Origin of the sequence: Agrobacterium sp. NPDC058088 (assembly GCF_042885035.1) — a bacterium.
GTDB lineage: Bacteria > Pseudomonadota > Alphaproteobacteria > Rhizobiales > Rhizobiaceae > Agrobacterium.
Map to the genome: position 1 here is coordinate 57672 of NZ_JBHVSU010000005.1, position 57164 is coordinate 114835.

Genomic DNA, 57164 nt, shown 5'->3' on the forward strand with positions numbered 1-57164 from the left:
AGCGAGGCGTGACCATTGTAACAGCCGAGCCGCGTGCCCGAGAGAATGGCCTCTGGCAAAAGCAGCCCATAAGCCACGACAACAGCTACATCGGCGTTGAAGTCCCGGAATTGCTGGCGACCTTCCTCGGCCTTGAAATTCAAGGGTGTCAGTACCGGTAAACCCAGCAGTTCCGCAGCCTGGTGTACCGGCGATTTCTGGAGATCAAGGCCGCGACGGCCGCCGGGACGCGGCGGCTGGGTGTAGACCGCGGCGATCTCGTGACCGGCTTCCGCCAATGCACGCAACGTCGGAACAGAAAATTCCGGCGTGCCCATGAATATGATGCGAAGAGCCATTGCCGCCCCCTGCCCTGTCGTCCATTCCAGCCCGAAGAGGACGGATCAGACCTTTGCGCGGGCCGCTTTCGTGAATTTCTTGATGACCATGTCGCGCTTCAGCCGCGAAATATGGTCGATGAACAGAACACCGTTGAGGTGATCGATCTCGTGCTGCAGGCAGGTTGCCAGCAGACCATCCGCCTCAACCGTCTGCTGCTTGCCGTCACGACCGACATATTGCACCGTGAGCGACGCGGGGCGCTCCACCTCGGCATAATAATCGGGAATGGAAAGACAGCCTTCCTCATAGGTCGAGATATCGTCCGATACCTTGAGGATTTCCGGATTGATGAAGACGATCGGGGTTTTTTCCTCGCCTTCACGCGCAACATCGATCACCAGCATGCGGCGCGGCACGCCGATCTGAATGGCGGCGAGGCCGATACCCGGCGCGTCATACATGGTTTCAAGCATATCGTCGGCAAGACGCAGCACTTCCGCATCCACCTTTTCGATGGGCTTCGATTGCTGGCGCAGCACGGGATCGGGCAAAATGATAAGCGGTTTGATGGTCATGGCTTCCCATAACGTATCTCTCGCGCCGAGGAAATAAAAAACACGATGGTGAAAACCGCCCGCGGCATCCGCTGTGACCGACTCATTTCCGCCGCAGGAATGTTCTTGTTTTGATCTTCCGAATCATTGGAAATCTGCTAGATTTAATCATGAGCATAGACTTCTCCGTTCTCCTTGAGCCTGCGCTGCGGGCTGGCTCCGTCGATATCAGCTTCGGCGCGCTTCTTGCTGTCGTGGTTTTCGGCCTTGTCGTTACGTGGCTCGTCACGGCAAACCAGTCGAAAAAAGCGGGAGGCGATGGTGAAATCTCTGACCTGCTAAAAACGCAATCCGAATTGCATGGACGGATCGCGGCCATGGCGGAAACGCTTGGCACGCGCCAGAGCGAGATGAGCCAGACGCTGAACCAGCGCCTTGATGGCATGTCGCAGCGCCTTGGCGAAACGCTGACGGAGCAGACCCGGTCGACCCATGAAAATCTGAGCCGCCTGCAGGAGCGCCTCGCGGTCATCGATGCCGCACAGGGCAATATTCAGGATCTGGCCAAGGACGTGGTCGGGCTTCAGGCGATCCTTTCCAACAAACAGACGCGCGGCGCCTTCGGACAGGCGCGCATGGAGACGCTGATCGCCGACGCCCTGCCGCCGGGAGCCTTTCAGCTTCAGCCGACACTTTCCAACGGTTACCGGCCGGACTGCACCATCAAGATGCCAAACAATGCACCGCCGCTGGTCATCGACGCGAAATTCCCGCTGGAGGCATGGAACGCCATTAAGGCGGATGAGACGCCCGAAACCAAACGCGCCGCCGTGCAGCAGTTCCGCCGCGATATGGAAGTCCATATTCGCGACGTCGCCGAGAAATATCTCATTCGTGGCGAGACACAGGATACAGCCTTCATCTTCGTGCCGTCCGAGTCCATCTTTGCCGATATCCATCAGCATTTCGAATATCTGGTACAGCGCGCCCATCGCGCCCGGGTCGTGATCGTATCACCCTCGCTTCTGATGCTCTCTGTGCAGGTCATCCAGTCCGTGCTGAAGGACCAGCGCATGCGCGAGCAGGCGCATCTCATTCAGGGTGAAGTGGCGCTGCTCATGGACGATGTGCGGCGGCTGGACGACAGGACGCGCAAGCTGCAGGCCCATTTCGGGCTGGCGCAGAAGGACGTCGACATGATGCTCATCTCCTCCGACAAGGTACTGGCCCGTGGCCAGAAGATCGAGGGACTCGATTTCTCACCAACGGAAAAAGACGCGCCGCAGGGAGAAATCGAGCAGGCCCGGCGCTTTGCGGAAAACCGAACCGGCGCAGCCAAATTGCGGGTGGTTGACGACGAGTGATCGTCTCGGGCAAAGTCGCCGCCTTGCTTAAATTTCATACGGACCCAGCGCCCCATGATTACTGTTTTCGGCTCCATCAACATGGACCTCGTCGCCACCGCTAAACGCCTGCCTAAGCCCGGTGAAACCGTGACGGGCGAGACCTTTTCCACGGCCGCCGGTGGCAAGGGCGCCAATCAGGCGCTGGCCGCCCGGCGTGCGGGCACCACCGTCAAGATGGCAGGCGCTGCGGGCGATGACACCTTTGCCGCTCCGGCACTGACCTTGCTGCGCGACGCGGGAACCGATCTGTCATTGGTCAAAACCACGCCCGGCCCGACTGGAACGGCAGTAATCCTGATCGGTGAAGGCGGGGAGAACATGATTTCGGTCATTCCCGCCGCCAATGGCGAAGTTTCCGCCGCCGATGCCGCAAAGACCATATCCGAAATGGCCGCGGGCGACATTCTGATGCTGCAGTTCGAGATACCGGCGCCCGCCATCGAAGCCGCTTTGGCGTCCGCAAAGGCAAGACGCATCACCACTGTCATCAACACCGCACCGTTGACCGCAGACGGCCCTCGGCTTGCCGGCCTCGCCGACATCGTCATTGCCAACGAAACCGAGTTCGAGCTGCTGATCGGCAAGAATGGCCTCTCCGGCGACGAGCGGGAAACCGAACTCAAGGCACTTCACGAGAGGACCGGCCAGACTTTGATCGTCACGCTTGGTGCGGATGGCGTTATCGCCATTCGTAATGGCAAGGTCTACAGGGCTTCCGGCCTGAAGATCGAGCCGGTGGATACGGTTGGTGCGGGCGATACTTTCTGCGGATATCTCGCCGCCAGCCTCGATCAGGGAATGGATTTCGAAAAGGCGCTGAAGCGCGCCGCCGTTGCAGGCTCACTCGCCTGCACGCGGGCCGGCGCGCAGCCTTCCATTCCACAGGCTGTGGACGTGGATGCGGCCCTTTGAGGGATCTTACCGTGAGCACATTTTTACTGGAAATGCTTTAGCGACGGATGAAGGTGAGGTAGGCCGAGCTGCGGCCTTCTCTTTTTGCCTTGTTCTCGTAACGCGTACCCGGCCAGTTAGCATAGGGCGTGCGCCAGTCATCAGCGCTTGTCGCCGTCCATTCAAAACCGCCATGCCGGGCGCAATGCTGCAGCGTCCAGTTGACGTAAGTGCCGATGTCTGACGCAAAGCAGAACTTGCCACCGCGTTTCAACACGCGATGGAAACGGGCGAGATTGACGTCTGACACGAAACGCCGCTTCCAGTGCTTCTTCTTCGGCCACGGATCGGGATAAAGCAGATCGATATGATCGATCGATCCCTCAGGCAGCCAGTCGAGCAGCTGCGTCGCATCATCGTCGTAAAGACGGATATTCATCAGTTCACGTTCGCGAACCGTGGCGAGCAGCTTGGCCATGGAGTTGACAAAGGGCTCGACGCCGATGAAACCTATCTCGGGATTTTCGACCGCGCGGTGGGCGAGATGCTCGCCACCGCCGAAACCGATCTCCAGACGGATCGATCGGACATCCGCCGGAAAGAGCGCGACGAGATTTTGCGGGGGCGCGCTTTCCAGATCGATTTTCAGCAAGGGCAGCAGATTTTCGATTGTATCGACCTGCTGATGGCGCAAAGGCTTGCCCTTGCGTCTGCCAAAAAACGCTTCCGTCGCGCGCGAACGCCGTTCTTCCGTCATCTCATACTCTCAAGACCAAATAGACTTAACCCGCACAGCACCCGTGAGGCACTGTGCGGGTTACAAAACTTGGTGACGGTATCTCTCAATCGCCGCCAAATAACAAGCGCGATATCTGGTTGACGCATTTTCCGAACGTAAAACTGCTACGCACTTTTACTGGAAATGCTTAAGCGCTCAAAGCTTCCTTGAGCGGCTTCACCAGATCGAGCTTCTCCCAGGAGAAGGAACCGTCACGGCCAGCCTTACGGCCGAAATGACCGTAGGAAGACGTCTTGGCGTATATCGGCTTGTTAAGATCGAGATGACGGCGGATGCCCGATGGCGACAGGTCCATGACCTTGCGGATTGCGGCTTCGACCTGATCTTCGCTGACCTTGCCCGTGCCGTGCAGATCGACATAGATCGACAGCGGCTGGGCGATGCCGATCGCGTAGGAGATCTGGATCGTGCAGCGTTCGGCAAGACCGGCAGCAACGACGTTCTTGGCGAGGTAGCGCGCGGCATAGGCGGCGGAACGGTCGACCTTGGTCGTGTCCTTGCCGGAGAATGCGCCACCGCCATGGGGGGCGGCACCGCCATAGGTGTCGACGATGATCTTGCGGCCGGTCAGACCGGCATCACCATCAGGACCGCCGATAACGAACTTGCCCGTCGGGTTGATATACCACTGGCAATCGTCTGCGATCTTCAGGTCACCCAGAGCTTCGCGGATATAGGGTTCGACAACGGCGCGAACCTTCTTCGAATCCCAGCTTGCATCGAGATGCTGCGTGGACAGAACGATGGATACGGCTTCGGAAGCCTTGCCGTCGACGTAACGAACCGTCACCTGGCTCTTGGCATCGGGGCCGAGCTTCGCCGCTTCGCCTTCGCCGCTCTTACGGGCGGTGGCGAGCAGCTGCAGGATGCGGTGAGAATAATAAATCGGCGCCGGCATGAGGTCTGGCGTTTCCTTGCAGGCGTAACCGAACATGATGCCCTGGTCGCCGGCACCCTCGTCGCCCTGCTTGTCGGAAGCGTTGTCCACGCCCTGCGCGATATCAGCAGACTGCGGGTGCAGGAGAACGTCGATCTTGGCGGTCTTCCAGTGGAAACCATCCTGTTCGTATCCGATGTCGCGGATCGCCTTGCGGGCGGCGGACTTGAACTTCGAAGGGTTGATGACCGGATGCCCGGAAGCGTCCTTGACGATCTTGCCGTCCTTGTCCTTCTTCAGAAGCGTATCGGGAACGCGAACTTCACCGGCAATAACAACGCGGTTTGTCGTCGCAAGCGTTTCACATGCGATGCGCACGGTCCACGGGTCAACACCCGTCTTCGTCGCTTCACGGTATATGAGATCCACGATTTCATCGGAAATACGATCACAAACCTTGTCCGGATGACCCTCGGCCACGGACTCGCTGGTGAACAGGTAATTGGCACGCATGCGGGATTCCCCTCAAAGAATGGTCTTCGAGTTTGTTAGTCATTTCGGCCGTGAAAAACAAGGACACAACCACATAAATATATCTTTATGTGAGAATTCCTTTCTAATCGGGCACAAAAAAACGGTCCTTGCGGACCGTTGAGTGCCCGGCATCCCGTGCCGGAAATTTTCTGCATCTCTGCCTCGCGCGGGCTACGCTTACTCGGCGTCACCCTCGGCGGCCAGCGCCTTGACGAGATCAACGAGACGACGGCGAACCTTGGGATCGGCGATCTTCACGAAGGCGCGGTTCAACTGCAGACCTTCGGCCGAGGACAGAAAGTCGACCACGTAATTTGAGCTCGACGCTTCCGCCATGCCGGTCGTGCCGCCGACCTGATCACCGGGTGCATCCTCGAAGAAAAAGGAAACGGGCACATTGAGGATCGCGGAAATGTTCTGGAGGCGGCTGGCGCCAACGCGGTTCGTGCCTTTTTCATATTTCTGGATTTGCTGAAAGGTAATTCCGAGGCTTTCTCCCAGCTTCTCCTGGCTCATTCCGAGCATGGTTCTGCGAAGGCGAATTCGGCTTCCGACATGAATGTCGATGGGATTAGGCTTTTTCTTATTCTCGGTCATCATGCGGTCCTGACACTCGGAAAGGGTTGATATCTCGCTTCGCTACTATTCGAAGAAATGAGTCGGCAATTCGACAGCGTCTAAACTTGTTTTACGACTGACGTATTCACTATGCAATTACAGGGGTTCCCGGTCAATTCTGGCGCCGAGCGAAACTCAAGGCGGGAAATACCGCAACGATCATCATTATAGAAAAAATCAACCAGAAATACGTCCGATGTATGTCGTAAGTTAATGCGTCATTGGACCCACCACTCAAAGTGGCGTCAACAATTCCCACCCGACCATAGTCCAGCCCGGCAATAATGCGGCCATAGGGGTCTATGACAGCCGAAATTCCGGTATTGGCGCCGCGAATCACCGGCACGCCCGTCTCCACGGCGCGTACCCTTGCCTGCAGAAAATGCTGGTAAGGACCGGGTGTGTCACCAAACCAACCGTCATTCGTCACATTCAGGATCGCTGCCGCCCCCTGAAGACCCGGCGTCATCTCCCCCGGGAAAATGATCTCGTAACAGATCAGCGGATAGAAAGTCTTGCCCGAAGGAAGCGTGAGTGGTGTGCGCGACGAGGCGGCCGAAAAGCCGCCCGGCAGGGCAATGACATTGTCGATGCCGAACTCCCGCAGGATGCCTTCAAACGGAACATATTCGCCAAAGGGCGTCAGGTGCACCTTGTCGGTCGCGCCGATAATCTCACCCTGACTGTCGATCGCATAGACGGAATTGTAATAGCGCGGCGGCCGGCCGGCGCCCTGATCTTCCATCCTGACGGCGCCGGTAAACAGCACCTGTCCATCCTCCAGCGTTTTAGCGATTTCTGCGAGGGCGTCCGGATTTTGCGTCAGGATGAACGGCACGGAGGTTTCCGGCCAGACGATGATGTCGGGGCGTTTTTTTCCTTCACCCGGCGGCAGGGCGGACAGCCGCAGATGCTCTGCGAAAATCTCCGCCCGGTCGGCATTCAGCATCTTGCGGGATTGATCGATGGACGGCTGCACGATGCGGACAGTGAGCGCGTCCGCCGGTGTCTCCGCCGGTGTCTGCAGGCGGTAAAAGCCATAGCCGAAGTGAGCGGCCAGCAGCAGGCCAGCCAGCGCCAGTCCCGGTCCCATGCCTTTTTTCGTGCCGATCAGCGCCGGCGCGGCGAAGATGAAGACCGCGAGCGTCGTGATGCTGAAAAGCCCGAGCAGATGCGCCGACTGCATCATGATCGGGACGGGCATGATGCCGTAGCCGATAGCGTTCCAGGGAAAGCCGGTCGCGATGAAACTGCGCAGCCATTCGGACAAGCCGAAGGCGGCAGCAAGCGCCGCAATCCGGCCAAGGCCATCCGACCAGAGAAGATTGGCGGCAGCGACGGCAAAACCGTAAAACAGCGCCAGCAATGCCGGCAGACCGATAATTGCGAGCGGCAGTGCCCAGGCGAATTCATCGGCCTCCAAGAGGAGAGCATTGCCCAGCCACCACAGACCCGCCACGAAATAACCAAAGCCGAAACACCAGCCGATGCCAAAGGCAGGCAGGATGCGGCTAAAGAGGCCACCGTCCGGCTTGCCGGTGCAGCCGTCCACGAGCCAGACAAGCAGGGTGAAAGACAAGAAAAGCGCTGCGAAAAAGCCAATTGGAGGCAAAGCGAGCGCCCCGACCGCACCCGCAGCAATCGCCATCCCTGCGCGGCTCATGCCGCCGGCCAGCATTACCCTGCCTGCAAGACGCTCCATGCCATCTCCGTTTAAGCGCGACTGGAAAAGCCCGCTCCCGGCGAGGCCGCGCCACGGAATTTCCCCTCAGACCTGACGTAAAGTAAAAAAGATTCGCAGTCCACAGGAGGGATGGTGGCCGCAGACTCCTGCGGCCTTTTGGCTATTCCAATCTGCCTAATCCCCAGTCTTGAGACAAAGGTGACGGGGCTTCCCGTCACCGTCTCTAGTCGGCGTTCTGCTGGTGCGTGATCAGGCGAACGTCCGGCGCGGGCAGTGCGATAACCCCGCTGGCTTCACCCGGAGCCCGGTCATCCTCCCCTTCCGAGCCATGATCACGGACGATACGGACGCCTTTGATACGCCGGCTGTCCGCATCGAGAATCTGAAACTCGAAGCCGGGCACGGCTCGAACCACCTCGCCCTTGGCGGGAATGCGACCAAGTGCGAAAAAGATGAGGCCGCCGAGCGTGTCGATTTCTTCGAGATGTTCACGCACATCGAATTCGGGACCGATTGCCTCGGCAAGTTCGATGAGTTCCGCGCGGGCATCGGCCACGAGCACGTCGGGGGATAGGCGCGAAAACATCGCCTCGTCCTTGTCGTGCTCGTCATCGATATCGCCAACGACCATCTCGACGATATCCTCATGGCTGACGAGACCGTCCGTGCCGCCATATTCATCGATCACGAGGGCCAGCTGCGTTCGCTGGGCCTGCATCGTCTTCAAGAGATCGGAAGCAAGCATCGAGGGTGGTGCGAAGAGAATTTTGCGCACGAGACCGGCATCGGCGACCGTCTGTTCAAGATCGACCCGCGCCAGATCGAAATTGGGACGCGGTGAGCGCGGCGCTTTCACCTCGCCATAAGCGACGCTGCGCGAGCCCGCCCGACGTTTGTTGCGGGCCTGCTTGGCGACATAGGCCAGGAGATCGCGAATGTGGATCATGCCCTTCGGATCATCCAGCGTCTCGTCATAGACAGGCATGCGGGAGCGTCCGGTTTCCTCGAAGAGAATCAGCGCGTCGCCGATCGTCATGTTTTGGTCGAGACCGTCGATATCGACGCGCGGGATCATGATATCTTCGACCCTGATCTCGCGGAAACGGAGGATATTGTTCAACATCGCCCGTTCTTCAGGAGAAAAGGCGGCACCGATTTCGGTGTCGGCCATCAGCGCGTCGGTCAGATCCTCGCGAAGACGCTCACCCTGTGACGGTTTCAGCAACCGCCCTATGCGCGACCAGATCGTCGATCTCGGCTTTGCATTGGAATCGTTCCGTAAGTGACTACTGCCCTCCTCCGAAGAGGACTGCTCGCCGTTTTCTCTGCCCTCATTGGCAGGTCGTGCAGAATGTTCGTTCATGGCTCCAGACAATATTTAAAGCGGTTCTTGACCCGCGTAGGGATCAGATAGGCCAAGCACCGCCAAAATGCGAGTCTCAAGCGACTCCATTTCTTCCGCTTCTTCCTCGTCCATGTGGTCATAACCGAACAAATGCAGAAACCCGTGGACGAGCAGATGGGTCAGATGATCCTCGAAACTCTTGTCAAGTTCAAGAGCCTCCCGCGCAACCGTCTCGCGGGCGATGACGATATCGCCCAGCATCGGGCCAGGCATTCCGCCCGGCTCCAGCGGAAAAGCGGGGAAAGACAGGACGTTGGTCGCCTTGTCCTTGTCGCGCCATTCGGCGTTGATTTCCCGGATATTTTCATCATCGGTGAAGACCAGCGACAGTTCGACCGGCGTTTTCGGAAAGGGTTGTTCCTCTTCCCGCTTCAGAAAATCGACGGCCGCCTCCAGAACCTTCGTGGAGAAGGCGACCAAGTCTTCTTCCGAGGGCCAGCCTTCGGCCTCGACGCTGATTTGAATATCCAGAACTGTCATTGTCTTTAGGTCAGCTGCCCTTCACGAGGCTTTCATCCGGCACGGCCGTGTGGGATTCATAAGCCCGGACAATGCGTGCCACCATGGGATGGCGGACGACATCGACATCCTTGAAGCGCACGACGGACACACCTTCCACATCGGTGAGGATTTGAAGGGCTTCGACAAGACCGGACTTCACGCCGCGCGGAAGGTCCACCTGGCTTGGGTCACCGGTCACGATCATGCGGCCGTTCTCACCGAGACGGGTGAGGAACATCTTCATTTGCATCGTCGTGGTGTTCTGGGCTTCATCCAGAATGACGGCAGCATTGGCAAGGGTACGGCCGCGCATGAAAGCCAGCGGCGCGATTTCGATGACGCCCGCCTGAATGGCACGCTCCACCTTGTCACCCGGCATCATGTCATAAAGCGCGTCGTAAAGCGGGCGGAGATAGGGATCGACCTTTTCCTTCATGTCGCCCGGCAGGAAGCCTAGGCGTTCGCCCGCTTCCACCGCAGGACGCGACAGGATGATGCGGTCGACCGCGCCACGCTCCAGAAGCTGTGCGGCATGAGCCACGGCCAGATAGGTCTTGCCGGTGCCGGCGGGGCCGACGCCGAAAACCAGTTCGGACTGCTCCAGCGCCCGCATGTAGACATCCTGCGTCGGCGTGCGGGCAGCGATGGTCTTCTTGCGGGTGGAAATCTGCGCCATGGAAATCTTCGCCTTGCGCTCCATCGTCGGCAAGGTCAGTTGGTCGTCCGCGGCCATGGCCATGCGGATCGCGCCTTCCACATCGGAGACCTCGGCGGTTCCGCCCTTCAGCAGGCGCTCATAAAGGAAATCCAGCGCGCGGCGGGCCTGATTGGTAGCCACGACATCGCCGGTGATGGCGACGGAGTTGCCACGCGGTCGGGCGTCGATATTGAGGCGCTGCTCCAGGAGCTTCAGGTTCTGATCGAACTGACCGAATAGCTCTCCCGCTATCCTGTTATTCTCGAACGTGAGGACGAAGTGATTGGCGTCGGTCGCGGCTTGGCGTGGCTGGCGCGATGAATTTGATACCAATTCGTGTGCGTTCAAGCGGTCAGGCTCCTGTCCCAATCAGTGTCGGCTCCTCACTCTAACTCCCTGCCACCTCGGCAAACAAGCTGTTTGGACCCGTTGCGGTGATTCGTACATTAACAATGTCACCGATTTTCAACGTCTTTGCATCAAGATTCACGGATTGCAGCCAAGGAGAGCGACCTATCAACTGTTCTGTCATGCGGCCGGGCTTTTCCAGCAGCACATCCATGGTCTTTCCGACAAGCGATTCCGCAAATTCCTTCTGCTGCCGCAGCAACAGCGTCTGCAATCTCTCCAGCCGCTCGGCCTTCACGTCTTCTGCAACCTGGTCTGTCAGATCGGCTCCCGGCGTGCCGGGGCGGGTCGAATATTTGAACGAAAAGGCCTGCGCGTATTTCACCGTCTCGACCATCGCCATCGTATCTTCGAAATCACGATCAGTCTCACCGGGGAAGCCGACAATAAAATCCCCGGACATGGCAATATCAGGGCGGGCGGCGCGGATTTTTTCGATAAGCTGGATATATTCCTCACCCGTATGGCGACGGTTCATTGCCTTCAGAATACGATCCGAGCCGGACTGAACGGGCAGGTGCAGATAGGGCATCAGGATGCGCAGATCGCGATGGGCGCCGATCAGCCGGTCATCCATGTCACGCGGGTGGCTGGTGGTGTAACGCAGCCGCGCAAGGCCCGGAATTTCGGCCAGCCTGTAGAGCAGTTCGGCCAGACCCCATTTTTCACCCTTCGGGCCTTCGCCCTGCCAGGCATTCACATTCTGGCCGAGCAGTGTGATCTCGCGCACGCCGGCATCGACGAGCTTCATCGCTTCATCGACAATCTGGCGGACCGGGCGTGACACTTCCGAACCGCGCGTATAGGGGACGACACAGAAGGTACAGAACTTGTCGCAACCTTCCTGCACCGTCAAAAACGCGGTCACGCCGCGCGTGCGCAGCGTCGCCTTTTCGGCCACCGGCAGATGCTCGAACTTGTCTTCGACCGCATATTCGGTCTCAATGACACGCTCGCCGCCACGCACCCGCTTCAGGGCGTCCGGCAGGCGATGATAGGTCTGCGGGCCGATGACGACATCGACGGCAGGGGCACGGCGCAGGATTTCTTCGCCTTCCGCCTGCGCCACGCACCCGGCAACGCCGATCATGAATTCACGTCCCTGCTCTTCGCGCGACTTTTTCATGTCACGCAGGCGGCCGAGCGCGGAATAAACCTTTTCCGCCGCCTTTTCGCGGATGTGACAGGTGTTCAAGAGAACCAGATCCGCTTCTCCCATATCCTCCGTCTGAACGTAACCATCCTTCGCCAGCGCATCGCTCATGCGGACGGAATCATAAACATTCATCTGGCAGCCATAGGTCTTGATGAAAACCTTGCGGCTGTTTGCGCCCTCGCGGGCGTTCATGGGTGAGGCGTCGAGGCCAAGTGTTTCCTGGGTCATGGCGGCTATCTAGTGTTTTTCACGGCCAGATTAAACAGAAAAATGCCGGAAAAGCTACGACGCCGCTATTTGCGCCAGCCGCCGCGCAGGCTGAAGGCCAGCATGTTGCGGATCGCGGCGGCTACATCCGTCGCAAGACGCTTGCGGTTATCCGTGCTGTGAAACGGAACGCTCTCACCGAAAGTCACGTCGACATCGATGGCGCCCGCCTTGATGACACCAAGCAGATGCGGCACCAGCGTGATGCTGCCCGGCCAGGCCGCAATGATCCGGTGGTAACGCCCCATGGCCATGCCCTGCACCCGCGTATATGCGATGGCGACAGGCTGCACGTAAACCAGCCTGCCCGGAACCTGCTCAGCGGCGGTGGAGGCGGCACCGAACAGGGAGGATTTGACGGCCAGCATGCGGTTGCCGTCCGAGGTCGTGCCTTCGGGGAAAAGGACAACGATCTCGCCGTCGGCCATGCGGCTGGCGATCTCGCTCACCTGCGCGCCCGTGCTGCGCTTCTGTTCGCGCTGAACGAAGATGCTTTTCTGCAGCCGGGCGAGCCAGCCGAAAACCGGCCAGTCGCGCACTTCGGTCTTGGCGATGAACACCACATCGGCAATGCTGCCGAGAACGAGGATATCCTTCCACGAGGCGTGGTTGACCGCCAGCATCAGTGGTTTTGCCCGCTCCACATCCCCATGCACATGCACGCGGATGCCGAGAACGTGACAGGCGATACGATGCCAGATGCGCGGAATGCGGCGGCGCAGCCGCCAGTCGAAGGCAAGCCCCAGGAGTTGCAGCGGCAGCAATACGAGCGTCACGATCAGAAGAACGATCGCGATATAGGCTGTCCGAAGCCACATCATGATGGGAATGCCCGCTTGTCCACCGGCGTCTCAGCGTTCGTCGGGTTTCAACGGCACGCCATAAAGTTCCAGCCGATGATCCACGAGCTTAAAGCCGTGCTCGCGGGCGATCTTTTCCTGAAGAGCCTCGATCTCGGCCGAATGAAACTCGATAACCACGCCGTTCTTCAGATCGATCAGGTGATCGTGGTGTTCTTCGGGCACGGTTTCATAACGCGAGCGGCCATCGCGAAAATCGTGGCGTTCGATGATACCAGTATCCTCGAACAGCTTCACCGTTCTGTAGACGGTGGAAATCGAGATGCGCGGGTCCACGGCGGAGGAACGACGGTAGAGTTCCTCGACATCGGGATGATCAGCTGATTCTTGAAGGACGCGGGCGATGACGCGGCGTTGGTCGGTCATCCGCATGCCGCGTTCGGCACAAAGCTCCTCCAAGGTTTTTGAAAGGTCTGTCACGTCTTCTGGCCTTTGAGAATTCCGGTTTGCGGCTTTCGCCGAAAAAATGCCTGTCGCAGGGAACTAGCGAAGATCGCGGCGCATGACAAGCGCCGTCGACTTTGTTCCATCCTTGGCCGTGTAATAGGCCTTGCGCTCCGCAACCGTCTTGAAGCCGAGCTTCCTGTAAAGCCCGAGTGCGGAGGCATTGTTGTTGTCTACCTCGAGGAACATGGTTTCGGCGCCGCGCATCATCGCCTCACGTACGGCCGACTGCATCAGCCGCCAGCCGAGACCGGTGCGCGAGAACCTGTCGGCCACGGCAACGGTGAGGATTTCCGCTTCGCCGGCAACTTCCCGCGCCAGCACGAAACCTCCGAGCGGCTTGCTGAAAAATGCGTTGGTCTGGCGGGCGACGGCGCCAAAAACCGATCCTTGCGTCAGCAGGCCTGAAAACTCACCGTCATTCCACGGCCGTGGGAAGCGCAAGGCATGCAAGTCCGCTACCGCGGCGCAATCCTCATGCTGCATCGGCACGATTTCGAAATAGGGTTTCCAGCTCAGGTAATCGTCAAACATCGCAAATATCGGGAATCAGAACATGCACTGATGCATGCCGTATCAGGCAACGTCCTGGCGTGCCAGCGCAAAACCGGTCTGTGGCCGGGCATCCGGTCCGCGCAGATAAAGCGGTGCAGGTTTTGGTTGGCCCGCCGGCTTGCGCGCGCCAGCACGAGCGACGGATGCAATCGGAAAATGGTCCGGACCGGACCCGGTTTCCTCGCCCGCAAACAGCGGCGCGGCGGAGCCGATGACGGCGCCATCGAAACCGGAAAGAACAGCTGTGACGTCGTCCAGAGACAGAAGTGCCGCCTCGTTGAGCGGCAATCCACCCGTATCGAATGTCTGGAGATAGGTTTCGCCGCGTTTGGCATCGAGCCCGACAGCCACGGGCCGGCCGGGATTTTCGGCCAGGTGAGACAAGGCAAGCGTCTCGAGCGTCGTAACGCCGACAGCTTCGACACCAAGCGACAGGGCAAAACCCCGCGCGGCGGCAACACCGACCCGGATGCCCGTAAAGGATCCGGGACCGATAGTCACAGCGATGCGCTCGACCTTCTGCAGCGGCAATTGCGCCTGCTGCAGGGCACCGTCAATTACGGCCATCAGCCTCTCGGCATGACCCTTGCCAATCGTTTCGCAGACCTCGCCGAGCACCCTGTCAGAGGCGCTGTCATAAATGCAGGCGGAACAATCCACACCTGACGTGTCGAGTGCAAGAACAATCATGGCCTGACTTACAGGATCATACCGCTTCGACTTCGCGCACTTCCGGCACGAAATGGCGAAGCAGGTTCTGAACGCCGTGCTTCAGCGTTGCGGTTGAGGACGGGCAACCCGAGCAGGCGCCTTTCATGTTCAGGAACACGGTACCGTCACGAAAACCGCGGAAGGTGATATCACCGCCATCCTGCGCCACGGCCGGGCGAACGCGGCTGTCCAGCAGTTCCTTGATGGTGGCGACAATGGTTTCGTCACCCTCTTCGAAGAACTCACCTTCCTCGTCCGAGACTTCGGCGGCAATCGCCGTGCCCATGATCGGCCGGCCGGACATGAAGTGCTCCATGATCGAGCCGAGGATGGCAGGCTTCAGATGCTGCCATTCCGCATCATCCTTGGTGACCGTGATGAAATCAAAACCGAAATAGACGCCGGTGATGCCCGGAATCGTGAAGAGGCGTTCCGCGAGCGGCGAAGCCTGCGCCTGCGACGCATTGAGGAACTCCACAGTCCCGCTTTCCAGCACCACCTTGCCCGGCAGGAACTTCAGCGTGGCGGGGTTGGGCGTGGCTTCCGTCTGAATGAACATCGTCATCTCCTTCGAGGTCGCGGTTCACGCCCCGTAATTTAGAATTCTTCCAAAAATACGCCCGGCGAAGCGACACTTCAAGCCCTGACATGATAATTACATTCAAGAAATCGTCAGCCCCTCAATCTTACCCGAACAAGGGTCAGCAGAGTGCGTCGATTTCCTCATCCGACAAGGTATCGGGCAACACGGTCACCGGGATCGGGAAGGCCGCACCGCGTCCGGCGATGGAGGACACCAGCGGTCCCGGCCCTTCTTTCGTCGATCCCGCAGCCAGCACGAGAATGGCGATATCACGGTCTTCCTCGATCAAGCCATGAATCTGCTCGGTGGCGCTGCCTTCTCGAATGACTGCTTCCGGCTCGATGCCGATTGTCTCGCGTACCTTCTGGGCGATCTTGGCGAGAGTGGCTTCCGCTTCCTCACGCGCTTCCGCCCGCATGATCTGCTCGACACCCAGCCATTGCTGAAAATCGCCTTCCGGGATCATGTAAAGCAGCACCAGTCCGCCATTGGAGTTCTTGGCGCGACGGCCGGCATAGTGCACGGCCCTTTCGCATTCCGGTGTGTCATCGATAACGGCGAGAAACTTGCGACGATGCCCTTCCAGACGCGACAGCCGTTTTGAAACCATTCCGCACTCCCTTAGGTCCGCCGTGATCCAAAAAACCGCCCGACGGTTCGGGCGGAGATTATATCAAATCACGGCAGGCGCAAACCGCCCGCCGCAAGCACGAGGCAGCGACCTGTCAGCGCAGGAAGCCGATGATATCACGCACCTCGTTCATCGTCTTTTCGGCAATCGTGCCTGCCCGCTCCCCGCCCTCCTTGAGGATGGCGTCGATATGGGTCGGATCATCGAGAAGGCGGCGCATCTCGTTGTTAACAGGCGCAAGGACATTGACGGCAAGCTCGACGAGGGCCGGCTTGAAGGTGGAAAACTGCTGGCCACCGAATTCCGAGAGCACATCCGCCTTGGTCTTGTCGGATAGCGCAGCATATATGCCGACGAGGTTTTCGGCCTCCGGGCGACCCTTCAGTCCTTCCACTTCGCTCGGCAGCGCGTCAGGATCGGTCTTTGCCTTCTTGATCTTCTTCGAGATCGCATCGACATCATCCATCAGATTGATGCGCGACAGATCGGAAGGATCGGACTTCGACATCTTCTTGGTGCCGTCCTTCAGAGACATGACGCGCGGCGCAGGGCCACCGATCAGCGGCTCCACCATCGGGAAATAGGCATGGACCGGCTCGTCGCCAACCGTGATATCAACGCCAAGCCCGGCGTTGCGGATATGGCCGCCGAAATCGATGTTGAATTTCTGGGCGATGTCGCGGGCGAGTTCCAGGTGCTGCTTCTGGTCATCGCCGACGGGCACATGTGTGGCACGGTAGACGAGAATGTCGGCGGCCATCAGGCTAGGATAGGCGAGCAGTCCAAGCGACACCTGTTCGGCATTCTTGCCGGACTTGTCCTTGAACTGCGTCATGCGCTCCATCCAGCCGATACGCGCCACGCAGTTGAACACCCAGGCCAGTTCCGCATGCTGGGGCACGGCCGACTGGTTGAAGACGATGTGCTTCACGGGATCGATACCGGCTGCAATGAAGGCGGCCGCAATCGAGCGGGTCTGCGCCTTCAGGTCCGAGTGAACGAGCTGGGCGGTGATGGCATGCATGTCGACGACGCAATAGATGCAGTCGTTATCCTCCTGCAGCGCCACGAACTTGCGGATCGCGCCGAGATAATTGCCGAGATGCAGATTGCCGGTCGGCTGGACGCCCGAGAAAACCAGCGGCTTGAATGCGTTCATTGTCGTCCTCGAAAAGGCTTGTGGAGGGCCCCGCCCCGTGATTGGAATTGCACGCGCGCTTATGCACCCGCAGCCCCTCGCAATCAAGCGCTTTCAGGGCCAGTCAGCCGCGCGGCTGAAGAAGATCCCAGCGATTTCCATAGGGGTCGGTGAAGACCGCGACGGAGCCATAAACTTCATGGCGAGGCTCTTCCAGAAAGCGCACACCGCGCGCAGTCATCGTTTCATAGTCGCGGGCAAAATCGTCGGTATGCAGGAAAAATCCGACACGGCCGCCGGTCTGGTTGCCGATGGCAAATCGTTGCTGTTCGCCATCCGCCTCCGCAAGCAGCAGGGCACCACCCTCCGTGCCTTGCGGCCTCACCACCAGCCACCTTTTGCCGTCGTCGAGCGGCTGATCGGAGATGCACTCGAAGCCGAGAACATCGCAATAAAACGCCTTCGCCCGATCGTAATCATCGACGACAAGCGTGACCAGCGCGATGCGGCGGTTATCAGCAAAGAACATCAGCCAGCCTCCGTTTCGGCAGTCTTTTTACCGCGCTTGCGGACGGCCCTCTTCACCATGCCGATATCGGCGCCGCCCGAAACGAAAGCCAACACGAAATAAACCAGCATGGCAGCGAAGACGAGGCCCATGATAGTACCGGCCCGGACGAAGATAGACGAGGCCGACGATAGCTCGAAACTCAGCCAGGTCAGAGCATAGTGCACGAAACCGGCCATCAGGGCCGCGGCCAGCAGCAGACGTGGAATGCGGGTCAGAAGCGGAATATCCACATGCCAGTGACCACGCCACAGAAGCATGCCGAACAGCAGGGCGGCATTGACCCAGCCTGCGGTGATTTCGGCGATCGCAATGCCGGGACCGCCGAGACGCGGGAATAGCGTCAGTGCGAGCGATACATTCACGACAACGGAAATTGCCGCGAAGATCATCGGCGTGCGAGTATCCTCGCGGGCGAAGAAACCGGGAATGAACGCCTTGATCAGAACGAAAGCCGGCAGGCCTAGACCGTAAATGCCAAGGATCTGCGCAACGGTGATGGTGGCTGAAGGCGCGAAATTGCCGCGTTCATAAAGAAAACGAACGATAGGCTCCGCCATGACGAGAAGCGCTGCTGCCGCAGGCAATGTCAGGAACAATACGAATTCGACCGAGCGGTTCTGCAGGCTTCCGGCTTCCACCATATGCCCGCCGCGCAAAGCCCGCGCCAGTTCCGGCAAAAGAACGGTGGCCACCGCAATACCGACGACGCCGAGCGGCAGCTGATAAATCCGGTCGGCATAGGCAAGCGAGGAGATCACACCCTCGCCGGCAGACGCAATATTGGTGTTGATCAGAAGGTTGATCTGGGTAATGCCGCCGGTAATCGCCGCCGGCAGGGCAAGGACCAGAAGCCGCTGCACGTTTTTCGTCAACCGCGGCCTGCGGAAACCGATCCGCATGCCTGCATTGCGCACGGCGATCCACACGATGGCGAGCTGGACCAGACCGGCCGCCATAACCCCCCATGAGAGCGCATACCCCACCTGCAAAGGATCGTAATTTTTCCACCATGCCAAAGCGAGCACGCCGATAAGGATGATGTTGAGAAAGACGGGTGCGATCGCTGCCGCGAAATAACGGTGCAGCGAGTTCAGCATGCCGCCCATCATCGCCGCCAGTGACATGCAGGCGAGATAGGGAAACATGATGGTGGCGAGATGAACGGTGTTTTCGAATTTCACCGGGTCTTCCAGAAAGCCCGGCGCAATCACGGTGCGCACGATGAACGGCATCGACAATTCCATCAGAATCGTCAGTGCCAGAAGCACGGTGAACAAAACACCGAAGACCTCTTCGGAAAAGCGTCTTGCACCCTCCATGCCGTTCGCCTCGATCTCCTTGGCGAAAAGCGGCACGAAAGCCGAGTTGAAGGCGCCCTCGGCAAAAAGCCGTCGAAAGGTATTGGGAAACCGGAACGCGGCGTTGAAGGCATCGGCCACCGGCCCCGTGCCGACCGCGGCAGCCATCAGGGTTTCGCGCAGAAAGCCGAAAATGCGGCTGCCAAGCGTGGCGGTGCCAACGGTGGCGAACTTGCCGATGAGACTCATGGGGATATCAAGCCTTTGCCGTGCGCGCGGCCGGCAGCGCCGCCACGTCTGGGTGGGCGATGATGCCGTTTGGCATGCGGTCACGCAATTCGTCTTCCTGCTCGCTCATCACAGCCTTCAGGCGCTGGGCAATGCTGGCCTGTCGGTTGTCATTCGTCACCTTCTGGCCGAACAGATCCGTCACGTAGAAGGTGTCGATGACCTTCTCACCGAAGGTGGTAATGCGGGCGGAGTGAATATCGAGCGACAGGTCGGCGATCACAGCCGTCATGTCAGCCAGAAGACCCGGCCGGTCGAGGCATTCGACTTCGATGACGGTGAATTTGTTCGACAGACCATTCGAGATGGTGACGGAAGGCGGAATGGTGAAGGCGCTCTTCTTCTTGCGGCTTTTGGTGCGCGTGGCAATCATTTCTGGCAGGCGTTGCTTGCCGGAGAGAACCTCCTCGATGAGCTTGCCGACATTGTTGCCGCGCCGCGTCTCGTCCTCATCGATCGGAAATTCGCGGTTGATGAGGATCGTATCGAGCGCCCGCCCATCGGAGGTCGTGAAAATCTGCGCATCGGCGATATTGGCGCCGGCGGCCGCACAGGCGCCGGTGATGATGGAGAGCAGGCGCGGATGGTCCGGCGCCAGCACGGTAATTTCGGTGATGGCGTGGAAGGAATGGGTGCGCACCATGGTCGACAGCGCTTTTTCCTGCTTGTCGGCTTCACGGATGAAGCGGGTATGGCGCACCTGGTCTTCCAGCGCCACCGTCAGCAGATAGGGCTCGTAATGCAGCTTGGTATATTTGCGCCGAGCCTTCTGGCCCCAGTCATCCAGGGCATCATAAAGCGCTTGGCGGGCAATCTGCGCGCGCTCCTTGCGGGAGACCTCCGAGAAGCCGCCTGACAGCAGCAGTTCGGTCTCGTAATAAAGCGAACGCAGCAGCTGCCCCTTCCAGCCGTTCCACACGCCCGGCCCAACGGCGCGGATATCGCAGACGGTCAGGATGAGCAGCATCTTCAGCCGCTCCATGGATTGCACCTTGTCGGCGAAATCGGTGATGGTCTTGCGGTCATGCAGATCGCGCGTCTGAGCGACCATGGACATCAAAAGATGCTGCTCGATCAGCCAGACAACCGTTTCAGTCTGCTTGCCGGTGAGACGGAAACGCTGGCACAGCTTGCGGGCCACGCGAGCACCGGCAATCGAGTGGTCTTCCTGCCGGCCCTTCGCGACATCGTGCAGCAGCACGGCCACATAAAGCGCCTCGCGTTCCTCGACGCTCGGCATCAGCTGGTTGGCGAGCGGGTGGGCATCGACAGCCGTTCCCTTGTCCACTTCCGACAGCACGCCGACGGAGCGGATCAGATGCTCATCCACCGTATAGTGATGATACATGTTGAACTGCATCATGGCGACAATCTTGCCGAATTCGGGAATGAACTTGCCGAGCACGCCGGCCTCGTTCATGCGCCGCAGGGTCAGCGCCGGATCGCGGCGCGACGTCAGGATCGACAGGAAAAGCCGATTAGCCTCCTCGTTTTCCCGAAGCTCGTCATTGATGAGCGACAGTGAACGGGTAACGACCCGCAATGCATCGGGGTGCAGTTCGAGATTGTTGATATCGGCGATGTGAAAGAGCCGGATGAGATTGATCGGGTCGTTCTTGAACACATCGGGCTTCGCGAGTGCGATGCGGCCCCGGTCTTCAACAAATTCCACGGAACCCGGAATCTTGCGAACCCGATGGGCGAAGCGGCTGAGCACGCCGGACAGGCCGGGCACGTCCTTCGCCTGCCTGTCTTCCAGACCGGCGCAGACGATGCGGGTGAGATCACCGACATCTTTTGCGACGAGGAAATAGTGCTTCATGAAGCGCTCTACGGCGGAGAGGCCGGGGCGCGGCTGATAGTTCAGCGCATCGGCAATCTCACGCTGAATATCGAAGGAAAGGCGCTCTTCCGCCTTGCCGGTGATGAAATGCATCTGGCAACGGACGGCCCAGAGAAAATCATCGGCCTTTTCGAACAGCTTCAGTTCTGACCGCGACAAAACGCCGAGTTTGACGAGATCGGCCGTGTCGCGGACGTGGTAATAATATTTGGCGATCCAGAACAGCGTGTGCAGGTCACGCAAACCGCCCTTGCCTTCCTTGACGTTCGGCTCCACCAGATAGCGCGTATCGCCAGCCTTGCGGTGGCGCTGGTCACGCTCAGCGAGCTTGGCGGCGATGAATTCGGGGCCGGTTCCGGTGACGACTTCTGACTCGAAGCGTTTTTCGAGATCGTCGATCAGGGACCTCTTGCCGCAGATCGCCCGCACTTCCAAAATAGCGGTGCGGATCGTCATGTCGGATTTGGAGAGGCGAATGCACTCATCCACCGTGCGGGTGGCATGGCCGACCTTGAAGCCGAGATCCCAGAGGAGATAGAGCACGAACTCCACGGCCTTGTGCATGTCAGGCGTGTTCTTGGTGGGAAGCAGGAACAGGAGGTCGATATCCGATCCCGGCGCCAGTGTGCCGCGTCCATAACCGCCAACCGCGGCGACCGCGATCTGCGGCGCATCTTTCGGATAGACGTATTGGCAGGCGAGCTCATAGAGCGTTTCGATCAGGCGGTCCTGAAGCCAGGAGATGCGACGGGCGCAATCAATCCCGCTGCCATCGGCTTTGAGCAATTCTCTGGCCTTTTCCCGGCCTTCCGTACTGGCTTTGCGGAAGATCGGCAGCAGATCGGACTTGATATCGGCGATGCGTTTGCCGTCTTCCTTGAAGATGATGTCACAGTCGCGCTTCAGCGCCGATACATCGAGAATGTCGGAAAAATCCAGGTCCTTGATGGCCATCTATGCCGGTATCCATGTCCTGTGGGAAAACCCACCGCTTGCGATGGGAGTGTCCTATAAAGAGTTTCAGAGGCTATGGACAGGCACTCTATCCCTTCAAGCCTTGCCAAGTTCTTTCTTTAGCGCATAGAGCGCGTCCAATGCCTCACGCGGTGTCATTTCGTCCGGATTGAAGCTTTTCAGGGCTTCCTCCACCTTTGATGGTCCTGCCTTGCGCGTTTCCTCGCGGCGAACCGCAATCTGGAACAGCGGCAGATCATCGATCAGCTGGCTTGCCGGGTTCTTGCGATCGGCATCCTCCAGCTTTGTCAGTACCTCGCGGGCCCGCTCCACCACCGATGCCGGTAAGCCCGCAAGCCGTGCGACCTGAATGCCGTAGGAACGATCCGCAGCGCCGGGTCCAACCTCGTGCAGGAAGATGACGTCACCTTCCCACTCCTTCACCCGCATCGTGGCATTGGAAAGGCGGCCGAGTTTTTCCGAGAGCACCGTTAACTCGTGGAAGTGCGTCGCGAAGAGGCCGCGGCAGCGATTGACCTCGTGCAGGTGTTCCACCGCCGCCCAGGCGATGGAAAGCCCGTCGAAGGTTGCCGTACCACGGCCGATCTCATCCAGAATGACCAGCGAGCGGTCCGTCGCCTGATTGAGAATGGCGGCGGTTTCCACCATCTCCACCATGAAGGTCGAGCGGCCTCGCGCCAGATCGTCAGAGGCGCCGACGCGGGAAAACAGCCGGTCAACGACACCGATATGGGCGGCCTCCGCCGGAACGAAGGAGCCGATCTGCGCGAGAATGGCGATCAGCGCATTCTGGCGCAGGAAGGTCGATTTACCGCCCATGTTGGGGCCGGTCAGCAGCCAGATCGCACCGTTCTTGCCACCATCGACCGCCGATAGATCGCAATTATTGGCAATGAACGGTCCAGCGGACTGCCGCCGCAGCGCCTGTTCTACAACCGGGTGGCGCCCGCCTGTGATCGCAAAGGTCATGGAGGCATCAACAATCGGGCGGCAATAGGCCTGTTCGGTCGCGAGATAAGCAAGGCTTGAGGCGACATCGATCACCGCAAGCGCCAGCGCACCCGCCTTGATCGCCTCAGCCTGCTGCACCACGGCCTCGACCATGCGCTCGAAGGCTTCCAGCTCCATCGTCAGAGCCTCGGCCGCGGCATTGGCGATGCGGCTTTCGAGATCGGCAAGTTCGGTGGTGGTAAAGCGCATGGCACCGGCCATGGTCTGGCGGTGAATGAAGCGCGCCTTCGCCTCATCCGTCGCCATCATGACGTCGGCATTGCCCGCCGTTACCTCGATGAAATAACCAAGCACATTGTTATGCTTGATCTTGAGCGACTTGATGCCGGTCTCGTCGGCATATTGCAGTTGCAGTCCGGCGATCACCCGGCGCGACTGGTCACGCAATGCGCGCACCTCATCGAGTTCGGGATTGGCACCCTCACGCAAAAAGCCGCCATCGCGCTTCAGAAGCGGCAGATCGTCGGCCAGCATCGAGCCTAGCATGGCTTCCAGCCCGCCCGGCAAAGCCTTCAGATCCGCAAGTGCAGCGGCAAGCTCCTCCGGCAATAGTCCCTGATCGAGAATAGCGGCAATTCTCTCGGCCGACGCCAGGCCCTGCCTGATCGCCCCGAGATCGCGCGGGCCACCGCGCTCCAGCGCAAGACGGGAGAGCGCACGCGGCATGTCCGCAACCTGTTTCAAGGCGTCGCGCAGACCGTCGCAAAGGGAAACGTCATCGATAAGATAGGCGACCGCATCGAGACGGGCATTGATCCTTTCCGGATCGGTCAAGGGCGACATCAGCCGCTCGGCCAGAAGCCGCGCACCGCCGCCCGTCACCGTGCGGTTGAGGGCATGCAGGAGCGATCCGTCCCTTTCGCCTGACAGCGTCTTAACCAGCTCCAGATTGGCGCGGGTGGCGGGATCGATGAACAGCGTGGAGGCAGCACTTTCTCGTTCCGGCGCACCAAGCGGCGGGCGCTCGGCAATCTGGGTCTTTTCGACATAGGCAACAGCGGCAGCGGCAGCGGCCATTTCCACCCGTGAAAACGTGCCGAAACCATCAAGCGTCGAGACGTTGAAATAGCGCGCGATGCGCCCTTCTGACGTCGCGCTGTCAAAAAGAATGGCCGGCTGCGGCACCGCGACGCGGCCGAGCACATCGAAAACCGGCCGCAGCTCTTCGTCATGGAACAGACTGTCGGCAACGATCAGCTCACGCGGATCGATGCGCCAGATATCGGCGAGGAGCCGCGTCAGCGTCGTCTCCGCCAAACGGAAGACGCCGGTCGAAATATCGATCCAGGCGAGCGCGAATTGCGCTTCGGCACTGCCGCGAATACGGGCCAGCGCCATCAGATAGTTGGATTCCGTCGGCGACAGCAGCTTTTCTTCGGTCAGCGTACCGGGCGTGACAAGCCGCACCACATCACGCTTGACCACCGATTTCGATCCGCGCTTCTTCGCTTCCGCCGGGTCTTCGACCTGCTCGCAGACGGCGACGCGATAACCGCGCAGGATGAGTTTCTGCAGATAGTCATCCGCCGCGTGAACGGGAACGCCGCACATGGGGATATCGTGCCCCATATGCTGGCCACGTTTCGTCAGCGTAATACCGAGCGCGCGGGAGGCTTCGACCGCGTCGTCAAAGAACAATTCATAAAAATCGCCCATGCGGTAGAACAGCAGCGAACCGGGATTGTTCGCCTTGATCTCGATATATTGCTCCATCATCGGAGTGGCCGTCGCGCGGCTCTCTTCCGAGATCAGGGAAGCGGTTGTCAGAACGTCCGTCAATGGCCTGCCGATGTCATATCGTGTTGCGGAAAAGGAGCGCCGACACTAGCGGCATTGCCCGCACCAACACAACACACAGGGCACCGCTGCCCACAGGAACATCCTGAAGGTCGCGATCAAAACCCGCTCAGCCGTTGATGCGTTCGGCCTCGCCGCCATAATAGCTGATATAACGACCGGCGATGGACGAAACCGGCAGAACCACCAGCACGTCGGTGGTGTTGAAAGCATGATCAACGACCGCGCCGGAGCCGAACATGGCACCGAGACGCATATAACCCTTGATCAGCGGCGGCATGGCGTTCAGTGCCTTGCGAGCGTTCAGCGCCTCTGCCGGCACAAGGTCCATTTCATGATAGAGTTCGGGCAAGGCGACCGCTTCCCACTCTCCCTTTGCAAGGCAATTGTGGTGCAGGAAGGACAGTGCCAGCGCATGCGCTTCCGGCTGCACACCGGGGAAGGAAGCGCAGCCAATCATGGCGTCCATGCGGTGTTTGACGGCATAGGACCAGTTGCCCTGCCACAGAAGCTCGACGGTTCGCTTGGTGCGATATTCCGGCAGCACGCAGGAGCGGCCAAGCTCCATGAAGCGCTTGCCAGGATGGCGTGCAACGAGACCGGCAATGTCGAATTCACTGGCGGAATAAAAACCATTATTGGCAAGCGCGATTTCCTGCCGCAGCAGGCGATAGGTGCCGACGATCTGGTCCTCGCTATCGCCCTCAATCGACTTGTCAAGCACGAGCAGATGATCGCAGACGCTGTCCCAGGCATCGAAGTCCCGCTGGCGCCGCATCGCCTCTGCGGGAAGGCGCGCCTTCATTTCATCGACAAAGACCCGGTAACGCACGGATTGCGCGGCATCGATTTCGCGTTCATTTCTGGCAAGCCGTGTTTCCAGCGTGCCGATGCGTCCGAAAAGACCCTCATTGTCCTGAGCTGTCTCGGGACGAGGACTAATGACAACATTATTTTCACAAATGTCGTGATTGAAGATTTCGGCAACCATGGGGAATCGCTCCGCCACCAAAGAATTTCCTGTCATAAATCACTATTTAACGACAGAATAGTGACAAAATGCCACCAGCGCGAGTCTGTCAAGTTATGATGACAACAGGCGTTTCGCCTCCAGCTGGCGGCGGATTTCCTCAACCAGCCGGCGCGGGTCGACAGGCTTGGCCAAAACCTTGGCCGCACCCGCCCTCAGCAATATCTCCGCGGTCCCGGCACCAGCGTCCCCGCTGAGGATGATGACGGGAATATTTCTACCATCTTTCAGCGTACCGAGGAGGTCCGGCAACACATCGAGCCCTTCGCCGCCCGGCATGTTCAGATCGGAGATGATGAGATTCGGCAGGCGAGGCTCGCCCGACGCCACCGATTGTTGCAGTGTCTGAAAATTATCGACCGTGCGGACGATATAGCCGCCTTTTTCCAGAACGGCGCGGAGGATGCGTGCATTGACCGCATCGTCCTCAGCCACGAGTATCTCGATGCCGCTCGCCCCTTCCACTACTCGTGATGAAAATCCCACATCCGGATGGTTATCGTTGATCGCGTCGCGTCGCTCTATGCCGCGCAGGCGGCCACACAGCACGTCGATAAGGGATTTTTCGCGCAGGGGCCGGATCAGCCAGGCGTCGAACGATGCATGTGTGGTCGAAGCCCGCTCTTCAGGACTGACGAGCAGCGTGCGGCGGATCGTCTGCTGCGGCCAATCCCGCAGAGCATCCCTGAACAATGCCGATATACGCAGATCGACGATGATGTCGGTAAGATCCGCGGTTCGGCTGGCAGGTCCATTCCGCAGCCTGTCCAGATCCTCCGGCTGATGGACGAGAATACATTTGCCGCCGAATGCCTCGATGGCCTCCGCCGTCACCGCCGCCGCCACACCCTCTGGCGCAATCAGCAGGACATTGGTGTGCTGCAGGCAATGGCTCCGGCCGGAATCCGGCATCTCGGCGGGGGTCGTGCCTGGACGGAACACCAGCTTGAAGGTACTGCCCTCGCCCCTGCGGCTCGAAACCGTGAGGTTGCCGCCGAATTCCCGCACGATCCGGGCGGAAATGGCAAGTCCCAGCCCCGTGCCGGCGCTTCGTTGTGACAACGGGCCGGCCTGCTCGAATTCCCCGAAGATACGGGCCTGCTCCGCCTCACTCATGCCGGGACCGGTATCTTCAACGGTGATCTGCAATTCGCCGGCAGCCATACGCGCGCGGATAACGACGCCGCCCACCTGCGTGAATTTCACCGCATTGCCGATGAGATTGAACAGAACCTGGCGCAGCCTTGCCGGATCGAAATCAAGATAATCGGGCACGTCAGGCGTGACGAAAGAGGCGATTTCGATGCCCTTTTCATGGGCGCGATGGGCCAGCATCTCGACGATGCTCTCGATCAGCCGCCGCAGGTTTTCCGCGCGCGGATTGAGCCTGAAGCGGCCGGCCTCCATTGTCGAATAGTCCAGCAGATCCTCGACAAGCTGGACCAGCGACTGGCCGGACTGCTTCATGCCGTCGAGATAATTGCGCTGTTCCTGGTTGAGCTTCGTCTGGGACAGAAGGTGATTCATGCCCAGCATGCCGGAAAGCGGCAGGCGAATTTCATGGCTGACCGTGGCAAGCAGCCGCGCCTTTTCGGCATCGGCCTTTTCGGCGCGCTGGCGGGCATCTTCCCGCTCGGCCAGCGCAAGCCGCTCTTCGGTCACGTCTCTCGCGATACTGCTGATCATGAGACGGCTGCTTGCGAGATCGCGGGTTACCACATCGTGCCAGGAGAAGATGCGCTGACCGAACGGGGTCGCAATCTCCACGTCATAGGCATGGACCTTGTCGCCCGGGCGAAAAGCAATGCCGATCTCCTCGCAGCTCATGCCTTCAGGCGCCGTGCAGCCGGTCATTTCGCGAAAGACCCGGTTCGCCTCGACGATGCGCCGGTTCATGTTGCGGATCACGACGATATCGCCCATGGACTCCTGCATTTCGGCAATCAGCGAGCGGTTCTGTATTTGCCGCGACCGGACATCCGAAGCGTCCGCGGGCAGCGTGCCGGGACGCGGAAAAGATTTGCCGAACAGCGCATAAGACAGGACACCCACGAGCACCGCACCAAAAAAACAGACGAGCGCGGCGGTGACGGCATAGGGCACCGCAAGTGCGATCAGGGCGGCAGTGAAGCCCCCCACCGATAACGAAACGGCGACATAAAGCGCAACTGTCCGGCTATTGCTCGCATGTTCTTCGTCCGCAAGACGCGTTGTCTTGTCGGCAATATCCGCCGCTGGGGCGGCGAGGCCGAGACCATCTGAAACTTTTTGCCGAAGTCTTGCCAGTTCGCTCATACACAACCGCTACCACGGCAGCGGTTTTGATATGTTTGGTTGAAACCCTAAAATTTTACTTTTTGGCCGCTCGGGCGTGCAGAAACTCATCGAGAATGACGCAGGCGGCACCGATGGTGATGAAACTGTCAGCCAGATTGAACACCGCGAATGACCATGTCTGCGTGTGGAACAGGATATAGTCGATGACGTGACCGTAAAAAAAGCGGTCTAGAAGATTGCCGGCCGCTCCCGCGATGATGAAGGCAAAACCGAGATGGGCGAAGGTGCGGTCAGGCGCCGTCTTGCGCCACAGCCACAGAACGAAAACCACGATGACGAGGCGCATGCTGACGATGAACCACCCGTGCATGTCCTGCAGCATCGAAAAGGCGACACCGAGATTATAGGTGCGGTAAAGCGCCAGAAACGGCACAACCGGAACCATCTCCTGCAGCGGCAGATAGGCTTCAACCAGCTGTTTCACGATCTGATCCAGCACCAGTGCGGCGACGATCAGCACAAAGGCCGGGCCGAATTTCGAGAACAATGCCGCTTTGGCCATTACGTCACCGGTGCAAGTTCGAGGAGATGTCGCCGTGCTTCAAACAGCATGACGGCGGTCGCGATGGCAAGGTTGAGACTATCGGCACGGCCCTGCTGGGGAATGCGGGCCAGTTGGTCCGCCTTGCCGGCCAGTTCCGGCGGCAGGCCAGACTGTTCATTGCCCATCAAAATCACGACCGGTTTGCCAGCGTAATCGATCTTCCGATAATCCACCGAACCGGAAAGATGCGTGGCGACGACGCTGACATGGGCCGATTTTTTCCAGGAGAGGAATTCCTCGACCGAAGCACGCGCGACGGGCGTGGCAAAGACCGAGCCCATGGTGGCGCGCACCGTTTCCAGCGAGAAGGGATCAGTGCAATCGCCCACCAGAATGACGCCCGAGGCGCCTGCCGCATCTGCCGTGCGGATAATGGTGCCGAGATTACCGGGGTCGCGCACCCGATCAAGCGCGATATAGGTCTCGCCCTTTTCCGGTCGGATATCCTTCAGCGGCTTCCATTTCTGTTCGAAAATGCCGACGACCATCTGCGGATTGTCGCGGCGGGTGATCGAGGCGATGACCTTTTCGCTGACTTCGAGCACCAGACCACCCGAGGCGACGGTCTTCACTGCCGCCTGCTCCACCAGCGGCTTGCCCTTGGCGGCCTTGGCGTAAACCAGGGTCTTGATCGTCCAGCCGAGTTCGAGCGCATCGATGACCAGCTTCAGGCCTTCGGCCATGAAGGTGCCGGTCTCTTCCCTGCCCTTTTTCTGGGTGAGCGCCTTGATGTCCTTTATGATCGGATTGGCAAGGCTCGTCACTTCCTTGACCTGGCCAACCCGGCGCGTGGTGTTTTCGCGCATTTCTTTCGTCATTTCGGCTCCCAGCGGCTGAACAGCGATGTGGAAAGCACGCGGCCCGGCGTTTTGCCGTCCAGCCCGGCCTCACGAATGACCAGTTCGCCTGATGCGACGACACCGCCTGCGCCGCGCATGGTTTCGCGCATCAGCTCATGCATCGAATAGAAGCTCGCCCGGATCGAATAGGCCGTCAGCACCAGGCCAAGCGCCTTGGGCGACAGGATTTCCCGGCAGATATCGAGCATCAGCGGCAGATGGTCGAACAATTGCCAGACTTCGCCATGGGTGCCGCGACCGAATTTCGGCGGATCAGTGAGGATGATGTCGTAGGTATTGCCGCGGCGTTCCTCACGCTGAATGAACTTCATGGCGTCTTCGCAGATCCAGCGGATCGGCGCCTGTTCAAGCCCAGCGAGTGCCTGATTTTCCTTCGCCCAGCCGATTGCTTTCTTGGAGGCGTCGACATGGGTGACTTCAGCCCCAGCAGCCGCCGCGACCAGTGAGGCGACGCCAGTATAACCGAAGAGGTTCAGCACTTTCAGCGGCCGATCGGCGGTCTCCACGGCATTTTTCAGCCATTCCCAATGCACGATCTGCTCCGGAAAGACGCCGACGTGCCGGAACGCCGTGAAACGGCCGAGAAATTCAACGCCGAGCAGGGAGAGAGGCCAGGTTTCACCCAGCGCCGCCTTGGGGAAACGCCAGCGCCCCATACCGTCCTCATCCGTGTCACCGGTGAAGACCGCATCGGCATTCTGCCACACACGATCAGGAACGGAAGGCTGCCACAGCGCCTGCGCCTCGGGACGAACGACCCGGTAGCCACCGTATTGTTCGAGCTTCAGGCCGTTGCCGCTGTCGATCAGGTGAAAATCACCCGCGCCGCTCGATTCCAGAATGACCGGAACCTGTTCTGCCGGCAGTTCACCGGTGCGCTGCATAAGCGCGCGCGCAGGAACCTGTTCAACGGCGACCGCTACGACGGTTTTTTCCTTCGGCGCGGCTTTCTGCACGTTGCGCACCGCATCGGGCTCGCGCCTTTTCGGCGCGGAATCCGCACGGCGCGCCGGCTTTGCGGCATGGACCTGTTTTTTATCGCTCCCGGCGCTCGCGCGATTGCCCGGCCGGCTGTCTTTTTTCTTCAATGGAAATCTTTCCGCTTCTGCCCGCGTCTTATTGCGCCAGCAAATAGCATTCCGAACGCCGCTCGACTAGAGCCGGAGCGACGGTCGGCACCATCACTTTGCCGGGAGTTGTCCCGCATGCGGCAGCTGCCCGGTTGCGGCCGCCTTCTGGCGGTTCGCCTCATCGTGCCAGCGAACGGCTTCCTTGGCTTCGATACGAGCGCGTTTGCGATGTTTGCCCTGAGCGAACCATGTGGCCGCCGAACCCAGGAGAACGCCAAAAATAACCGCCAGAAAGAGGAAAACGAAAAACGGCGCGGAAAAAGATAGAACACCATCTTCCGGTCGGAATGGATTGAGCGCCAGGGTCACGGACTGACGATTGGCCACGCACAGGATGACGAGGATGATCGCCAGCGGAAGCAGGATGATGAGGTTGATGATTTTTTTCGACATCCGACAATACTCCATCGCTGCAGACATTCCGCCGGCTTCTTTTCAGTCGCCAGGCGTCAAGAACGATCAATCGTCCTCTTCGTCACCCATACCGGGGTTAAGGCGCTCGCGCAGTTCCTTGCCCGTCTTGAAGAAGGGCACCCATTTTTCCTCGACGAAAACCGACTCACCCGTACGCGGGTTCCGGCCCGAGCGGGATGGACGATTCTTCACCGAAAACGCGCCGAAGCCGCGAAGCTCGACACGATTTCCACCCGCCAGGGCATCGGTGATTTCATCCAGCACCGCATTGACGATGTTTTCCACATCGCGGTGATAAAGGTGCGGGTTACGCGCAGCAACGATCTGCACCAGTTCAGACTTGATCACGGTTGCCCCCTGAAAGCATTGGATTTTTAACGTGGCCCAACCTGCCAAACGGAAACAAGACCGTCAAGAAACAACTTGTCCGCACCGAGCTGGCCGGGGCCCGCGAAGGGAATTAAATCGTCATATCCCAGAAACTTCGCTATTTGCGCAACACTGAAAAGCGCAAAAGGCGAACGGGACGACGGCGCGCGCCATTCGACGATCGGCAAATCCTTGGCCACACCACGGGTTTCGAAATAGGCGCGAACTTCCTTTTCTCCGCCGAGCGTGTCGACCAGCTTGTTGGCAAGCGCCTGCCGACCGGTGAAGATCGACCCGTCAGCCAGCTTCAGCACATCCTCGCGCGGCAATTTGCGACGATCGGCGACGAGATCAACGAACCAGCCATAGCTGTCCATCACCATGGCACGGATCATCGTTTTTGCCTCTTCGGGCGCCTCGTGGAAAGGCGAAGGCTCCGCCTTAATCGGTGAAGACTTGATTTCCTGCAGCGAGACGCCGAGCTTGTCCATTAACTGGCCAATCTGGGGATATTGAAAAATCACCCCGATCGAACCGGTGATCGAGGTTTCACCGGCAATGATGACGTCGCCGGCCGACGCGATCATATAGCCGGCGGAAGCGGCGAGCGTGCGGACATCGGAGACCACCGGCTTCTTTTCGGCAACGCCTCTGATGGCCTTGAAGATACGCTCCCCGCCATAGGTGGTGCCGCCTGGCGATGAAATCGAAACGATCAGCCCTTTGACATTGTCGCTCTTGGCAATCCTGTCGAGCCGCTCGAGAAGTTCGGTATTGTCGGTGATCAGACCAGAGACTTCGATGCGGGCGATATGGGGTCTCGCGCTCTGCTGCGGGCCTTCCCAGAAAAACCGGTAAAGACCGAAAGCGCCGATAACGAGCAGGAGAACGGCGGCAACCCGCCAGAAAGTCAGCTTGCGGCGCAAACGCCTGCGGTCAGCTATCGCCATATTATCCATAGGAACCTCTGTCATCCGCTTTTGCGCTTCAGGCCATATGGTTCTTCTAACGCGAAGCCGCAAGGAAACAATAAGGAAACCAGAATTACGATAAAATTCGTATTTCCCTTGCACCTCTCCAGACAAAAACCATATTGGCAGGACAAAGCACTCGTGCGAAACACATTTAGATAGAGACACAAGCTTCGATTGCGCGCCAGAATGGCGCCAGGGAAGCATTCCGGACCCACTCTTATGCTCGAACGACTCCGCGAACCCGCGCCAGCATTTTCGCTGCCCAATGACCAGAACGGTGCCTATGACACCGCACTGCGACATTCCGCGCGTGTAAAGCGGCTGAAAATCATCCTGCCGCTCAGCGCGGCCGTCATTTCGCTCGCCTTCATTGCGGTTTCGGTTATCCGCACCTGGGCGCCCGAGAACGTTTCGCTCGAAAGCGCGCGGATAGAAGACGGCAAGATCGTGATGGAAAAGCCCGCCGTCGCGGGCCGCAACGAAAAGGGTATAGATTATTCCATGAACGCAGACCGTGCGTTGCAGGATATCGCCAGCCCCAACCTGATGACACTCGAAAAGGTGCTGGCCGCCGTGCCAGTGAATGATAGCGTCGCGCAGGTCATCGCCCAGGAAGGCATTTTCGACCGCGCCACCAACACGCTGAAGATGACCGCCCCTTTTGACATCAATCTCAGCAATGGCATACAAGCGAAGTTCCAGTCTGCGGATGTCGATCTGAAGGCCGGGAAAATGAGCAGCAAAGAGCCGGTCTCGATCAAAACAAACGAGGGCGCCATTGTTGCGCAATCGATTGACATCGCAGATAATGGCAAGACAATTACGTTTTCGGGGCAGGTACGGGCACGTATCGCTGCATCCAATATCAAGAATTAAGGCAAGTGAGAGCCCGGTCCAGATGATGCAAATTTCCCGCCCCGTTTCCCTTGGCAAAACCGCAGGCCTCGCAGCCGCAGGTCTTGTTTTGTCGTGTCTTGCGACTGTGGCTTCCGCCCAGAACACCACCAGCAACATGCAGGGCGTCAAGCTCTCCGGCGACCAGCCGATCGCAATCGAAAGCGATCAGCTCGAAGTCAGGGATCAGGAGCGCAAGGCCTATTTCACTGGAAATGTGAAAGTCGTGCAGGGAACGACCACGCTCCAGGCAGGCAAGATGACCGTCAATTACAAGGGTCAGGGCTCTTCGCTGACGAGTGGCGATGCCAAAATCGACAAGATCTTCGTGGACAACAATGTCTATCTGACCTCCGAGACCCAGAAGGCGACGGCCGATCACGGCGAATTCGACATGGCGGCGCAGACATTCATTCTCACTGGCAAGCAGGTGGTGCTGTCCGAGGGCACGAATGTCTTTACCGGCTGCAAGCTCACCGTTCTCATGAATACAGGGCAGGCAAAGCTTGAAAGCTGCGGTGGCCCAGTGCGGATTATGCTTGATCCGAAATCCCAGAAAAAACAGTAGTCTTTCCTCGTGAAGATACCTTCGATCTCAAAAATTCTCGGCGGCGGGCGCAACCGTTCCGCAGATGCCGCTTCGCCGGCCGACAAGACCCCTTACCAGGGCACCTTGATCGCGCATGGCCTGACGAAGACCTATAATACCCGTCGTGTCGTTAACGGCGTTTCACTGGTCGTGCGTCGTGGAGAGGCCGTTGGGCTGCTTGGCCCGAACGGTGCAGGCAAGACCACGTGCTTTTACATGATCACCGGCCTGGTGCCCGTCGATACCGGTAAGATCGCCATCAACGGCAATGATGTCACCAGCATGCCGATGTATCGGCGCGCCCGTCTGGGCGTCGGCTATCTGCCGCAGGAAGCCTCGATTTTCCGCGGCCTGACGGTCGAGGAAAACATCCGCGCCGTGCTAGAAGTGCATGAACCGGACGCGGCCAAGCGCAATCGCAAGCTCGATGAGCTCCTGGAAGAGTTTCATATTGCGCAATTGCGCAAATCGCCTGCCGTGGCGCTTTCGGGCGGTGAGCGGCGACGTCTGGAAATCGCACGCGCTCTTGCGACCGACCCGACCTTCATGCTGCTGGATGAACCTTTCGCGGGCGTCGATCCGATTTCGGTCAGCGACATCCAGAATCTGGTCAGGCATCTGACGGCACGCGGCATCGGCGTTCTCGTTACCGACCATAATGTCCGTGAAACGCTGGGTCTCATCGACCGCGCCTATATCATCCATGCTGGCGAGGTGCTGACGCATGGGCGTCCCGACGATATCGTTAACAATCCGGACGTGCGCCGTCTCTATCTCGGCAATAATTTCAGCCTTTGAGCTATTGGGCGCGAAAGATTCTTCATCGCGCCCTGCCCTGACGCTTGACCAAACAAAATAAAAAAGCAATTTTTGGGCCAAGTTCCGTCGTCTCAGTGAATTTTCTGGAAAATCAGGCGAAGGAGAAGCTGTAAAGGGAGTTTCGCGTCCGCCATGGCATTGTCTGCCAGCCTTTTGCTGCGTCAAAACCAGTCTCTCGTGATGACACCGCAACTGATGCAGTCCATCCAGCTGCTTCAGATGACGCATTTCGAGCTGACGCAGTTCATCGCGCAGGAGGTGGAGCGCAATCCGCTGCTGGAAATTGCGGCAAACGATGGCGATTTGAGCAGCGACGGACCTGTAGACGCAGAAAGTTTTGGCGACGCCGATAACGAAAGTTCGGAGAGATCCGCCACGGTGACGTCAGACAGTGACGACTGGTATGGCGACCGTGCCGCAAATCTTGGCGAGCAGCTGGATACCAGCTTCGAAAACGTCTTTCCCGATGATGCCGAGCCCCGAAAAGCCGACGCGCCCGAGCTGGCCGGCCAATGGAAATCCATGCCCGGCCAGGAGTCGGGAGAAAGTTACGACCTCGACGATTTCGTCGCGGCCAGACAGAGCCTCAGCGACCATCTCAATCAGCAATTACCGCTCGCCATATCAGCCGCTGAGGACCGGATGATCGCCGATGCGCTGATCGGCCAGCTCGATGAAACCGGCTATATTGCGGCGGATGCTGTCGATGATGTCGCCGAACGGTTGGGCGCCGCCCCATCGGCAGTCGAGCACGTCCTGAAGACACTTCAGGGCTTCGACCCACCGGGCATATTTTCCCGCTCTCTGAGCGAATGTCTGGCGATCCAGCTTGCCCAGAAAGATCGGCTCGACCCGGCCATGCGTGCCTTCATCGATAATCTGGAGCTTCTGGCGAAACGCGACTTCACTTCCTTAAAAAAACTCTGCGGCGTGGATGAGGAAGACCTCCTCGACATGCTGGCGGAAATCCGCACGCTCAACCCTCGCCCGGGTGCAGGCTACGACTCGATGGTATCTGAGACCATCGTTCCAGACATTATCGTCCGCTCCTCCTCAGCCGGTGGCTGGCTGGTGGAGATCAATCCCGAGACCCTGCCGCGCGTACTCATCAACCAAAGCTACTTCGCCGAGGTTTCAAAACATAAGACGCGCGCGGGAGAAGATCAGGATTTCCTGTCCGAATGCATGCAGACGGCTCACTGGCTGACCCGCAGCCTCGACCAGCGCGCCCGTACTATCATGAAGGTTGCGACCGAGATCGTGCGCCAGCAGGATGCCTTCCTCGTCAATGGCGTGGATCATCTGCGCCCGCTGAACCTGAAGACGGTGGCCGACGCCATCAAGATGCATGAATCCACTGTCAGCCGGGTGACGTCCAAAAAATACATGTTGACGCCGCGCGGTCTGTTCGAGCTCAAATATTTCTTCAGCGTTTCAATCAGCGCCGTGGAGGGCGGAGACAGCCATTCGGCCGAAGCGGTGCGTCATCGCATCAAGGCCATGATAGCCCAGGAGGCGGCAGAGGCTGTCCTTTCCGATGACGATATCGTCGATAATCTGAAAAAGAACGGCATCGATATCGCCCGCCGCACGGTCGCGAAATATCGCGAGGCGATGAACATTCCCTCTTCCGTGCAAAGGCGTCGGGAAAAGAAGGCGATGGCCAAGCTTTCCGCCTTTTAAGCAATGAGGCCAATCACGTTTATGGCGGTTTTTTGCCGCACCATTGACTCTTGTCACGGCAAGGGCTAGAAGCCCGCCGCACACGTAAGCAAGGTTATTTGTAACGGTTTCACCTCCACCGTCCACGGGCGTAAAATTCGAATGAGGGCTTTTTAAGGTCTTCGAAACGCTTGGATGCGCGCGCGGCTTGACGTAAGCTGGTACTCGCAAATCACTACAAAAAGGAAAATTTCCATGAGTGTGCGTGTATCTGGTAAACATATGGAGATCGGCGAATCTTTCCGTCAGCGGATTGAGGACAATATAGGTCTGGCAGTTACCAAATACTTCGATGGGGGGTATTCAGGCCAGGTGACCGTGGAGAAGTCCGGATCGCGTTTTGCTGCCGACTGCAAGCTGCATCTCGATACGGGTATTGTATTGCATGCGGCCGGTCAGGCAAACGATCCGCAAGCCAGCTTCGACGCCGCTGCCGAGCGTATTGAGAAGCGCCTGCGTCGCTACAAGCGCAAGCTGAAGGACCATCACAATGGTGCGAATGGCGTATCGCAGGAAATCGCCTATACGGTGATGGATGCTATTCCCGATGAGGACCACGAGGTTCCTGAGGATTACGCACCCACCATTGTGGCGGAAAGTTCGAAACAGATTAAGACCATGTCTGTCGCCAGCGCCGTGATGGCGCTCGACATGACCGACGAACCGGTTCTGCTGTTCCGCAGCCCGGGCAAGGAATATCTCAACATCGTTTACCGGCGTCATGATGGCAATATTGGCTGGATCGACGCGGAAACGATCAAGAGCTGAACAGTCTGACAAGACGTGGGAGGCAGAGCGCGCAAGTGCAGTCTGCCTCCTGCATCGTCTCGATGGCATGAAGGAAAAAGAGAATGGCGTTGGCAGATTTGCTGCAACAAGATGCGATTATTCCCGCCCTCAAGGTGAATTCCAAAAAGCAGTTGCTTCAGGAGCTGGCCGCAAAGGCAGCCAGAATTACCGGAGTCTCGGAACGGGAAGTTTTCGACGTCATCCTCCAGCGTGAGAAACTTGGCTCCACCGGTGTGGGCCATGGCATTGCCATTCCGCACGGCAAGCTGAACAGCATTCACCAGATCACCGGGGTTTTCGCGCGTCTTGAAACGCCGGTCGATTTCGAAGCGCTGGACGACCAGCCGGTCGATTTGGTGTTCCTGCTGCTTGCGCCCGAGGGCGCCGGCGCGGATCATCTGAAGGCGCTATCGCGTATTGCGCGGGCGCTGCGCGACCCGGAACTGGTGACCAAGCTGCGTGCCACGGATTCCGACACCGCAATCTACGCCTTCCTCAATCAAGAACAGGCGACGGCTGCCTGAGCGCAGCTCGATCCTTTCCGTTATACGGCAATAAAAAACGCGCCCTGAAGGCGCGTTTTTTATGACGTACGGACAAATGCCTTACGCGTCTTTTTCATTGAGAGACGAGGTGCCCGGTTCGGCAGACGCGGCGGTCTCCACCTTCGGGCCGCCCTTGGCGACACCGACCATGGCGGGGCGCAGCACGCGGTCGCCAATGGTGAAACCGGCCTGAATTACCTGCAGCACGGTATTGTTTGGAACCGCCGTATTCGGAATTTCGAACATGGCCTGATGGAAATTCGGGTCGAACTTCTGGCCCTCGGCATCGATCTTCTTGACACCGTGGCGTTCCAGCGTCGACAGCATCGAACGTTCCGTCATCTCGACTCCTTCGATCAGGCCATTGAGACCGGCTTCGCCATTGGTCTTGAGTTCATCCGGAATTGCTTCCAGCGCGCGGCGAAGATTATCCGAAACGGCAAGCATGTCGCGTGCAAAGGCAGCCAGCGAATAGGCCTTGGCGTCCTTGACATCACGCTCGGTGCGGCGGCGAAGATTGTCCATCTCGGCGGCAAGGCGCAGAAATTTATCGCGCAGATCGGCGTTCTCAGCCTTGAGCAGCTCCACCGGATCGGGCTCTGCCGTTTCGGCCTGTTCTTCACCTGCCTGAGCAAGATCGACAAACTCTTCCGCGACGTCCGCGTCAGGTCCGGGCTTTTTTGTATCGTCGGTCATGACGTTCTCCAGATTAGAATATTGTTGGTTGCGCCCGATATCGAGCTTTGACGGGCAAAAATCAAGGCTTGCGGCGAAAAGCTTGCCGCATTCTCTGACCTTTGCCAGCTTGTCCTACCTTTGCTTGCGGGAAAGGCGCGCCATGATCTGCGCGGTATAATCCACCATCGGCACGATACGCGCATAATTCAGCCTGGTCGGGCCGATAACGCCGACTGCACCCACTACCCGGTTGTCTTCATCGCGATAGGGCGCGACGATCAGGGAGGAACCGGAGAGCGAAAACAGCTTGTTCTCCGAGCCGATGAAAATCCGGACCCCCGAACCGCTTTCCGCAAGGTTGAGAATTTCGATGAGGTTTTCCTTGCGCTCCAGATCGTCGAACAGCAGGCGCACCCGGTCGATATCTTCTTCACCGGCGAGACCCTCAAGCAGGTTGGAGCGTCCGCGCACGATAAGGCGGCCGAGTTTGCCCTCCTCACTGTCGCCTGCCCACATGGCGAGACCCCGCTCCACGAGGTCCTGCGCCAGCATACCGAGCTCCGATTGCAGTTCCGCCCGTTGCGTCTGGAACTGGCCGCGCAGTTCCTGCAAGGTCTGGCCGGACAGGTGGGCGTTGATAAAATTCGCTGCCTCGGTCAATTGCGACGAGGAAATGCCCGCCGGCAGCTCGATGATGCGGTTTTCGACCTGATTGTGGTCGCCCACCAGCACGGCGAGCGCTTTGGTGGGCTCCAGCCTTATGAATTCCACATGTTTGAGGATGACATCATTCTTGGCGGTCAGCACCAGACCGGCGCCGCGCGACATGCCTGAGAGCATGCGGCTTGCTTCCGTCAGCAGCCCTTCCAGTGACTGCTCGTGACCCGCGACCGGCCCAATCTGGCGGTCGATATTGGCCCTCTCCTCCGCTGGCAGGTCACCCACCTGCATAAAGGCGTCAACGAAGAAGCGCAGCCCCGTCTGCGTGGGTAGACGCCCGGCGCTAATATGCGGAGAATAGATGAGGCCGAGCTCCTCGAGATCGCTCATGACGTTGCGGACCGAGGCGGGCGAAAGCGACATCGGCAACAGCCGCGACAGGCTGCGCGAGCCGAGCGGCTCACCCGTATCGAGATAGCCTTCGACGATGCGCCGGAAAATTTCCCGAGACCGTTCATCCAGCAACGATGCCTGATCTTTTGATAGCGGTGCGGAAAAACCCATTTCGTCCGTTCTTTGTCGTTCAAACCAGCTCGCATCAATATAATGCGTTGCAACGCTGCGGCAAAATGGAAATTGGCTTTGCAAAAGCCCAGAGCGCGCCTTAGAAGGCAGGAACCAACATGGAGAGTGGATCATATGCGGCCTTCAGGCAGAAAAACCGACCAGATGCGCAAGGTTTCCTTCGAGCGCAATTTCTCGAAGCATGCCGAGGGCTCCTGTCTCGTGAAGTTTGGCGACACGCATGTGCTCGTTACCGCCAGTCTTGAAGAAAAGACCCCACCGTGGCTGCGCAACAGCGGCAAGGGCTGGGTCACCGCCGAATACGGCATGCTACCGCGTTCCACCCATGAACGCATGAAGCGCGAGGCTGCCTCCGGCAAGCAGGGCGGACGCACACAGGAAATCCAGCGCCTCATCGGCCGTTCGCTGCGCGCGGTCGTTGATCTGCAGGCACTTGGCGAGCGCCAGATCAGCATCGACTGCGATGTCATTCAGGCCGATGGCGGTACCCGCACCGCCTCCATCACCGGCGCATGGATTGCCCTGCATGATTGCCTGAAATGGATGGAAACCCGCAACATGATCAAGGTCGAGAAGGTTCTGAAGGACCACATCGCCGCGATCTCCTGTGGCATCTTCGCCAACCAGCCGGTAATCGATCTCGATTATCTCGAAGATTCCTCGGCCGAGACGGATGCCAACTTTGTCATCACGGGCTCGGGCGGCATCGTCGAGGTTCAGGGAACGGCCGAAGGCGCGCCCTTCTCCGAAGAAGAATTTCTGACGCTGCTCGGTCTTGCCAAGGCCGGCTGCAGCGAACTGGTTGCCCTTCAAAAACAGGCGATCGCCTGAGCCGACAGGAAAGTACCATGCGCAAGCTCGATACCAGAACGATCGTCGTCGCCAGCCACAACAAGGGCAAGATCGCCGAAATCGCCGATCTGATCGGGCCTTTCGGTTTTTCCGCCAAATCCGCGGCGGAACTGAACTTCTCAGAACCAGATGAGACGGGCACCACCTTCGAGGAAAATGCCGCTATCAAGGCGCTTGCTTCCGCGAAGGCATCCGGTCTGCCCGCCTTGTCCGACGATTCCGGCCTTGTCATCGACGCGCTTGACGGTGCCCCCGGCGTCTACACCGCCAATTGGGCTGAGACGGCCGATGGGACCCGCGATTTCGCCATGGCGATGCAGAAAGTTGAGGATGCGCTGGCCGAGCGAGGAGCTTCGAAGCCGGAAGATCGCACCGGCCGTTTTGTCAGCGTGCTGTGTCTCGCCTGGCCGGACGGGCATGTCGAATATTTCCGGGGTGAGGTTGAGGGCACCGTCGTGTGGCCACCCCGCGGCACCAGCGGGTTTGGTTATGATCCGATCTTCCAACCCGAGGGTTACGACACCACATTCGGTGAGATGACAGCGGAAGAGAAACACGGCTGGAAACGTGGCGACACCTTTGCGCTATCGCACCGCGCCCGCGCCTTTAAAAAATTCGTAGAAACCTGCCTGGAGGCATGAACCCGATGGTCGGGGAGCATCAACTTTCTGCCCCCGGCGCATCGCTTCTGCCGGATACGGGCGATCCCGGTTTCGGGATCTATCTGCACTGGCCCTTTTGCGCGGCCAAATGCCCCTATTGCGACTTCAACAGCCATGTCCGCCACCGCCCGGTGGATCAGGAACGGTTTACGGCTGCCTTCCTGCGGGAAATGGACCATATGCGGTCGCTGAGCGGCCCGCGCGTCGTCACCAGCATTTTCATGGGCGGTGGCACGCCATCACTGATGGACCCGCAAACGGTTGGCGCGTTGCTGGATGGCGTTGCGCGCTTCTGGCATGTGCCTGATGGTATAGAGATCACCATGGAGGCCAATCCCTCCAGCGTCGAGGCCGAACGGTTTCGCGGTTATCGCGCGGCGGGTGTCAATCGTGTCTCTCTCGGCGTGCAGGCGCTCAACGACCGCGACCTGAAATTTCTTGGCCGCCTGCATGATGTTGCCGATGCCCTGAAGGCCATCCGGCTGGCGCGGGAGATTTTTCCGCGCATGTCATTCGACCTCATCTATGCCAGGCCGAACCAGACGGTGGCGGAATGGGATGCCGAGCTGAAGGAGGCCGTCTCCTATGCCGTCGACCATCTGTCGCTCTATCAGCTGACGATCGAGGAAGGCACGCCCTTTTATGGCCTGCACAAGGCGGGCAAGCTCATCGTGCCCGACGGCGAGCATTCGGCCGTTCTTTATGAGGCAACGCAGGAAATCACCGAACGTTATGGCATGCCTGCCTACGAGGTTTCCAATCATGCGCGGCCCGGCGCCGAGAGTCGCCATAACCTCACTTACTGGCGCTATGGCGACTATGCCGGCATTGGCCCCGGCGCGCATGGACGCCTGACGCGTGGCGCCTCCAAGCTCGCCACTGCCACGGAGCGGCACCCCGAGACCTGGCTCGAAAGCGTCGAGCGCGAAGGCCATGGCATGGTCGATCAAGAGTTGCTCGGCGTCGACGAGCAGGCCGACGAATTGCTGCTGATGGGGCTTCGCCTGCGCGAGGGCATCGACCTCGCCCGCTGGAGCGATCTTTCCGGCCGCGACCTCGACCCGGAAAAAGAAGAGTTCCTTTTGCAGCACGGTTTCGTGGAAAGGCTTGGCAATTCCCGCCTGCGCTGCACACCATCAGGCATGCTTATTCTGGATGCCGTCGTAGCCGATCTCGCCTGCTGACATCGGTAGCGTCCTGCATAAAGCCATAGACAAGACGACAATAAAAAAGCGGCCCGAAGGCCGCTTCTTTTTTATGCGTTGTTTTCGTTGATCAGGCGCTTCAGCAACTCGACCTCATGGCCGAGCTTGGTATCGCCGGAAATCAGCTCCTCGATCTTGCGCACCGCGTGCAGAACCGTGGTGTGATCGCGACCACCGAACCGGCGGCCAATCTCCGGGAAAGACCGCGGCGTCAGCATCTTGGCGAGATACATGGCGATCTGGCGCGGTTTGACGATGACGCGGGTACGACGGTTGGATACCAGCTCCTGCCGTGACACATTATAATGCTTGGCAACGATGCGCTGAATGTCCTCGATACGCACACGCTTGGCTTCACCCGTCCCCACAAGATGCGACAGCAACTCATCGACACGATCGACCGAAAGGTTCGGCTCGAAAGAGCGGCGGAACATCAGCTGGTTGAAGGCGCCTTCCAGCTCGCGACCGCTTGCCGTCACGCTTTTTGCCACATGGGTCAGAATTTCGTCCGAAATCTCGAACGACGGATCGTCCTGACGGGCCGAACCGAGACGGCGGTTCAGCATTTCGTAGCGCATATCGTAATCGGGACCTTCAATCTCGATCGCCATACCGCCCTGAAGACGGGAACGGACACGCGGGTCGAGCGATTCCAACTCCCATGGCGCACGGTCAGCCGCCACCACGACCTGCTTGGCGCTATCCAGCAGCATGTTCAGCAGGTGGCAGAATTCGTGCTGGATCATCTTACCCTGCAGGAACTGCATGTCGTCGATCACGAGCAGGTCGATATTGCGAAGCGTGTCCTTCAGCGTCAGCGCATCATTGTCGCGGATCGCGGTCGCGAAACGCCACATGAAATATTCGGCCGTCAGATAGACCACGCGCGGATTGCGCGGGCTGTCGATCGCCGCATTGGCGATGGCCTGCAGAAGATGCGTCTTGCCGAGGCCAACACCCGCGTGAATGAACAGCGGATTGAAGCGCACGGCGCCGGCACCGGCTTCCGCGATTGTCTTTGCCGCCGCAAGTGCGACGCGGTTGGACGAGCCTTCGACAAAGGTATCGAAGGTAAAACGTGTATCGAGCGGCGAACCGAACAGCGGCCCGGAACCACCCTGGCGCAATGTCGCCTGCGCCGCAGCAGGCTGTGCCGCAGGCGCCGTCGCGGGCTGCGACGGAATAAAGGACTTGTTACGCGGAGCCGCACCGACCTCCTGAGCGGGCTGTGCCCGTTCTTCAGTCTGCGCCGGGCGAACCGGACGGCTGGCCGAGCGGACAAGAATCTCCACCTTCAGCACATCCGGATCCTCGCTCTGGACGAGGTTGGTGATCAGATCCATGTAACGGTTGTTGATCCAGGACTTCAGAAAGGTCGTCGGAACGGTAAAGCGAACGACGCTTTTCGAAACGGTATGGAGTTTGAGCCGTGCGAACCAGCTTGCATAGACTTCGGGACCAACCTGTGCCTTGAGCCGTGCGCTAAAACGTTCAAACAGCGCATCATGCATCATTGCCGATTTATCCCCTGCCGCATCTGAGCAAGCTGCATCACATGCCTTTGGTGCGCGGTCCCCATCAGCCACCGCACCCATCGCCAAATTCAATTGCATATTGCCGCCTTTCAAATTGCCAATCATAGCCTGACGATCAAATATCGACCGCCAGGGATCCCCCTCGTTTATTTTTGCCCCCAACGTTCCCCTCGAAAGAACGATAAAGGCGATTACCCGTTTGCGAGCCGGTTATCCCATTTCACTCCCCTTCATGGAGAGACCTGCGACACGCTAAAAACGCTCCTTTCGTCACAACCTTAAGGCGCATTCTTGAAGACAAAAAGCCCCCGCCCGTTCCGAGACCGAAACGGCACAAAAAGCTCAATGACCTGAAAAAACGGACCCCGAAAGAACCGCCAGCAAGAAGGTGAATATCGTCGATATGTTCATCGAGATAATCTGTGGACTGAGATCCGCACCCCTTGTTGAAATGCATTTAGGCAGGATCGGGGGGAGAGATCAATGGCGTTTTTTCTGCAAAAACGTAGATCGGCCATTGACTCACAATGACCGTTTTGCATCACCGACGGGGCGCGAAGCAGAATCGCTTATGAATCAATGAGATTCAATTTTGGCAATTTTTGAGAGCCGATTTTACCAAAAAAATAAAAATCTTCTTGACTCAAAAACCGCCGCGACTTCCGTAGAGAAAGCCTCCCATTTTCCAGGAGACCTCCTGCAAGTATTTGTTTTTGCTTTAATTTTCCTGTCGTCCATCTGACATGCGTTTGTCACGTTACGGCAGCAATGGTTAACGGGCAGTTAGAATCACAAAAAGCCCGGTCAAAAGACCAGGCTTTTTGAATAGTTATTTGTGATTAGCCGGATTAGGCGGAAAGTGCCTTAACGCGCTGGGCAAGACGCGACACCTTGCGGGATGCCGTGTTGCCATGCAGAACGCCGCGGGTCGCTGCGCGCTGGATTTCAGGCTGGGCTGCCTTCAGAGCTTCGGTGGCAACTGCCAGATCACCGGTAGCGATTGCTTCCTCGACCTTGCGGATGAAGCCGCGAACGCGCGAACGGCGAGCCTTGTTGACTGCGGTACGGCGAGCGATCTTGCGGGTCGCCTTTTTCGCCGAAGTTGTATTGGCCATGTATGCCTCTCTTCGAATTCAAACCAAATTCCGCAACCATAGGATCGGGTCGTTCGAAGACCTCAGGTAACCCAAGAATGCGGGAGTAATTTCGGACAAGCCGGATGGCTTTCCTTAACCGTGGGCGGGCATATACCGCTAAAGCGTACGCCCGTCAACGCGCAAAACGCCTAAAAGCGCCGATATTCCGAATCCTTAGCGATTCCGGAAAGCGGGTTTGCGCTTTTCCACGAAGGCCGCCATGCCCTCCTTCTGATCCGCTGTCGCAAAGAGCGATTGGAAGGCACGCCGTTCATATCTCAGACCCTCGGCGAGTGGCACCTCGAAGGAGCGGTTGACGCTTTCCTTGGCCATCAGCACGGAAGCGCGCGACAGCGAGGCGATGCGGGTCGCGGCCTCGACGGCAACGTCCATGAGATCCGCAGCCGGCACGATACGCGACACGAGGCCGGCGCGCTCGGCCTCCGCCGCATCCATCATGCGGCCGGTCAGCACCAGGTCCATGGCCTTCGCCTTGCCCACTGCCCGCGTCAGCCGCTGCGAGCCGCCCATGCCGGGAATGACGCCGAGGGTGATTTCCGGCTGGCCGAACTTCGCCGTGTCCGATGCGATGATGAAATCGCACATCATCGCCAGTTCACAGCCACCGCCGAGCGCAAAACCGGAAACGGCGGCGATGACAGGTTTGCGGGTGGCAGCGACCTCATCCCAGCCGCCGAGGAAATCGCCGACATAGGCGTCAACGAAATCCAGCCCCTGCATTTCCTTGATGTCGGCGCCTGCCGCAAATGCCTTTTCCGAGCCGGTGATAATAATCGCGCCGATGGAATCATCTACGGAGAACGAAGATAAAATGTGCCGCAGTTCTTTCAGAAGCACCGAATTGAGGGCGTTGAGCGCCTTGGGGCGGTTGAGCGTGATGACACCCACCTCATCGCGTTTCTCGACCAATATCGTTTCATAGTCCACTGCAATCTCCCCTTCTCCGTAGTCCAACATTGTTACTTCTGGCAGGCGGCACAATAGAATGTGGAACGGCCAGCCTGCACAATCCTTTCGACCGTACCCCCGCAGCCGGGTGTCCGGCAAGGCTGGCCGGCCTGATCGTAGACCGAAAAGGAGTGCTGGAAATATCCGAGCGTTCCGTCCGTCTGTATATGATCTCGCAAGGAGGAGCCGCCGGCGGCAATCGCGTCGGCAATCACGTCGCGGATTTTCTCCGTTAGATCGATGAGCTGCGCTTTGGGCTTGCCGCCTTTCGTCACCAGCGTTCCCGCTGCCCGCAGAGGCGAAAGATGCGCGCGCCACAAGGCCTCGCAGACATATATATTGCCGAGACCGGCGATGACCTTTTGATCCAGCAGCGTACTTTTAAGAGGCTGGCTTTTGCCCTCAAACCGGCTTGCCAGATAATCGGCGCTCAGCGCATTTCCTGTCGGCTCCGGGCCAAGCTCTGCGAATGCAGGGTAAAGATCGAGCTTGTTGCGTTCCACCAGATGCATGAAGCCGAAGCGGCGCGGATCATTATAGATGACGCAGACGCGCTCCTCTCCCTTTTCCAGATGAAAGACCACATGGTCATGCTTGCCGTCTTTCGAGCGGGCATAATGAAACGTGCCGGGCGCTTCACCGCCCTCACCTTTTTCCGGCTCGATGCGGAACGAGCCGGACATGCCGAGGTGGGACACGATCGTCAGCCCGCCCTCAAGCTCGATAAGGAGATATTTCGCCCTGCGTCCAAGCGAGATGATCGTCTTTCCCTCAATAAGCTGCGCGAAATCCTCTGGAAACGGAAACCGCAGATCGGGGCGGCCGAGATGGAGCTTGCGGACCTTTGCGCCTTCCATGGTTGGCGCGAGGCCACGTCTGACGGTTTCGACTTCTGGCAATTCTGGCATCTGGCTTATCCGGCAGTTTATCGTTAGGACCATGTGGTCTATACAATGCACGCGAAATGTCGCGCCCAGGCGATGCGGCAACAGATAGCGTTGCCATGGCGTTTCCGCTATGGTCCGCCACGCAATAAATATGGAGACAGATGATGACCGACGCCCGTACGACCGCAGAAGGTGGCATGGAAACGTCCTATGGCTTTCACAAGGTGGATGAAGGCAAGAAGCAGGGGCTGGTCAACGAAGTCTTCCACAAGGTGGCCAAGCGCTACGACATCATGAATGACGTGATGTCGGCCGGCCTGCACCGGCTGTGGAAGGACGCCATGGTCTCCTCGCTTTCGCCGCGCAAGGATCCTTCCTACAAGATCCTGGACGTCGCGGGCGGCACCGGCGATATCGCCTTCCGCATCATCGAAGCCTCCAATCGTCTGGCGCATGCCACCGTTCTCGATATCAACGGCTCGATGCTGGCCGTGGGCGAGGAGCGCGCCGCGAAAAAGAAGCTTTCCGACAATCTGACCTTCGTTGAGGCCAATGCCGAGGAACTGCCCTTTGAGGCAAACAGTTTCGATGCCTATACGATCGCATTCGGCATTCGCAACGTGCCACGCATCGATGTGGCGCTGAAGGAGGCCCACCGCGTGCTGAAACGTGGCGGACGGCTGCTGGTGCTGGAATTTTCCGAAGTCGAAATGCCGCTGCTCGACCGCGTTTATGACGCATGGTCGTTCAACGCCATTCCGCAATTCGGCAAGATGATCACCGGCGACGCCGAACCCTACCAATATCTGGTCGAGTCGATCCGCAAATTCCCCAATCAGGAGGATTTTGCGACGATGATCCGTACCGCCGGCTTCTCCCGCGTGACCTATACCAATTACACCGGCGGCATCGCCGCCCTGCATTCCGGCTGGAAGCTTTAAAACCATGCCCGCCAGACGCAGGAGACAAGCATAAGCATGAGTACTTTGGGCGCATATTTCCGCCTCGCAAGGGTTGGCTGGGTTCTCGTGCGCGAAGGCGTCGTGCTGGCCCTGCCGTCCGATGACCTGCCCGCCCCCGCGCAATTATTGAAAGCCCTGCTGAAGCCCTTCGCCCGCAGCAAGGCGAAACGGGCGCAACGCAGCGACCGACTGGCCGTGGCTGTCGAGCGGCTCGGGCCTTCCTATGTCAAGATGGGCCAGTTTCTGGCCACCCGGCCGGATGTGGTGGGCGCCGATTTCGCCGACGATCTTGCAAGCCTTCAGGACCGCATGGCCTTTTTCCCAGCGGCTGCGGCGAAAGCCAATATCGAGGGTTCACTCGGACGGTCGGTTTCGGAGCTCTACAGGGAATTCGGCGATCCGATCGCCGCCGCGTCCATCGCGCAGGTGCATCCGGCCATGGTCGATACACCGAAGGGGCCGCGCAAGGTGGCCGTCAAGGTCATTCGTCCAGGTGTTCGCCAGCGTTTCCAGAACGATCTCGAGGCGATGTATCTGATCGCCGACCTGCAGCAGCGTTTCGTCCGTTCTGCGCGCCGCCTGCGCCCCGTCGAAGTGACGCGCACGCTGGAGCAGACCACCAAGATCGAGATGGATCTGCGGCTTGAGGCAGCGGCGCTATCTGAACTTGCGGAAAACACGAAGAACGATCCGGGTTTCCGGGTTCCGGAAGTCGATTGGGAGCGCACCGGGCGCGACGTCGTCACCATGGAATGGATCGACGGCGTCAAGATGTCGGATATAGAGGGCCTGAAGGCCGCTGGCCACGACCTGAACAAGCTCGCCGACACGCTGATCCAGTCCTTTCTGCGGCACACGCTACGCGACGGTTTTTTCCATGCGGACATGCACCCCGGCAACCTCTTCGTTGATGCGAAGGGCGAGATCGTCGCCGTGGATATGGGCATTGCCGGGCGTCTCGGCAAAAAGGAACGCCGCTTCCTTGCCGAAATCCTCTACGGCTTCATTACCCGCGACTACATGCGGGTGGCGGAGGTGCATTTCGAAGCCGGTTACGTGCCGGGCCATCACGACAAAGCCAGCTTCGCCCAGGCGATCCGCGCCATTGGCGAGCCGATCCATGGCCAGCCGGCCGAGACGATTTCCATGGGCAAGCTGCTCACCCTCCTCTTCGAAGTGACCGAACTTTTTGACATGGAAACGCGGCCGGAACTCGTGATGCTGCAAAAGACCATGGTGGTGGTGGAAGGCGTGTCGCGCATGCTCAATCCGCGCTTCAACATGTGGAAGGCAGCCGATCCGGTCGTCGGCGGCTGGATCCGCGACAATCTCGGCCCAAAACGCATCGCCACCGATCTGAAGGATGGCGTGAAGGCGGCTCTCAAGCTCGCCGAAGCGGTGCCCGAGATTGCCGCCAAGACCGAGAAGCTGCATTCCGAACTGATGTATATGAGCGAGAACGGGCTGCGTTTCGACGCGCAGACGGCGGAAGCCATCGGCAAGGCGGAAGCACGCCACACCAAATGGGGTCGCATTGCGCTTTGGGTCATTGCGCTGACGCTTGTTTACATTGCAATCAGGGTGAGTTGACCCTGCGAAGGTTGGCGCGTGCCATGCTTATGTAATGTATCGGAGCGATAAGAGCCCGATCTTCAAGCGAGACGGGTGATGAATACGGGTAAGGGCTGCTTTGAGGCCTGGGCGCAATTGCGCCAGCACTTGGCAGCCGGGATGATGCCGGACGGGATTAGAGTTTCATGGCAAAAGCGCAGATAATAAAACAGGTCCTCTCCTATTCGTCGTGGCCGCTGGTCTTCATCGGCGGCCTCGTGGGGTCCTATTTCGCTTTCGCTGGCAGCCATCCGATCGCGACCTTTCTGGCTGTTTATGCTGGCGCGGTTCTCACCCTGTTTCTTCTTGAACGTTATATTCCCTATGAAGTCGAATGGCTAGAGGGTGATGGCGAAACCATGACCAGCATCGGCCATACGCTTCTGACCAAGGGTCTCGTGCAGCTCGCTGCCGCCGCAGCGGCCATCTTCCCGATGCTGGCCGCCAATGTGCTGCAGCCGCTCGCGGCTATGCGCTTCGACCTATGGCCCTCTCACCTGCCTGTCATCGTGCAGGTTGCGCTTGCGGTGACGATTGCCGAATTCGGTCTCTACTGGGCCCATCGCATTGCGCATGAAACCGTGTTTTTCTGGCGCTTTCATGCGCTGCATCACAGTGTCGTGCGGCTCTGGGTCGTGAATACCGGCCGGTTTCATGTGGCCGATTCCCTGTTCAAGATCGCACTCAGCCAGATTCCGCTCTATTTCATGGGTGCGCCGCTTCAGGTCTTCTGGTGGCTGGGTGCCGTGACCGCATTCATCGGTATCTTGACCCATTGCAACGTCGATATGAGAACGGGGCTGCTCGATTACGTCTTCAGCACGCCGCGCCTGCACCGCTGGCACCATTCGAAACAACTTCCGGAAGGCAATACCAATTACGGCGAGAACCTCGTCATCTTCGATATTATCTTCGGCTCCTACCATAACCCCGACCGGCCCTCGTCCACCGATATCGGCATCAAGGGTGAGATCGCCAAGGGGTTTGTGCCGCAGCTTCTCCAGCCCTTCACCAAAGAGGGCGTCCGCCAGATCATCGGCAAAGACAAAAAGGTCAATTGAAGCGAAAACTACAGGGCGGGTGCAGGATCGATGACGATGCCGAGCTCGCCCCGCAGTTTTTTCGTCAGGCCGGCTGCGACAAGTTCATAGGAACGGCGCACATAGTGTTCCAGCTCTTCCTGTTCGAGCGGGGAATGGTCGGCAATCGACACCCATTTGCGTTTGGCAAAATAGGGCGCCTGAGCGATGCCTTCGAGCGAGGTGAGGATTTCGAAGCTCTCTTCCGAACATTTCACCACCAGCCGCCAGTCCTCCCGTTCGCCCAGCACGGCAAAGACCTTGTCGCCGACCTTGGCCACATGCGAATCCCATTGATCGACGAAACGCACGCCCGGCCATTTAACGAGTACCCTGTCGAAAGTCTTGCGATCAAAAAGGGTCATGAGAGCTTCTCCGCGATAAGGGCTGCCAGACGTTTTGCGACGTCCGCCTTATCGAGATCCGGCCATGCTTCGAGACCGTCAGCCGAAATGATCTTCACGCTATTGCGGTCGCCGCCCATGATGCCGGTTTCCGCCGATACGTCATTGGCGACGATATAATCCGCGCCCTTGCGTTCCAGCTTCGCGCGGCCGTTTTTCTCCACATCCTGCGTTTCGGCAGCAAAACCAACCACCAGCCTGGGACGCTTTTCATGGTGGCCGACGGTTTTCAGAATATCCGGATTTTCCGTCAGCTGTAGCGAAGGCGGCGCGTCACCTGGCTGTTTTTTGATCTTTTGGTCCGAGGAACCTGTCACCCGCCAGTCCGCGACCGCAGCGACCATAACGGCAATATCCGCCGGGAGCCTTGAGATCACCGCATCGCGCATCTCCTCGGCCCGCTCGACATGGATCGTCGTAACCCCTGCGGGATCGGCGATGGTGACGGGGCCTGAAACCAGCACGACCTCCGCCCCCAGTTCCGCCAGAGCCGCCGCAATGGCATGGCCCTGCTTGCCCGACGAGCGGTTGGCGATATACCGCACCGGATCGATCGGCTCATGTGTCGGCCCTGACGTGACGATCGCCGTTTTGCCTTTGAGTGGCTTTGGCCTGTCATCCAGCAGCGACTCGACGGCTTCCGCGATCTGCAAAGGCTCCGCCATGCGACCAAGACCAGCCTCACCCTTCTCCGCCATCTCACCGGCCATGGGCCCGATGAACAACACGCCATCCTTCTTCAGCATTTCGATGTTGCGCGTCGTTGGCTTTGCTGACCACATTTTTGGATTCATCGCCGGCGCGGCCAGCACCTTGCGATCCGTCGCGAGAAGGATCGTGGAAGCGAGATCGTCGGCCAGACCATGCGCCATCTTCGCCATCAGATCGGCGGTGGCCGGTGCCACCAGCACGAGATCACAATCGCGCGCCAGCCTGATATGGCCGACATCCTGCTCGTCCTGTCTGGAAAAAAGCTCGGTGAAAACATGGGTGGCGGAAAGCGCGCCGACGGCGAGCGGCGTAACGAATTCCTGTGCGCCCTTCGTCATGACCGGCGTGACCTTGGCACCCCGCTCTTTCAGGCGGCGGATGAGATCGAGGCTCTTATAGGCCGCGATGCCGCCGGAGATAATGAGGAGAATATGCTTGCCTGAAAGCGTCATGATGCCGGACCAGTTTCCCATTTCACCGGGAAACTAAGCCCTTGGCATACAAAGTGCAATCACGCCTTTATCAAGCCGCCTTGGCGACGTGATATTCCTTGATCGCGACCATCTTGATCGCCGGAAAACGCTCTGCTTCATAACGCAGCGAGAAAGCGTCCTGCGCCAGAAACACCGGATCGCCATCCAGATCGCGGGCGATATCTCCGCGCTTGACGTTAAGGAACTTGTCCATCTCCGCCGGCTGATCAGATGAAATCCAGCGGCAGACGGAAAAGCGCGACATTTCAAACGAGACCGGCAGGCCATATTCGCCCATCAGCCGTTCTTTCAAAACGTCGAGCTGCAACGCGCCGACAACGCCGACGATAGCCGGCGAGCCGTCTTCCGGCGAGAAGAGCTGCACCACACCCTCTTCCGCCATCTGCTGCAGGGCTTCCTTCAGCTTCTTGGCCTTCATCGCATCTTCCAGCCGCACGCGGCGCAGGATTTCCGGTGAGAAGTTCGGAACGCCCTGGAAGACGAGGTTTTCACCCTCGGTCAGCGTATCGCCGATGCGCAGCGTGCCGTGGTTGGGAATACCCACCACGTCCCCCGCAAAGGCGGTATCCGCCAGCTGGCGTTGTGACGCGAAGAAGAACTGCGGCGCAGTGAGCCCCATCTGCTTGCCGGTGCGCGACAGGCGCGCCTTCATGCCGCGCTCCAGTTTGCCGGAGCAGATGCGTGCGAAGGCGATGCGGTCACGGTGGTTGGGGTCCATATTGGCCTGAATCTTGAAGACGAAGGCCGTCATCTTGTCTTCGGCCGCATGCACGGTGCGGGTATCCGCCACCTGATCGCGCGGCGGCGGTGCGAAATCACCGAGTGCATTTATAAGATCACGCACACCGAAATTGCGCAACGCCGACCCAAAGAACACCGGCGTCATGTGGCCTTCAAGAAACGCCTGACGGTCGAAGGGGCGGCAGGCTTCCAGCGCCAGTTCCGTTTCTTCGACGAAGGCTTGACGTTCATTTTCCGGTAGCCGATCGGCGACCGCCTGCGGACCGTTGACTTTTATGGCCTCCACCTGTGTGTCACCACCGCGAAAGGTGCTGTCGGCGAGATTGTAGGCGCCGCAGAAGGTTTTGGCCCGCCCGACCGGCCACGTGATCGGCGCGGTATCCAGCGCGAGTTTTTCCTCGACCTCATCCAGAATCTCGAAGGCGTCGCGGCTTTCGCGGTCCATCTTGTTGATGAAGGTGATGATCGGAATATCGCGCATGCGGCAGACTTCGAAGAGCTTCAGCGTGCGTGGCTCGATACCCTTGGCGGCGTCGATGACCATGATCGCCGCATCCACGGCCGTCAGCGTGCGGTAGGTATCGTCGGCGAAGTCTTCGTGGCCGGGCGTATCGAGAATGTTGAAAACGCGGTCGTTATATTCGAAGGTCATGACCGAGGTGACGACCGAAATGCCGCGCTCGCGCTCGATCTTCATCCAGTCCGAACGGGTCTGGATGCGATCCTTCTTCGCCTTCACCTCACCGGCAAGCTGGATCGCTCCGCCGAACAGCAGCAGCTTTTCGGTAAGCGTCGTCTTACCCGCGTCCGGGTGCGCGATAATAGCAAAGGTGCGGCGGCGGGAGACCGCCTCGGCAAGTGTTTCGGCCATCTGACAAATCCTGTGAATTGCGGGCTATCTAGCGTTTCAGGCCCGCATTTGCAATTGACCTTGCCGCGATCTGCGCAAACTAATGCCGCATGACCGTTCAAAATGACAATCGCCCCCCTCTCCGCCTCGTCCGCCTCGCCAATGGTGCAGGCCTCGAATTGCCGTCTTACGAAACCGGCGGTGCAGCCGGCATGGACCTGCGCGCTGCGGTGCCTGCGGATCAATCGCTGACGCTCAAACCCGGTGAAAGGGCGCTGGTGCCGACCGGTTTCATCTTCGAAGTTCCGACCGGCTACGAGGCGCAAATACGCCCCCGCTCGGGCCTCGCCATCAAGAACGGCATCACCTGCCTCAATTCTCCCGGCACGGTGGACAGCGATTATCGCGGCGAAGTGAAGGTCATTCTGGCCAATCTGGGGCAGGATGATTTCACCATCGAGCGCGGCATGCGCATTGCGCAGATGGTAATCGCGCCGGTGACGCAGGTTGCCGTGAGTGAAGTGACGGAAACCTCCGAGACGACGCGCGGCACCGGCGGTTTCGGTTCGACCGGGGTCTGACCGGCAACCTGCGTGATCGATTGTTTTTACCTGGCAATTTCGCTATTGATCTGGTGGATTTTCCGGGGAACATCATCATGACGCTGACGACCATTTTTGCCTATGCCACTGCCCTTTTCATCGCCGCGGCCATTCCCGGTCCCGGCATGACGGCGATCGTGGCGCGGGCTCTGGGGTCGGGCTTCCACGAAACCTTCTTCATGGGCCTCGGGCTGATACTGGGCGACATGATCTACCTCACCGCCGTGATACTGGGGTTGGCCTTCGTGGCGCAGACCTTTCAGGAAGCCTTCATGGTGCTGAAATTCGCCGGTGCGGCCTATCTCCTCTACATCGCCTGGAAACTTTGGACCGCCGGCCTTTTGCCGCAGGACCTGAAGGCGAAAAAAAGCACCAGCATGCCGATGTCCTTCCTGTCGGGCCTGCTGATCACGCTCGGCAACCCGAAAACGATGCTGTTTTATGTGGCACTGGTGCCGACGCTGATCGACATCCGCATGATCGGCCCGTCAGAATATGCGACACTGCTCGCACTCACCTTCGTGGTGCTGATGGCCGTTCTTCTGCCTTACATCCTGCTCGCGGCGAAAGCGCGCAACCTTCTGAAACGGCCAAGCGCGCTGACAATTCTCAACCGCACCGCGGCGGGAATTCTGGCAGGAACGGCGACCATGATCGCAATCCGCAGCACCTAAAATAATTTGGTTCAATTGCATGATTTACCGTGAAATTTTTCCGGTAATCCCCCGACATTAGGAAGAACGTTCGCTGGCTTGACACGGCGATTGCTCCTATTCTGCCGCTCAAATCTCGCGGCCTCATATTCTGGGGCCTTCATACAGGGGAGCATCATGCCTGAAGCCAGAAAGCCCGGACGCGGACGCGTCTATTCCTCGATCACCGAAACAATCGGCGATACCCCGATCGTGCGGCTCGACAAGCTGGCGAAGGAAAAGGGCGTGAAGGCCAACCTGCTCGCCAAGCTGGAGTTCTTCAACCCAATCGCCTCCGTGAAAGACCGCATCGGCGTTGCCATGATCGAAGCGCTCGAGGTGCAGGGAAAGATCACCCCCGGCAAGACGACGCTGGTCGAACCAACATCAGGCAATACGGGCATTGCGCTTGCCTTTGCCGCCGCCGCCAAGGGATACAAGCTGATCCTCACCATGCCTGAAACCATGTCGGTTGAACGCCGGAAGATGCTGGCGCTGCTCGGCGCCGAACTGGTGCTGACCGAAGGTCCGAAGGGCATGAAGGGCGCCATTGCAAAAGCGCAGGAACTGGCAGAGACCCTGCCCGACGCCATCATTCCCCAGCAGTTCGAAAATCCCGCCAATCCGGATATTCACCGCAGAACAACGGCGGAAGAAATCTGGAACGACACCGACGGTACGGTCGATATCCTCGTTTCCGGCATCGGCACGGGCGGCACGATCACTGGCACCGGTCAGGTTCTAAAATCCCGCAAGCCGGAAGTGAAGGTTATCGCAGTCGAACCCGCCGACAGCCCGGTGCTTTCCGGTGGCAATCCCGGCCCGCACAAGATCCAGGGCATCGGTGCCGGTTTTGCACCCGCGATCCTCGACACCGGCATCTATGACGAGATCGTCACCGTCACCAATGACGAGGCTTTTGAAATCGCTCGTCTTGCGGCGCGGCTCGAAGGCGTGCCCGTCGGCATCTCTTCCGGTGCAGCACTGGCGGCGGCAATCAAGGTCGGCGCGCGCGAGGAAAATGCCGGCAAGAACATCGTCGTCATCGTTCCGTCCTTCGCGGAACGTTACCTTTCGACGGCGCTGTTCGAAGGGCTTGGGCTCTGATCATTCCAGTCGGTACGCGCGATCGCGGACCAAAGAGCGAAGTTCACTATGCCGCCGGCACCGCTGGCGGCATATGAGTTTTCACAACCCCGCGCATTCAACCGAATTCGCGCGATGCGCTTCAGATCTCTCTTTCGCATCTCCTTATCGCAAAGAGCGAAGCAATCGGGAAGCGCGCCTCAAAACTCTTCCCAACAAAGCACGCAAGCATCACCGCTTAAGCCGGTGTTGGTAACCTCTCACCCGCGATACGATAAGACACGGCTTCCGCCACATGAATGCGGCCAACCGTCTGCTTTCCGTCCAGATCGGCCAATGTTCGCGCGACCTTCAGAATACGGTGATAACCGCGGGCGGAAAACTTCAGCCGTTCGGCGGCATCGCGCAACAATTGTAGCCCGGAGGCATCTGGTTCGGCATATTTTTCTATCAGAGTCGTCGTGCAGCGGGCATTGGTGCGGACGGCAGGAAATCCCGCCGCCGCATAGCGCTCCTGCTGGACGAGGCGTGCATTGGCGACACGGGCAGCAACCACCGCACTCGGCTCGGACGCAACGGGGCGAATGAGGTCAGTGGCAGAAACGGCGGGAACATCAATGCGAATATCGATGCGATCCATCAGCGGGCCGGAAATTCGCCCCTGATAGTCGGCCACGCAGCGCGGGCCTCTGGCGCAGGTAAACCCCGGCTCACCCGCCATACCGCACCGGCAGGGGTTCATTGCCGCGACGAGCTGGATTTGCGCCGGATAGCTGACGCGGTGATTGGCCCGCGCGATGATACATTCGCCGGTTTCCAGCGGCTGGCGCAACGCATCCAGCACCTGGGGCGAAAATTCCGGGAACTCATCCAGAAACAGGACGCCGTGATGAGCAAGCGAGGCCTCACCCGGTCTGGCACGCA

At 59.0% G+C, this 57164-nt stretch carries 56 protein-coding genes (2 of these 56 cut by a window edge); 17 read left to right on the plus strand and 39 right to left on the minus strand.

Features of this window, described 5'->3' with window-relative positions; all coding sequences use genetic code 11:
• Positions 1 to 338 carry the beginning of a methionyl-tRNA formyltransferase gene (fmt, locus tag ACFVTJ_RS15330; protein WP_386908752.1) on the minus strand. The gene continues 598 nt to the left of window position 1, outside the view, so only the first 338 of its 936 coding nucleotides appear in the window; the start codon lies at positions 336 to 338; its stop codon lies off the left edge, out of view.
• A gap of 45 nt (positions 339 to 383) precedes the next feature.
• Positions 384 to 896 carry a peptide deformylase gene (gene def, locus ACFVTJ_RS15335; protein WP_386908754.1) on the minus strand — a complete coding sequence of 171 codons (513 nt, stop codon included), beginning with the start codon at positions 894 to 896 and terminating at the stop codon, positions 384 to 386.
• A 149-nt stretch (positions 897 to 1045) separates the two neighbouring features.
• On the opposite strand from def, the gene ACFVTJ_RS15340 reads away from it, so the two are divergent.
• Together ACFVTJ_RS15340 and ACFVTJ_RS15345 are read left to right on the plus strand one after the other, a co-directional pair.
• Positions 1046 to 2239 (plus strand): DNA recombination protein RmuC, encoded by a 1194-nt coding sequence (locus ACFVTJ_RS15340; protein WP_386908756.1) that lies wholly within the window; start codon positions 1046 to 1048, stop codon positions 2237 to 2239.
• A gap of 54 nt (positions 2240 to 2293) precedes the next feature.
• Positions 2294 to 3193, plus strand: coding sequence for a ribokinase (locus ACFVTJ_RS15345; RefSeq protein WP_386908757.1), 900 nt, complete (start codon positions 2294 to 2296; stop codon positions 3191 to 3193).
• A gap of 37 nt (positions 3194 to 3230) precedes the next feature.
• Here ACFVTJ_RS15345 and trmB read toward each other — a convergent pair whose 3' ends face one another.
• The 27 genes from trmB to sppA form a co-directional block, all read right to left on the minus strand.
• Positions 3231 to 3929, minus strand: coding sequence for a tRNA (guanosine(46)-N7)-methyltransferase TrmB (trmB, locus tag ACFVTJ_RS15350; protein ID WP_386908759.1), 699 nt, complete (start codon positions 3927 to 3929; stop codon positions 3231 to 3233).
• 169 nt (positions 3930 to 4098) lie between these two features.
• Positions 4099 to 5361 (minus strand): methionine adenosyltransferase, encoded by a 1263-nt coding sequence (gene metK, locus ACFVTJ_RS15355; RefSeq protein WP_386908761.1) that lies wholly within the window; start codon positions 5359 to 5361, stop codon positions 4099 to 4101.
• 198 nt (positions 5362 to 5559) lie between these two features.
• Positions 5560 to 5979 carry a helix-turn-helix domain-containing protein gene (locus tag ACFVTJ_RS15360; RefSeq protein ID WP_026363797.1) on the minus strand — a complete coding sequence of 140 codons (420 nt, stop codon included), beginning with the start codon at positions 5977 to 5979 and terminating at the stop codon, positions 5560 to 5562.
• A 133-nt stretch (positions 5980 to 6112) separates the two neighbouring features.
• The gene (lnt, locus tag ACFVTJ_RS15365; RefSeq protein WP_386908763.1) at positions 6113 to 7702 is read right to left on the minus strand and encodes an apolipoprotein N-acyltransferase; all 1590 of its coding nucleotides are present in this window, start codon (positions 7700 to 7702) and stop codon (positions 6113 to 6115) included.
• Between the two features lie 205 nt (positions 7703 to 7907).
• Positions 7908 to 9047, minus strand: a complete 1140-nt coding sequence (locus ACFVTJ_RS15370) for a hemolysin family protein (RefSeq protein ID WP_386908764.1) — start codon at positions 9045 to 9047, stop codon at positions 7908 to 7910.
• Positions 9048 to 9062: 15 nt separating this feature from the next.
• Positions 9063 to 9569 (minus strand): rRNA maturation RNase YbeY, encoded by a 507-nt coding sequence (gene ybeY / locus ACFVTJ_RS15375; protein WP_386908765.1) that lies wholly within the window; start codon positions 9567 to 9569, stop codon positions 9063 to 9065.
• Positions 9570 to 9579: 10 nt separating this feature from the next.
• Positions 9580 to 10635 (minus strand): PhoH family protein, encoded by a 1056-nt coding sequence (locus ACFVTJ_RS15380; RefSeq protein ID WP_078051331.1) that lies wholly within the window; start codon positions 10633 to 10635, stop codon positions 9580 to 9582.
• A gap of 40 nt (positions 10636 to 10675) precedes the next feature.
• Positions 10676 to 12079, minus strand: a complete 1404-nt coding sequence (gene miaB / locus ACFVTJ_RS15385) for a tRNA (N6-isopentenyl adenosine(37)-C2)-methylthiotransferase MiaB (RefSeq protein WP_386908768.1) — start codon at positions 12077 to 12079, stop codon at positions 10676 to 10678.
• Positions 12080 to 12144: 65 nt separating this feature from the next.
• Complete coding sequence (locus tag ACFVTJ_RS15390) at positions 12145 to 12939, minus strand: lysophospholipid acyltransferase family protein (protein ID WP_386908770.1); 795 nt, start codon at positions 12937 to 12939, stop codon at positions 12145 to 12147.
• 30 nt (positions 12940 to 12969) lie between these two features.
• Complete coding sequence (locus ACFVTJ_RS15395; protein ID WP_386908772.1) at positions 12970 to 13398, minus strand: Fur family transcriptional regulator; 429 nt, start codon at positions 13396 to 13398, stop codon at positions 12970 to 12972.
• A 63-nt stretch (positions 13399 to 13461) separates the two neighbouring features.
• The gene (locus ACFVTJ_RS15400) at positions 13462 to 13956 is read right to left on the minus strand and encodes a GNAT family N-acetyltransferase (protein WP_386908774.1); all 495 of its coding nucleotides are present in this window, start codon (positions 13954 to 13956) and stop codon (positions 13462 to 13464) included.
• A gap of 42 nt (positions 13957 to 13998) precedes the next feature.
• The gene (gene tsaB, locus ACFVTJ_RS15405) at positions 13999 to 14667 is read right to left on the minus strand and encodes a tRNA (adenosine(37)-N6)-threonylcarbamoyltransferase complex dimerization subunit type 1 TsaB (protein ID WP_386908776.1); all 669 of its coding nucleotides are present in this window, start codon (positions 14665 to 14667) and stop codon (positions 13999 to 14001) included.
• A gap of 16 nt (positions 14668 to 14683) precedes the next feature.
• The gene (locus tag ACFVTJ_RS15410; protein ID WP_386908777.1) at positions 14684 to 15247 is read right to left on the minus strand and encodes a NifU family protein; all 564 of its coding nucleotides are present in this window, start codon (positions 15245 to 15247) and stop codon (positions 14684 to 14686) included.
• Positions 15248 to 15389: 142 nt separating this feature from the next.
• The gene (locus ACFVTJ_RS15415; RefSeq protein ID WP_003503758.1) at positions 15390 to 15881 is read right to left on the minus strand and encodes a universal stress protein; all 492 of its coding nucleotides are present in this window, start codon (positions 15879 to 15881) and stop codon (positions 15390 to 15392) included.
• Positions 15882 to 15996: 115 nt separating this feature from the next.
• Positions 15997 to 17061: a tryptophan--tRNA ligase gene (gene trpS / locus ACFVTJ_RS15420; RefSeq protein WP_386908779.1), complete on the minus strand. Its 1065-nt coding sequence runs from the start codon at positions 17059 to 17061 to the stop codon at positions 15997 to 15999.
• 103 nt (positions 17062 to 17164) lie between these two features.
• The gene (locus tag ACFVTJ_RS15425; protein ID WP_386908781.1) at positions 17165 to 17569 is read right to left on the minus strand and encodes a VOC family protein; all 405 of its coding nucleotides are present in this window, start codon (positions 17567 to 17569) and stop codon (positions 17165 to 17167) included.
• Complete coding sequence (gene murJ / locus ACFVTJ_RS15430) at positions 17569 to 19158, minus strand: murein biosynthesis integral membrane protein MurJ (RefSeq protein ID WP_386908782.1); 1590 nt, start codon at positions 19156 to 19158, stop codon at positions 17569 to 17571. The genes ACFVTJ_RS15425 and murJ overlap by 1 nt, the downstream gene beginning before the upstream one ends.
• Before the next feature lie 7 nt (positions 19159 to 19165).
• On the minus strand, positions 19166 to 21994 hold the full coding sequence (locus ACFVTJ_RS15435; RefSeq protein WP_386908784.1) for a [protein-PII] uridylyltransferase: 2829 nt from the start codon (positions 21992 to 21994) through the stop codon (positions 19166 to 19168).
• Between the two features lie 96 nt (positions 21995 to 22090).
• The gene (gene mutS / locus ACFVTJ_RS15440; protein WP_386908786.1) at positions 22091 to 24805 is read right to left on the minus strand and encodes a DNA mismatch repair protein MutS; all 2715 of its coding nucleotides are present in this window, start codon (positions 24803 to 24805) and stop codon (positions 22091 to 22093) included.
• Positions 24806 to 24932: 127 nt separating this feature from the next.
• A complete protein-coding gene (locus ACFVTJ_RS15445) occupies positions 24933 to 25814 on the minus strand; it encodes a GNAT family N-acetyltransferase (protein WP_386909222.1) in 882 nt (293 codons plus the stop codon).
• Between the two features lie 93 nt (positions 25815 to 25907).
• Positions 25908 to 28148: a hybrid sensor histidine kinase/response regulator gene (locus ACFVTJ_RS15450; RefSeq protein ID WP_386908788.1), complete on the minus strand. Its 2241-nt coding sequence runs from the start codon at positions 28146 to 28148 to the stop codon at positions 25908 to 25910.
• Positions 28149 to 28203: 55 nt separating this feature from the next.
• The gene (lspA, locus tag ACFVTJ_RS15455) at positions 28204 to 28692 is read right to left on the minus strand and encodes a signal peptidase II (RefSeq protein WP_386908790.1); all 489 of its coding nucleotides are present in this window, start codon (positions 28690 to 28692) and stop codon (positions 28204 to 28206) included.
• Positions 28692 to 29552, minus strand: coding sequence for a TrmH family RNA methyltransferase (locus ACFVTJ_RS15460; protein WP_386908792.1), 861 nt, complete (start codon positions 29550 to 29552; stop codon positions 28692 to 28694). The genes lspA and ACFVTJ_RS15460 overlap by 1 nt, the downstream gene beginning before the upstream one ends.
• The gene (locus tag ACFVTJ_RS15465; protein WP_386908794.1) at positions 29549 to 30682 is read right to left on the minus strand and encodes a class I SAM-dependent methyltransferase; all 1134 of its coding nucleotides are present in this window, start codon (positions 30680 to 30682) and stop codon (positions 29549 to 29551) included. The genes ACFVTJ_RS15460 and ACFVTJ_RS15465 overlap by 4 nt, the downstream gene beginning before the upstream one ends.
• Before the next feature lie 93 nt (positions 30683 to 30775).
• Complete coding sequence (locus ACFVTJ_RS15470; protein ID WP_386908796.1) at positions 30776 to 31117, minus strand: LapA family protein; 342 nt, start codon at positions 31115 to 31117, stop codon at positions 30776 to 30778.
• 66 nt (positions 31118 to 31183) lie between these two features.
• Positions 31184 to 31510 carry an integration host factor subunit beta gene (locus ACFVTJ_RS15475; RefSeq protein ID WP_386909224.1) on the minus strand — a complete coding sequence of 109 codons (327 nt, stop codon included), beginning with the start codon at positions 31508 to 31510 and terminating at the stop codon, positions 31184 to 31186.
• A 2-nt stretch (positions 31511 to 31512) separates the two neighbouring features.
• Positions 31513 to 32466: a signal peptide peptidase SppA gene (gene sppA / locus ACFVTJ_RS15480; protein WP_386909226.1), complete on the minus strand. Its 954-nt coding sequence runs from the start codon at positions 32464 to 32466 to the stop codon at positions 31513 to 31515.
• 234 nt (positions 32467 to 32700) lie between these two features.
• Here sppA and lptC point away from each other — a divergent pair, with 234 nt between their 5' ends.
• The 6 genes from lptC to ptsN all read left to right on the plus strand — a co-directional run bounded on the left by lptC (position 32701) and on the right by ptsN (position 37818).
• Positions 32701 to 33357, plus strand: a complete 657-nt coding sequence (gene lptC, locus ACFVTJ_RS15485; RefSeq protein ID WP_386908798.1) for an LPS export ABC transporter periplasmic protein LptC — start codon at positions 32701 to 32703, stop codon at positions 33355 to 33357.
• Between the two features lie 22 nt (positions 33358 to 33379).
• Complete coding sequence (locus tag ACFVTJ_RS15490; RefSeq protein ID WP_386908800.1) at positions 33380 to 33943, plus strand: LptA/OstA family protein; 564 nt, start codon at positions 33380 to 33382, stop codon at positions 33941 to 33943.
• Between the two features lie 9 nt (positions 33944 to 33952).
• Positions 33953 to 34762, plus strand: a complete 810-nt coding sequence (gene lptB, locus ACFVTJ_RS15495) for an LPS export ABC transporter ATP-binding protein (RefSeq protein WP_386908802.1) — start codon at positions 33953 to 33955, stop codon at positions 34760 to 34762.
• 153 nt (positions 34763 to 34915) lie between these two features.
• A complete protein-coding gene (gene rpoN / locus ACFVTJ_RS15500) occupies positions 34916 to 36466 on the plus strand; it encodes an RNA polymerase factor sigma-54 (RefSeq protein WP_386908804.1) in 1551 nt (516 codons plus the stop codon).
• Between the two features lie 234 nt (positions 36467 to 36700).
• Positions 36701 to 37273, plus strand: coding sequence for a ribosome hibernation-promoting factor, HPF/YfiA family (hpf, locus tag ACFVTJ_RS15505; protein WP_059759321.1), 573 nt, complete (start codon positions 36701 to 36703; stop codon positions 37271 to 37273).
• An 83-nt stretch (positions 37274 to 37356) separates the two neighbouring features.
• Positions 37357 to 37818, plus strand: coding sequence for a PTS IIA-like nitrogen regulatory protein PtsN (gene ptsN / locus ACFVTJ_RS15510; RefSeq protein WP_006310177.1), 462 nt, complete (start codon positions 37357 to 37359; stop codon positions 37816 to 37818).
• Between the two features lie 81 nt (positions 37819 to 37899).
• Here ptsN and grpE read toward each other — a convergent pair whose 3' ends face one another.
• Both grpE and hrcA read right to left on the minus strand, forming a co-directional pair.
• Positions 37900 to 38535: a nucleotide exchange factor GrpE gene (gene grpE, locus ACFVTJ_RS15515; RefSeq protein ID WP_386908806.1), complete on the minus strand. Its 636-nt coding sequence runs from the start codon at positions 38533 to 38535 to the stop codon at positions 37900 to 37902.
• A gap of 114 nt (positions 38536 to 38649) precedes the next feature.
• A complete protein-coding gene (hrcA, locus tag ACFVTJ_RS15520) occupies positions 38650 to 39741 on the minus strand; it encodes a heat-inducible transcriptional repressor HrcA (protein ID WP_386908808.1) in 1092 nt (363 codons plus the stop codon).
• A 135-nt stretch (positions 39742 to 39876) separates the two neighbouring features.
• On the opposite strand from hrcA, the gene rph reads away from it, so the two are divergent.
• Genes rph through hemW form a run of 3 tightly spaced genes read left to right on the plus strand, consistent with a single transcriptional unit; the run spans position 39877 to position 42460 of the window.
• Positions 39877 to 40593 (plus strand): ribonuclease PH, encoded by a 717-nt coding sequence (rph, locus tag ACFVTJ_RS15525; RefSeq protein ID WP_003503798.1) that lies wholly within the window; start codon positions 39877 to 39879, stop codon positions 40591 to 40593.
• 17 nt (positions 40594 to 40610) lie between these two features.
• Complete coding sequence (gene rdgB / locus ACFVTJ_RS15530) at positions 40611 to 41255, plus strand: RdgB/HAM1 family non-canonical purine NTP pyrophosphatase (protein ID WP_386908811.1); 645 nt, start codon at positions 40611 to 40613, stop codon at positions 41253 to 41255.
• Positions 41256 to 41260: 5 nt separating this feature from the next.
• Entirely contained in the window at positions 41261 to 42460 is a 1200-nt protein-coding gene (gene hemW, locus ACFVTJ_RS15535) for a radical SAM family heme chaperone HemW (RefSeq protein WP_386909228.1), read from the plus strand.
• A gap of 71 nt (positions 42461 to 42531) precedes the next feature.
• On the opposite strand, the gene dnaA is transcribed toward hemW, so the two are convergent.
• The 4 genes from dnaA to mutM all read right to left on the minus strand — a co-directional run bounded on the left by dnaA (position 42532) and on the right by mutM (position 47029).
• Positions 42532 to 43995 (minus strand): chromosomal replication initiator protein DnaA, encoded by a 1464-nt coding sequence (dnaA, locus tag ACFVTJ_RS15540; RefSeq protein ID WP_244634892.1) that lies wholly within the window; start codon positions 43993 to 43995, stop codon positions 42532 to 42534.
• A gap of 869 nt (positions 43996 to 44864) precedes the next feature.
• Positions 44865 to 45131, minus strand: a complete 267-nt coding sequence (gene rpsT, locus ACFVTJ_RS15545; RefSeq protein WP_006310170.1) for a 30S ribosomal protein S20 — start codon at positions 45129 to 45131, stop codon at positions 44865 to 44867.
• A gap of 195 nt (positions 45132 to 45326) precedes the next feature.
• The gene (locus ACFVTJ_RS15550; RefSeq protein WP_386909229.1) at positions 45327 to 46100 is read right to left on the minus strand and encodes an enoyl-CoA hydratase; all 774 of its coding nucleotides are present in this window, start codon (positions 46098 to 46100) and stop codon (positions 45327 to 45329) included.
• 32 nt (positions 46101 to 46132) lie between these two features.
• Positions 46133 to 47029, minus strand: coding sequence for a bifunctional DNA-formamidopyrimidine glycosylase/DNA-(apurinic or apyrimidinic site) lyase (gene mutM / locus ACFVTJ_RS15555; protein ID WP_386908814.1), 897 nt, complete (start codon positions 47027 to 47029; stop codon positions 46133 to 46135).
• A gap of 143 nt (positions 47030 to 47172) precedes the next feature.
• Between mutM and ubiE the strand changes: the two genes are divergently transcribed.
• The 3 genes from ubiE to ACFVTJ_RS15570 all read left to right on the plus strand — a co-directional run bounded on the left by ubiE (position 47173) and on the right by ACFVTJ_RS15570 (position 50642).
• Positions 47173 to 47949 (plus strand): bifunctional demethylmenaquinone methyltransferase/2-methoxy-6-polyprenyl-1,4-benzoquinol methylase UbiE, encoded by a 777-nt coding sequence (gene ubiE / locus ACFVTJ_RS15560; protein WP_386908816.1) that lies wholly within the window; start codon positions 47173 to 47175, stop codon positions 47947 to 47949.
• Positions 47950 to 47985: 36 nt separating this feature from the next.
• On the plus strand, positions 47986 to 49560 hold the full coding sequence (gene ubiB, locus ACFVTJ_RS15565) for a 2-polyprenylphenol 6-hydroxylase (protein ID WP_386908818.1): 1575 nt from the start codon (positions 47986 to 47988) through the stop codon (positions 49558 to 49560).
• Between the two features lie 167 nt (positions 49561 to 49727).
• Positions 49728 to 50642 (plus strand): sterol desaturase family protein, encoded by a 915-nt coding sequence (locus ACFVTJ_RS15570; RefSeq protein WP_386908820.1) that lies wholly within the window; start codon positions 49728 to 49730, stop codon positions 50640 to 50642.
• A gap of 8 nt (positions 50643 to 50650) precedes the next feature.
• Here the strand turns inward: ACFVTJ_RS15570 and ACFVTJ_RS15575 are convergent, their stop codons facing one another.
• The 3 genes from ACFVTJ_RS15575 to ACFVTJ_RS15585 form a co-directional block, all read right to left on the minus strand.
• Complete coding sequence (locus ACFVTJ_RS15575; protein ID WP_386908822.1) at positions 50651 to 51025, minus strand: MmcQ/YjbR family DNA-binding protein; 375 nt, start codon at positions 51023 to 51025, stop codon at positions 50651 to 50653.
• Positions 51022 to 52227: a bifunctional phosphopantothenoylcysteine decarboxylase/phosphopantothenate--cysteine ligase CoaBC gene (gene coaBC, locus ACFVTJ_RS15580; RefSeq protein WP_386908824.1), complete on the minus strand. Its 1206-nt coding sequence runs from the start codon at positions 52225 to 52227 to the stop codon at positions 51022 to 51024. The genes ACFVTJ_RS15575 and coaBC overlap by 4 nt, the downstream gene beginning before the upstream one ends.
• A 70-nt stretch (positions 52228 to 52297) precedes the next feature.
• Complete coding sequence (locus ACFVTJ_RS15585; protein ID WP_386908826.1) at positions 52298 to 53881, minus strand: peptide chain release factor 3; 1584 nt, start codon at positions 53879 to 53881, stop codon at positions 52298 to 52300.
• A gap of 89 nt (positions 53882 to 53970) precedes the next feature.
• Between ACFVTJ_RS15585 and dut the strand changes: the two genes are divergently transcribed.
• The 3 genes from dut (at position 53971) to cysK (ending at position 56261) form a co-directional block, all read left to right on the plus strand.
• The gene (gene dut, locus ACFVTJ_RS15590) at positions 53971 to 54441 is read left to right on the plus strand and encodes a dUTP diphosphatase (RefSeq protein ID WP_386908828.1); all 471 of its coding nucleotides are present in this window, start codon (positions 53971 to 53973) and stop codon (positions 54439 to 54441) included.
• 77 nt (positions 54442 to 54518) lie between these two features.
• Positions 54519 to 55136, plus strand: coding sequence for a LysE family translocator (locus ACFVTJ_RS15595; RefSeq protein ID WP_386908830.1), 618 nt, complete (start codon positions 54519 to 54521; stop codon positions 55134 to 55136).
• A gap of 156 nt (positions 55137 to 55292) precedes the next feature.
• A complete protein-coding gene (cysK, locus tag ACFVTJ_RS15600) occupies positions 55293 to 56261 on the plus strand; it encodes a cysteine synthase A (RefSeq protein WP_386908832.1) in 969 nt (322 codons plus the stop codon).
• A 217-nt stretch (positions 56262 to 56478) separates the two neighbouring features.
• On the opposite strand, the gene ACFVTJ_RS15605 is transcribed toward cysK, so the two are convergent.
• Positions 56479 to 57164, minus strand: partial view of a YifB family Mg chelatase-like AAA ATPase gene (locus tag ACFVTJ_RS15605; RefSeq protein WP_386908834.1) — the 3' end only. The gene runs 847 nt beyond the window's last position; only the last 686 of its 1533 coding nucleotides appear in the window; its start codon lies off the right edge, out of view — the gene reads right to left on this strand; the stop codon is at positions 56479 to 56481.

Coding starts and splice junctions, on each gene's coding strand:
- grpE (WP_386908806.1), bottom strand. CDS start 38,535: ATGACCGACGATACAAAAAAGCCCGGACCTGACGCGGACGTCGCGGAA.
- hpf (WP_059759321.1), top strand. CDS start 36,701: ATGAGTGTGCGTGTATCTGGTAAACATATGGAGATCGGCGAATCTTTC.
- tsaB (WP_386908776.1), bottom strand. CDS start 14,667: ATGATTGTTCTTGCACTCGACACGTCAGGTGTGGATTGTTCCGCCTGC.
- ACFVTJ_RS15445 (WP_386909222.1), bottom strand. CDS start 25,814: ATGGTTGCCGAAATCTTCAATCACGACATTTGTGAAAATAATGTTGTC.
- rdgB (WP_386908811.1), top strand. CDS start 40,611: ATGCGCAAGCTCGATACCAGAACGATCGTCGTCGCCAGCCACAACAAG.
- ACFVTJ_RS15470 (WP_386908796.1), bottom strand. CDS start 31,117: ATGTCGAAAAAAATCATCAACCTCATCATCCTGCTTCCGCTGGCGATC.
- lptC (WP_386908798.1), top strand. CDS start 32,701: ATGCTCGAACGACTCCGCGAACCCGCGCCAGCATTTTCGCTGCCCAAT.
- ACFVTJ_RS15415 (WP_003503758.1), bottom strand. CDS start 15,881: ATGGTTTCAAAACGGCTGTCGCGTCTGGAAGGGCATCGTCGCAAGTTT.
- ACFVTJ_RS15370 (WP_386908764.1), bottom strand. CDS start 9,047: ATGAACGAACATTCTGCACGACCTGCCAATGAGGGCAGAGAAAACGGC.
- rpsT (WP_006310170.1), bottom strand. CDS start 45,131: ATGGCCAATACAACTTCGGCGAAAAAGGCGACCCGCAAGATCGCTCGC.
- cysK (WP_386908832.1), top strand. CDS start 55,293: ATGCCTGAAGCCAGAAAGCCCGGACGCGGACGCGTCTATTCCTCGATC.
- metK (WP_386908761.1), bottom strand. CDS start 5,361: ATGCGTGCCAATTACCTGTTCACCAGCGAGTCCGTGGCCGAGGGTCAT.
- ACFVTJ_RS15425 (WP_386908781.1), bottom strand. CDS start 17,569: ATGTTCTTTGCTGATAACCGCCGCATCGCGCTGGTCACGCTTGTCGTC.
- ubiE (WP_386908816.1), top strand. CDS start 47,173: ATGACCGACGCCCGTACGACCGCAGAAGGTGGCATGGAAACGTCCTAT.
- rph (WP_003503798.1), top strand. CDS start 39,877: ATGCGGCCTTCAGGCAGAAAAACCGACCAGATGCGCAAGGTTTCCTTC.
- ACFVTJ_RS15435 (WP_386908784.1), bottom strand. CDS start 21,994: ATGGCCATCAAGGACCTGGATTTTTCCGACATTCTCGATGTATCGGCG.
- lspA (WP_386908790.1), bottom strand. CDS start 28,692: ATGGCCAAAGCGGCATTGTTCTCGAAATTCGGCCCGGCCTTTGTGCTG.
- def (WP_386908754.1), bottom strand. CDS start 896: ATGACCATCAAACCGCTTATCATTTTGCCCGATCCCGTGCTGCGCCAG.
- ACFVTJ_RS15575 (WP_386908822.1), bottom strand. CDS start 51,025: ATGACCCTTTTTGATCGCAAGACTTTCGACAGGGTACTCGTTAAATGG.
- mutM (WP_386908814.1), bottom strand. CDS start 47,029: ATGCCAGAATTGCCAGAAGTCGAAACCGTCAGACGTGGCCTCGCGCCA.
- ACFVTJ_RS15390 (WP_386908770.1), bottom strand. CDS start 12,939: ATGATGTGGCTTCGGACAGCCTATATCGCGATCGTTCTTCTGATCGTG.
- ACFVTJ_RS15360 (WP_026363797.1), bottom strand. CDS start 5,979: ATGACCGAGAATAAGAAAAAGCCTAATCCCATCGACATTCATGTCGGA.
- ubiB (WP_386908818.1), top strand. CDS start 47,986: ATGAGTACTTTGGGCGCATATTTCCGCCTCGCAAGGGTTGGCTGGGTT.
- dut (WP_386908828.1), top strand. CDS start 53,971: ATGACCGTTCAAAATGACAATCGCCCCCCTCTCCGCCTCGTCCGCCTC.
- ptsN (WP_006310177.1), top strand. CDS start 37,357: ATGGCGTTGGCAGATTTGCTGCAACAAGATGCGATTATTCCCGCCCTC.
- ACFVTJ_RS15340 (WP_386908756.1), top strand. CDS start 1,046: ATGAGCATAGACTTCTCCGTTCTCCTTGAGCCTGCGCTGCGGGCTGGC.
- murJ (WP_386908782.1), bottom strand. CDS start 19,158: ATGAGTCTCATCGGCAAGTTCGCCACCGTTGGCACCGCCACGCTTGGC.
- hrcA (WP_386908808.1), bottom strand. CDS start 39,741: ATGGGTTTTTCCGCACCGCTATCAAAAGATCAGGCATCGTTGCTGGAT.
- ACFVTJ_RS15410 (WP_386908777.1), bottom strand. CDS start 15,247: ATGTTCATTCAGACGGAAGCCACGCCCAACCCCGCCACGCTGAAGTTC.
- ACFVTJ_RS15585 (WP_386908826.1), bottom strand. CDS start 53,881: ATGGCCGAAACACTTGCCGAGGCGGTCTCCCGCCGCCGCACCTTTGCT.
- trmB (WP_386908759.1), bottom strand. CDS start 3,929: ATGACGGAAGAACGGCGTTCGCGCGCGACGGAAGCGTTTTTTGGCAGA.
- dnaA (WP_244634892.1), bottom strand. CDS start 43,995: ATGATGCATGATGCGCTGTTTGAACGTTTTAGCGCACGGCTCAAGGCA.
- ACFVTJ_RS15400 (WP_386908774.1), bottom strand. CDS start 13,956: ATGTTTGACGATTACCTGAGCTGGAAACCCTATTTCGAAATCGTGCCG.
- ybeY (WP_386908765.1), bottom strand. CDS start 9,569: ATGACAGTTCTGGATATTCAAATCAGCGTCGAGGCCGAAGGCTGGCCC.
- ACFVTJ_RS15345 (WP_386908757.1), top strand. CDS start 2,294: ATGATTACTGTTTTCGGCTCCATCAACATGGACCTCGTCGCCACCGCT.
- ACFVTJ_RS15595 (WP_386908830.1), top strand. CDS start 54,519: ATGACGCTGACGACCATTTTTGCCTATGCCACTGCCCTTTTCATCGCC.
- sppA (WP_386909226.1), bottom strand. CDS start 32,466: ATGGATAATATGGCGATAGCTGACCGCAGGCGTTTGCGCCGCAAGCTG.
- trpS (WP_386908779.1), bottom strand. CDS start 17,061: ATGAACGCATTCAAGCCGCTGGTTTTCTCGGGCGTCCAGCCGACCGGC.
- ACFVTJ_RS15490 (WP_386908800.1), top strand. CDS start 33,380: ATGATGCAAATTTCCCGCCCCGTTTCCCTTGGCAAAACCGCAGGCCTC.
- ACFVTJ_RS15450 (WP_386908788.1), bottom strand. CDS start 28,148: ATGAGCGAACTGGCAAGACTTCGGCAAAAAGTTTCAGATGGTCTCGGC.
- coaBC (WP_386908824.1), bottom strand. CDS start 52,227: ATGACGCTTTCAGGCAAGCATATTCTCCTCATTATCTCCGGCGGCATC.
- rpoN (WP_386908804.1), top strand. CDS start 34,916: ATGGCATTGTCTGCCAGCCTTTTGCTGCGTCAAAACCAGTCTCTCGTG.
- hemW (WP_386909228.1), top strand. CDS start 41,261: ATGGTCGGGGAGCATCAACTTTCTGCCCCCGGCGCATCGCTTCTGCCG.
- miaB (WP_386908768.1), bottom strand. CDS start 12,079: ATGACCCAGGAAACACTTGGCCTCGACGCCTCACCCATGAACGCCCGC.
- lnt (WP_386908763.1), bottom strand. CDS start 7,702: ATGGAGCGTCTTGCAGGCAGGGTAATGCTGGCCGGCGGCATGAGCCGC.
- ACFVTJ_RS15570 (WP_386908820.1), top strand. CDS start 49,728: ATGGCAAAAGCGCAGATAATAAAACAGGTCCTCTCCTATTCGTCGTGG.
- ACFVTJ_RS15460 (WP_386908792.1), bottom strand. CDS start 29,552: ATGACGAAAGAAATGCGCGAAAACACCACGCGCCGGGTTGGCCAGGTC.